This is a genomic window from Colwellia chukchiensis, assembly GCF_002104455.1.
In the GTDB taxonomy this organism is placed as follows: domain Bacteria; phylum Pseudomonadota; class Gammaproteobacteria; order Enterobacterales; family Alteromonadaceae; genus Cognaticolwellia; species Cognaticolwellia chukchiensis.
In genome coordinates this window covers 1-57,671 of sequence record NZ_NBOC01000005.1, presented here as the reverse complement: position 1 = coordinate 57,671, position 57,671 = coordinate 1, and the positions used below count along the sequence as shown (strand labels likewise).

53 protein-coding genes, 1 pseudogene and 1 riboswitch (1 of these 55 running past the window's edge) are annotated in these 57,671 nt (G+C 42.9%); of the genes and pseudogenes, 27 read left to right on the top strand and 27 right to left on the bottom strand.

What is annotated here, in order from left to right; translation table 11 throughout:
- From B6K83_RS07875 to mgtE, 6 genes are all read left to right on the top strand, one after another.
- Positions 1-1,461: the 3' portion of an RNA polymerase factor sigma-54 gene (locus B6K83_RS07875; protein ID WP_085284380.1), read on the top strand. It extends 48 nt beyond the left edge of the window; only the last 1,461 of its 1,509 coding nucleotides appear in the window; its start codon lies beyond the left edge, outside the window; the stop codon is at positions 1,459-1,461.
- Positions 1,462-1,495: 34 nt separating this feature from the next.
- A complete protein-coding gene (gene hpf / locus B6K83_RS07870; protein WP_085284379.1) occupies positions 1,496-1,783 on the top strand; it encodes a ribosome hibernation promoting factor in 288 nt (95 codons plus the stop codon).
- Positions 1,784-1,813: 30 nt separating this feature from the next.
- Positions 1,814-2,266 (top strand): PTS IIA-like nitrogen regulatory protein PtsN, encoded by a 453-nt coding sequence (ptsN, locus tag B6K83_RS07865; protein WP_085284378.1) that lies wholly within the window; start codon positions 1,814-1,816, stop codon positions 2,264-2,266.
- A 3-nt stretch (positions 2,267-2,269) separates the two neighbouring features.
- The gene (gene rapZ, locus B6K83_RS07860) at positions 2,270-3,136 is read left to right on the top strand and encodes an RNase adapter RapZ (protein ID WP_085284377.1); all 867 of its coding nucleotides are present in this window, start codon (positions 2,270-2,272) and stop codon (positions 3,134-3,136) included.
- Positions 3,129-3,407 carry an HPr family phosphocarrier protein gene (locus B6K83_RS07855; protein WP_085284376.1) on the top strand — a complete coding sequence of 93 codons (279 nt, stop codon included), beginning with the start codon at positions 3,129-3,131 and terminating at the stop codon, positions 3,405-3,407. Before rapZ ends, B6K83_RS07855 begins: the two co-directional genes overlap by 8 nt.
- A gap of 146 nt (positions 3,408-3,553) precedes the next feature.
- Positions 3,554-4,915 (top strand): magnesium transporter, encoded by a 1,362-nt coding sequence (mgtE, locus tag B6K83_RS07850; RefSeq protein WP_085284375.1) that lies wholly within the window; start codon positions 3,554-3,556, stop codon positions 4,913-4,915.
- A gap of 99 nt (positions 4,916-5,014) precedes the next feature.
- Here the strand turns inward: mgtE and pmbA are convergent, their stop codons facing one another.
- Entirely contained in the window at positions 5,015-6,370 is a 1,356-nt protein-coding gene (pmbA, locus tag B6K83_RS07845; protein ID WP_175474821.1) for a metalloprotease PmbA, read from the bottom strand.
- Between the two features lie 105 nt (positions 6,371-6,475).
- Between pmbA and yjgA the strand changes: the two genes are divergently transcribed.
- The 4 genes from yjgA (at position 6,476) to B6K83_RS07825 (ending at position 9,160) form a co-directional block, all read left to right on the top strand.
- Entirely contained in the window at positions 6,476-6,994 is a 519-nt protein-coding gene (yjgA, locus tag B6K83_RS07840) for a ribosome biogenesis factor YjgA (RefSeq protein WP_085284524.1), read from the top strand.
- A 562-nt stretch (positions 6,995-7,556) separates the two neighbouring features.
- Positions 7,557-8,138, top strand: coding sequence for a hypothetical protein (locus B6K83_RS07835; protein ID WP_085284374.1), 582 nt, complete (start codon positions 7,557-7,559; stop codon positions 8,136-8,138).
- A 110-nt stretch (positions 8,139-8,248) separates the two neighbouring features.
- Positions 8,249-8,611, top strand: coding sequence for a VOC family protein (locus tag B6K83_RS07830; RefSeq protein ID WP_085284373.1), 363 nt, complete (start codon positions 8,249-8,251; stop codon positions 8,609-8,611).
- A gap of 147 nt (positions 8,612-8,758) precedes the next feature.
- On the top strand, positions 8,759-9,160 hold the full coding sequence (locus B6K83_RS07825; RefSeq protein ID WP_085284372.1) for a GFA family protein: 402 nt from the start codon (positions 8,759-8,761) through the stop codon (positions 9,158-9,160).
- Positions 9,161-9,303: 143 nt separating this feature from the next.
- Here the strand turns inward: B6K83_RS07825 and B6K83_RS07820 are convergent, their stop codons facing one another.
- Genes B6K83_RS07820 through dapA form a run of 4 tightly spaced genes read right to left on the bottom strand, consistent with a single transcriptional unit; the run spans position 9,304 to position 13,472 of the window.
- Positions 9,304-10,464, bottom strand: a complete 1,161-nt coding sequence (locus B6K83_RS07820; RefSeq protein WP_085284371.1) for a succinylglutamate desuccinylase/aspartoacylase family protein — start codon at positions 10,462-10,464, stop codon at positions 9,304-9,306.
- A gap of 8 nt (positions 10,465-10,472) precedes the next feature.
- Positions 10,473-11,708, bottom strand: a complete 1,236-nt coding sequence (locus B6K83_RS07815) for a PLP-dependent decarboxylase (protein ID WP_085284370.1) — start codon at positions 11,706-11,708, stop codon at positions 10,473-10,475.
- Between the two features lie 10 nt (positions 11,709-11,718).
- Positions 11,719-12,468, bottom strand: coding sequence for a 2,3,4,5-tetrahydropyridine-2,6-dicarboxylate N-succinyltransferase (locus B6K83_RS07810; RefSeq protein ID WP_085284369.1), 750 nt, complete (start codon positions 12,466-12,468; stop codon positions 11,719-11,721).
- A complete protein-coding gene (gene dapA, locus B6K83_RS07805; protein WP_085284368.1) occupies positions 12,468-13,472 on the bottom strand; it encodes a 4-hydroxy-tetrahydrodipicolinate synthase in 1,005 nt (334 codons plus the stop codon). Before dapA ends, B6K83_RS07810 begins: the two co-directional genes overlap by 1 nt.
- Before the next feature lie 80 nt (positions 13,473-13,552).
- Positions 13,553-13,780: riboswitch (Lysine riboswitch) on the bottom strand.
- A 317-nt stretch (positions 13,781-14,097) separates the two neighbouring features.
- Here dapA and B6K83_RS07800 point away from each other — a divergent pair.
- The gene (locus tag B6K83_RS07800) at positions 14,098-15,135 is read left to right on the top strand and encodes a methyltransferase (protein ID WP_085284367.1); all 1,038 of its coding nucleotides are present in this window, start codon (positions 14,098-14,100) and stop codon (positions 15,133-15,135) included.
- 132 nt (positions 15,136-15,267) lie between these two features.
- Positions 15,268-16,875, top strand: coding sequence for a sensor histidine kinase (locus tag B6K83_RS07795; protein ID WP_233143852.1), 1,608 nt, complete (start codon positions 15,268-15,270; stop codon positions 16,873-16,875).
- 32 nt (positions 16,876-16,907) lie between these two features.
- Here the strand turns inward: B6K83_RS07795 and B6K83_RS07790 are convergent, their stop codons facing one another.
- Complete coding sequence (locus B6K83_RS07790; protein WP_085284366.1) at positions 16,908-17,924, bottom strand: GlxA family transcriptional regulator; 1,017 nt, start codon at positions 17,922-17,924, stop codon at positions 16,908-16,910.
- Between the two features lie 139 nt (positions 17,925-18,063).
- Between B6K83_RS07790 and B6K83_RS07785 the strand changes: the two genes are divergently transcribed.
- Both B6K83_RS07785 and B6K83_RS07780 read left to right on the top strand, forming a co-directional pair.
- Complete coding sequence (locus B6K83_RS07785) at positions 18,064-19,959, top strand: beta-ketoacyl synthase (RefSeq protein ID WP_085284365.1); 1,896 nt, start codon at positions 18,064-18,066, stop codon at positions 19,957-19,959.
- Between the two features lie 126 nt (positions 19,960-20,085).
- Positions 20,086-22,284, top strand: coding sequence for a sensor domain-containing diguanylate cyclase (locus B6K83_RS07780; protein WP_085284364.1), 2,199 nt, complete (start codon positions 20,086-20,088; stop codon positions 22,282-22,284).
- A gap of 17 nt (positions 22,285-22,301) precedes the next feature.
- On the opposite strand, the gene B6K83_RS07775 is transcribed toward B6K83_RS07780, so the two are convergent.
- From B6K83_RS07775 to folE2, 3 genes are all read right to left on the bottom strand, one after another.
- Complete coding sequence (locus B6K83_RS07775) at positions 22,302-23,750, bottom strand: FAD-dependent oxidoreductase (RefSeq protein WP_085284363.1); 1,449 nt, start codon at positions 23,748-23,750, stop codon at positions 22,302-22,304.
- 27 nt (positions 23,751-23,777) lie between these two features.
- Positions 23,778-28,238 carry a glutamate synthase large subunit gene (gltB, locus tag B6K83_RS07770; RefSeq protein ID WP_085284362.1) on the bottom strand — a complete coding sequence of 1,487 codons (4,461 nt, stop codon included), beginning with the start codon at positions 28,236-28,238 and terminating at the stop codon, positions 23,778-23,780.
- A 516-nt stretch (positions 28,239-28,754) separates the two neighbouring features.
- Positions 28,755-29,684, bottom strand: coding sequence for a GTP cyclohydrolase FolE2 (gene folE2, locus B6K83_RS07765; RefSeq protein WP_085284522.1), 930 nt, complete (start codon positions 29,682-29,684; stop codon positions 28,755-28,757).
- A gap of 357 nt (positions 29,685-30,041) precedes the next feature.
- Here folE2 and B6K83_RS07760 point away from each other — a divergent pair, with 357 nt between their 5' ends.
- Positions 30,042-30,389: an Hpt domain-containing protein gene (locus tag B6K83_RS07760; protein ID WP_085284361.1), complete on the top strand. Its 348-nt coding sequence runs from the start codon at positions 30,042-30,044 to the stop codon at positions 30,387-30,389.
- A 33-nt stretch (positions 30,390-30,422) separates the two neighbouring features.
- On the opposite strand, the gene arcA is transcribed toward B6K83_RS07760, so the two are convergent.
- Together arcA and B6K83_RS07750 are read right to left on the bottom strand one after the other, a co-directional pair.
- Positions 30,423-31,124 (bottom strand): two-component system response regulator ArcA, encoded by a 702-nt coding sequence (gene arcA, locus B6K83_RS07755; RefSeq protein WP_085284360.1) that lies wholly within the window; start codon positions 31,122-31,124, stop codon positions 30,423-30,425.
- Positions 31,125-31,502: 378 nt separating this feature from the next.
- Positions 31,503-31,949 (bottom strand): Lrp/AsnC family transcriptional regulator, encoded by a 447-nt coding sequence (locus B6K83_RS07750; protein WP_085284359.1) that lies wholly within the window; start codon positions 31,947-31,949, stop codon positions 31,503-31,505.
- 164 nt (positions 31,950-32,113) lie between these two features.
- Between B6K83_RS07750 and ctlX the strand changes: the two genes are divergently transcribed.
- Complete coding sequence (gene ctlX / locus B6K83_RS07745) at positions 32,114-33,001, top strand: citrulline utilization hydrolase CtlX (protein WP_085284521.1); 888 nt, start codon at positions 32,114-32,116, stop codon at positions 32,999-33,001.
- Positions 33,002-33,055: 54 nt separating this feature from the next.
- On the opposite strand, the gene B6K83_RS07740 is transcribed toward ctlX, so the two are convergent.
- Positions 33,056-33,382, bottom strand: coding sequence for a DUF2956 family protein (locus B6K83_RS07740; protein WP_085284358.1), 327 nt, complete (start codon positions 33,380-33,382; stop codon positions 33,056-33,058).
- A gap of 150 nt (positions 33,383-33,532) precedes the next feature.
- Here B6K83_RS07740 and B6K83_RS07735 point away from each other — a divergent pair, with 150 nt between their 5' ends.
- The 6 genes from B6K83_RS07735 to B6K83_RS07710 all read left to right on the top strand — a co-directional run bounded on the left by B6K83_RS07735 (position 33,533) and on the right by B6K83_RS07710 (position 37,962).
- Positions 33,533-34,168 (top strand): dUTP diphosphatase, encoded by a 636-nt coding sequence (locus B6K83_RS07735; protein ID WP_085284357.1) that lies wholly within the window; start codon positions 33,533-33,535, stop codon positions 34,166-34,168.
- A 138-nt stretch (positions 34,169-34,306) separates the two neighbouring features.
- Positions 34,307-34,966, top strand: coding sequence for a DUF2726 domain-containing protein (locus B6K83_RS07730; protein WP_085284356.1), 660 nt, complete (start codon positions 34,307-34,309; stop codon positions 34,964-34,966).
- Between the two features lie 177 nt (positions 34,967-35,143).
- Positions 35,144-35,854: a 5'-methylthioadenosine/S-adenosylhomocysteine nucleosidase gene (gene mtnN / locus B6K83_RS07725; RefSeq protein WP_085284355.1), complete on the top strand. Its 711-nt coding sequence runs from the start codon at positions 35,144-35,146 to the stop codon at positions 35,852-35,854.
- Entirely contained in the window at positions 35,854-36,834 is a 981-nt protein-coding gene (locus B6K83_RS07720) for a cobalamin biosynthesis protein CobD/CbiB (protein ID WP_085284354.1), read from the top strand. Before mtnN ends, B6K83_RS07720 begins: the two co-directional genes overlap by 1 nt.
- Positions 36,835-36,918: 84 nt before the next feature.
- Complete coding sequence (locus B6K83_RS07715) at positions 36,919-37,308, top strand: rhodanese-like domain-containing protein (RefSeq protein ID WP_085284353.1); 390 nt, start codon at positions 36,919-36,921, stop codon at positions 37,306-37,308.
- A gap of 12 nt (positions 37,309-37,320) precedes the next feature.
- On the top strand, positions 37,321-37,962 hold the full coding sequence (locus B6K83_RS07710; RefSeq protein ID WP_085284352.1) for a trimeric intracellular cation channel family protein: 642 nt from the start codon (positions 37,321-37,323) through the stop codon (positions 37,960-37,962).
- A 104-nt stretch (positions 37,963-38,066) separates the two neighbouring features.
- On the opposite strand, the gene B6K83_RS07705 is transcribed toward B6K83_RS07710, so the two are convergent.
- From B6K83_RS07705 to tyrS, 10 genes are all read right to left on the bottom strand, one after another.
- Positions 38,067-38,390 carry a ribonuclease E inhibitor RraB gene (locus tag B6K83_RS07705; protein WP_085284351.1) on the bottom strand — a complete coding sequence of 108 codons (324 nt, stop codon included), beginning with the start codon at positions 38,388-38,390 and terminating at the stop codon, positions 38,067-38,069.
- Between the two features lie 128 nt (positions 38,391-38,518).
- Positions 38,519-38,986: a hypothetical protein gene (locus B6K83_RS07700; RefSeq protein WP_085284350.1), complete on the bottom strand. Its 468-nt coding sequence runs from the start codon at positions 38,984-38,986 to the stop codon at positions 38,519-38,521.
- Positions 38,983-39,576 (bottom strand): DUF4136 domain-containing protein, encoded by a 594-nt coding sequence (locus tag B6K83_RS07695; RefSeq protein ID WP_085284349.1) that lies wholly within the window; start codon positions 39,574-39,576, stop codon positions 38,983-38,985. The genes B6K83_RS07700 and B6K83_RS07695 overlap by 4 nt, the downstream gene beginning before the upstream one ends.
- A 103-nt stretch (positions 39,577-39,679) precedes the next feature.
- Positions 39,680-40,180, bottom strand: coding sequence for a nitrous oxide reductase accessory protein NosL (locus B6K83_RS07690; RefSeq protein ID WP_085284348.1), 501 nt, complete (start codon positions 40,178-40,180; stop codon positions 39,680-39,682).
- An 11-nt stretch (positions 40,181-40,191) separates the two neighbouring features.
- Positions 40,192-41,010 carry an ABC transporter permease gene (locus tag B6K83_RS07685; protein ID WP_085284347.1) on the bottom strand — a complete coding sequence of 273 codons (819 nt, stop codon included), beginning with the start codon at positions 41,008-41,010 and terminating at the stop codon, positions 40,192-40,194.
- A complete protein-coding gene (locus tag B6K83_RS07680) occupies positions 41,010-41,933 on the bottom strand; it encodes an ABC transporter ATP-binding protein (RefSeq protein WP_085284346.1) in 924 nt (307 codons plus the stop codon). The genes B6K83_RS07685 and B6K83_RS07680 overlap by 1 nt, the downstream gene beginning before the upstream one ends.
- The gene (locus B6K83_RS07675; RefSeq protein WP_085284345.1) at positions 41,933-43,246 is read right to left on the bottom strand and encodes a nitrous oxide reductase family maturation protein NosD; all 1,314 of its coding nucleotides are present in this window, start codon (positions 43,244-43,246) and stop codon (positions 41,933-41,935) included. The genes B6K83_RS07680 and B6K83_RS07675 overlap by 1 nt, the downstream gene beginning before the upstream one ends.
- Positions 43,247-43,492: 246 nt before the next feature.
- A complete protein-coding gene (gene nosZ / locus B6K83_RS07670) occupies positions 43,493-45,382 on the bottom strand; it encodes a TAT-dependent nitrous-oxide reductase (protein WP_085284344.1) in 1,890 nt (629 codons plus the stop codon).
- Between the two features lie 70 nt (positions 45,383-45,452).
- Positions 45,453-47,543 carry a transcriptional regulator NosR gene (nosR, locus tag B6K83_RS07665; protein WP_233143851.1) on the bottom strand — a complete coding sequence of 697 codons (2,091 nt, stop codon included), beginning with the start codon at positions 47,541-47,543 and terminating at the stop codon, positions 45,453-45,455.
- Positions 47,544-47,848: 305 nt separating this feature from the next.
- Complete coding sequence (gene tyrS / locus B6K83_RS07660) at positions 47,849-49,048, bottom strand: tyrosine--tRNA ligase (protein ID WP_085284342.1); 1,200 nt, start codon at positions 49,046-49,048, stop codon at positions 47,849-47,851.
- A 174-nt stretch (positions 49,049-49,222) separates the two neighbouring features.
- Here tyrS and B6K83_RS07655 point away from each other — a divergent pair, with 174 nt between their 5' ends.
- The 4 genes from B6K83_RS07655 to B6K83_RS07640 all read left to right on the top strand — a co-directional run bounded on the left by B6K83_RS07655 (position 49,223) and on the right by B6K83_RS07640 (position 53,221).
- Entirely contained in the window at positions 49,223-50,641 is a 1,419-nt protein-coding gene (locus B6K83_RS07655) for a peptidoglycan DD-metalloendopeptidase family protein (protein ID WP_085284341.1), read from the top strand.
- Positions 50,634-51,782, top strand: coding sequence for an anhydro-N-acetylmuramic acid kinase (locus B6K83_RS07650; protein WP_085284340.1), 1,149 nt, complete (start codon positions 50,634-50,636; stop codon positions 51,780-51,782). The genes B6K83_RS07655 and B6K83_RS07650 overlap by 8 nt, the downstream gene beginning before the upstream one ends.
- 171 nt (positions 51,783-51,953) lie before the next feature.
- On the top strand, positions 51,954-52,145 hold the full coding sequence (locus tag B6K83_RS07645) for a hypothetical protein (protein ID WP_085284339.1): 192 nt from the start codon (positions 51,954-51,956) through the stop codon (positions 52,143-52,145).
- A 182-nt stretch (positions 52,146-52,327) separates the two neighbouring features.
- Complete coding sequence (locus B6K83_RS07640; RefSeq protein WP_085284338.1) at positions 52,328-53,221, top strand: TIGR01777 family oxidoreductase; 894 nt, start codon at positions 52,328-52,330, stop codon at positions 53,219-53,221.
- 102 nt (positions 53,222-53,323) lie between these two features.
- On the opposite strand, the gene B6K83_RS07635 is transcribed toward B6K83_RS07640, so the two are convergent.
- From B6K83_RS07635 to B6K83_RS18700, 5 genes are all read right to left on the bottom strand, one after another.
- Positions 53,324-53,692, bottom strand: coding sequence for a hypothetical protein (locus tag B6K83_RS07635; RefSeq protein ID WP_198951670.1), 369 nt, complete (start codon positions 53,690-53,692; stop codon positions 53,324-53,326).
- A 66-nt stretch (positions 53,693-53,758) separates the two neighbouring features.
- Positions 53,759-54,016, bottom strand: coding sequence for a cytochrome C oxidase subunit IV family protein (locus B6K83_RS07630; RefSeq protein WP_233143850.1), 258 nt, complete (start codon positions 54,014-54,016; stop codon positions 53,759-53,761).
- 5 nt (positions 54,017-54,021) lie between these two features.
- Positions 54,022-54,639: a cytochrome c oxidase subunit 3 family protein gene (locus B6K83_RS07625; protein ID WP_085284336.1), complete on the bottom strand. Its 618-nt coding sequence runs from the start codon at positions 54,637-54,639 to the stop codon at positions 54,022-54,024.
- 101 nt (positions 54,640-54,740) lie between these two features.
- Entirely contained in the window at positions 54,741-56,912 is a 2,172-nt protein-coding gene (locus B6K83_RS07620; RefSeq protein WP_092251262.1) for a peptidase domain-containing ABC transporter, read from the bottom strand.
- Positions 56,902-57,414, bottom strand: coding sequence for a CPBP family intramembrane glutamic endopeptidase (locus tag B6K83_RS18700; protein WP_085284334.1), 513 nt, complete (start codon positions 57,412-57,414; stop codon positions 56,902-56,904). The genes B6K83_RS07620 and B6K83_RS18700 overlap by 11 nt, the downstream gene beginning before the upstream one ends.
- 68 nt (positions 57,415-57,482) lie before the next feature.
- Here B6K83_RS18700 and B6K83_RS07610 point away from each other — a divergent pair.
- Positions 57,483-57,671 (top strand): annotated as a pseudogene (locus B6K83_RS07610) (IS256 family transposase); the annotation flags it as partial.

Genomic DNA, 57,671 nt, shown 5'->3' with positions numbered 1-57,671 from the left:
CCGCAATTGCAGCAGGCGATAAAACTGTTGCAATTATCTACACTAGACCTACAGCAGGAGATTCAAGAGGCCCTTGAAAGTAACCCCTTGCTAGAAGTCGACGAAAGCCCCGATACTGCGTCAGAAAATACCCCAGATCATTTAGAAGCAGGATTTTCCGCCAGTGTTGGTGAAAACAGTGAAAAAAATAGCGCTGATGGCAGTGAAGACGCCGCACCAACGATCGATGAAATTAGCTCTTCTGAAGGCTTAGCTAAAACCGAACTACCCGAAGAGTTAAACAACGATACCACGTGGGATGACAACTTCAGTGCTGGTGCCAGTAGCGCGGGTATGGGCCCGGCTTCAGAAGATTACACTTACCAAGGTGAAACCAAAGATTCCTTGCAAGATCACCTTATTTGGCAAGTGGAGCTTAGCCCATTTACCGATACCGACAAAGCGATAGCCATCGCTATCATCGAAGCAATCGACGATGCAGGTTACTTAACCGTATCAGCAGAAGATATATTAGAAAGTGTCGGCATAGACGACCTCGAACTTGACGAAGTTGAAGTGGTGCTAAAACGTATCAACGTTTTTGACCCTATCGGGGTAGCCGCCCGCTCAATTTCTGAGTGCCTACTCATTCAACTCAACCAGTTTGCCGACGATACTCCGTGGCTCGCCGAAAGTAAACTTGCAGTTACTGAGCACATAGACTTGCTTGGCAATCGTGATTATCGCCAACTGATGCGTAAACTGCGGTTAAAAGAAGAGCAATTACGAGAAGTAATTCGCTTGATACAAAGCTTAGATCCGCGCCCTGGCGATAGCGTGGTAAAAAGCGAAGAGCAATACGTGATCCCAGACGTATCAGTAGAAAAGAAAAACGGTCGTTGGACCGTAGAATTAAACCCAGATACTGCGCCAAAATTAACGGTTAACCAACAATATGCCGCCATGTCGCGCACCATGAAATCGCCTGCTGACAGTCAATTTATTCGCTCAAATTTACAAGAAGCAAAATGGTTTATTAAAAGTTTAGAAAGCCGTAATGATACCTTGTTAAAAGTTTCCAATTGTATCGTACAACGTCAACAAGGCTTTTTTGAACATGGCCCTGAAGCCATGCGCCCTATGGTGCTTAACGACATTGCCGAAGCCGTCGATATGCACGAGTCGACAATTTCTCGTGTAACCACACAAAAGTACATGCACACGCCGCGTGGTATTTTCGAGCTAAAATATTTCTTTTCTAGCCATGTCAGCACCGAAAATGGTGGCGAATGCTCATCCACTGCGATTCGAGAATTAATCAAAAAATTAGTCTCAGCCGAGTTACCGGCAAAGCCACTTAGTGATAGCAAAATTGCCGATATTTTAGCAGAGCAAGGCATTAAGGTGGCTAGGCGTACGATAGCTAAATATCGAGAATCGCTATCGATTCCGCCATCAAATCAACGTAAAAGCCTATTATAGGCGTTCTTATTCACCAACAAGAGGATTGACGCATATGCAAATTAATCTTACTGGACACCATGTCGAAGTTACTGACTCACTACGTAATTATGTCAATGGCAAGTTTGAAAAGTTAGAGCGCCATTTTGAGCACATTAATAACGTACATGTAGTTTTAACAGTTGAAAAACTTAATCAAATAGCCGAGTCTACCGTGCACTTAAGTGGTACCGAAGTACACGCCAAGGCTCAGCACAACGATATGTATGCCTCGATAGATGCTTTAATTGATAAGCTCGATCGGCAAATTTTGAAATACAAAGGTAAAATCACCAAACATTAGCGCATAGTCGCTTTTAGGTCATATAAATTTATGAAGTTGCAAGACATTTTAACGCCGGACTGCACAATATGTGCAGTACCGGGTGCCAGTAAAAAACGCATCTTAGAGTATTTAAGTAGTTTGGCCGCCAACAAGTTACAAAATCAAGACACGTATTCATTACTCGAAAGCCTAGTTAAACGCGAAAGAATGGGCTCAACCGGCATTGGCAATGGCATCGCCATTCCACATGGCCGTGTCGCCGGAGCCACTAAGCCGGTCGCCGTAGTGATCACCACAGAGCAAGCCATAAATTTTGATGCTATTGATCATCGACATGTAGATATTTTCATCGCTTTATTCGTGCCAGAAGATGAATGTCAAAACCATTTAGTAACTTTACAAAACATTGCGAAAATATTCCGCGACAAGCAGTTTTGTAAACAAGTACGCAAGTGTCAAAGTGATCAAGCATTGTTTCAATTAATCCAACAAGCGAGTTAACAAATGAAGCTCATTATCGTCAGCGGTCGCTCAGGCTCAGGTAAAAGCGTGGCGCTGCGAGTGTTAGAAGATCTCGGTTATTATTGTGTCGATAATATTCCGGTTAATTTATTGCCGGCCTTAACCCATACCGTGATCAACGATTATGAAAATGTTGCCGTCAGTCTTGACGTGCGCAATTTGCCTAAAGATCCTAACGATGTACCAGAAATCATCGATTACTTGCCCAGCGCAGTGGAATTAAACTTAATTTATTTAGACGCTGATGACAGTGACCTAATTAGGCGCTTTAGCGAAACCCGCCGATTGCACCCTTTGATCAAGCAAAATATAGCGCTTGACCAAGCCATTGCCTTAGAGAAAAAACTACTCGAGCCCATCGCTAGCAGAGCCCACTTGTATATCAACACCAGTCAGCTAACACCACACCAACTGGCCGACCTGATCAGAGAACGAATACTGGGTAAAAAGTCGGGCAACATGATGATAGTGTTTGAGTCATTTGGCTTTAAGCATGGTGTTCCCCAAGACGCCGACTATGTATTTGATGCCCGTTTTTTGCCGAATCCTTTCTGGGACAAAGAGCTAAAAGACTATACCGGCCTAGACAAACCAGTACAAGACTTCTTAGCAAGCCAACCTATTGTCACTAAATTTGTTTGGCAAATTAACAGCTTTTTAATGACTTGGTTGCCACATTTAGAGCGTAATAATCGCAGTTATATTACCATTGCCATCGGCTGTACAGGTGGCAAACATCGTTCGGTTTATATTGCGGAATTATTAGCCAATGCCATGCGCAAAGAGCGCAAAGATGTACAATCTCGGCACCGAGATTTGCCAACGAAAGCCCCCAACGAAAATGACTAACAGCGCTAGCCGGCAAGTCAAAATTATCAATAAGCTAGGCTTGCATGCTCGCGCTGCCTGTAAACTTGCCCAGCTTAGTCAAAAATTTTCTGCTCAAGTGATCATTGAGCTAGATAACAACCAAGCTGATGCCAATAGTGTTATGGCGTTGTTACTGCTTGCCGGTGCACAAGGTAAAACTGTCAATGTCCAGGCTACCGGTACCGATGCCGAATTAGCACTGGCTGAAGTGTGCCAACTTTTTAGTGATAGATTCAACGAAGCAGAATAACGCCAAGGCACGCAACGACAGTTCAACCAGTGTTAAGTCAATAAAAAAGCTGCGAAAACTAGCAATTTACGGTAAACTCAACACGAATAATTATACTTCGTCGTTATATTTTCAATTTCCGTTTTAGCGCGGCACAAGGTAGCAATATGCCGGAAGTTTCTGAACAAGAATACAGTCACCAACGCCTGCAACAGGTTAATGATGCCCTCGATAGCGGCATGTTTGTTTACGTCCGTAAATTATTGCAAGACATGCCCGCTTATGATCTGGCGTTACTATTAGAGTCATCCCCCAGTAAAAGCCGTATTGCGCTTTGGCAATTAATTGATGCCGATCATCATGGTGAGGTACTTGAAGAGCTTAACGAAGAAGTACGCAAAGGCATTTTAAAAAATATTCAGCCTGAAAAGCTAGCTGCCGTTGCCGAAGGCATGGATGATGATGACTTAGCTGAAGTATTTCGAACCCTGCCAGACAGTGTTTACCAAGAAGTATTAAATGCCATGGATTGGCAAGATAGAAGTCGTGTTGAAAAAGCACTCTCATACGAAGAGGACACGGCTGGCGGTATCATGAATACCGACACCATTTCCATTCGCCCTGATGTAACCGTTGATGTGGTATTGCGTTATTTACGATTACGGGGCGAATTACCCGAAGCAACTGACTCATTTTATGTGGTTGATCGCGAAGATCACTTTATTGGCGCTGTGTCGCTATCCGCCATTGTCACCGCTAAAGCTGAAACCATTATCTCTCACTTAATCGACCAAGATATTCAAGCTATTGCCGCCGATATGAAAGATAAAGACGTGGCGCAAATATTCGAGCGTTATGATTGGTTTTCTGCGCCGGTGATTGATGACGAAGGCCGCTTACTCGGTCGTATTACCGTTGATGATGTGGTCGATATTATTCGTGAAGAAGCCGAGCATTCCATGATGAGTATGGCCGGTCTTGATGACGAAGCCGACACCTTTGCCCCCGTATTAAAAAGTACCCAACGCCGCTCAATTTGGTTAGGGGTTAACTTAGTTACCGCGCTCATGGCGGTTGCCGTGTCGAGTATGTTCGAAGGCATTTTAAACCAATTAGCAATATTAGCGGTATTGAACTCGCTCGTGCCCAGTATGGGCGGCGTGGCGGGTAATCAAACCCTCACCCTAGTGATCCGCGGTATTGCCTTAGGTCATGTTGGTGACAGTAACGCTCGCATTCTGCTCTATAAAGAGCTCGCCATAGGTTTTGTTAATGGTCTGATTTGGGCAGTGTTGATTGCCACTGTAGTAGCTCTATGGCAGCAAAACTTAATGCTTGGCGGTATTATTGCCTTTGCGATGTTAATGAACATGACCGCAGCAGGCTTAGCTGGGGTCACCATTCCACTGCTGTTAAAAAAGATGAATATCGACCCTGCTTTAGCTGGTAGTGTCATCTTAACCACAGTGACCGATGTGGTAGGCATCTTCGCGTTTTTAGGTACAGCTACCTTGCTGTTAGGGCAATAAATCCGAGCAATAAACATAGCTATAAGCTGTAAGTTTAAAGCTGCCAGTAACAACCAAACGCGCTACTATGCCCTTGTTTTTACTGACAGCTGACAGCTTTTAACTTCCAGCGATTTGCATTTCGTTGACGATAATTGAGCCAGTGCGGATACTGCCGCGCATATCAATATCATGACCAATAGCCACAATACCGGCAAACATATCTTGTAATTTACCAGCAATAGTAATTTCATCAACTGGGTAAGCTATCTCGCCATTTTCTACCCAAAAACCCGCCGCACCGCGTGAATAATCACCGGTAACCACATTGACCCCTTGCCCCATTAATTCGGTAACTAACAAGCCGGTGCCTAAGGTTTTTAACATCTGGTCAAAATCGCCACCTTGACCGCTGTCTTTCATCGCCAACTGCCAATTGTGGATACCACCGGCATGACCTGTAGTTTGTAAGCCTAACTTACGGGCAGAGTAACTGGTTAATAAGTACGTTGCTAAACAACCATCAGTTATGATCTCACGATCTTTAGTGGCAACACCTTCAGCGTCAAAGGCACTACTGGCCAAAGCTTTTAATAAGTGTGGCCGTTCGCTAATAGTTAAAAACTCTGGAAACACTTGCTGACCAATGGCGTCCAGTAAAAACGAAGATTTGCGATACAAGTTACCGCCACTGATGGCCGCAATAAAGTGACCAAACAGGGTGTTAGCTATATCGGCACGAAACATTACCGGCACTTTCGTGGTGGCTAGCTTGCGCGCCCCTAAACGCGACAACGCTTCTTTTGACGCGTGCTGACCTATGCTTTGGGCACTGTCCATGGCAGCAAATTCACGGTTGACGGTATACGCATAATCGCGTTGCATATCTTGCCCTTGCTTGGCAATCATTACACAACTTAAACTATGACGAGTACTAGGGTAAGCCACTAACTGGCCATGGCTATTACCATAAACTTTAAAGCCGGCAAAGCTTGCCAAGGTGGCACCGTCTGAATTGTTAATGCGCTCATCATAGCTAAGCGCTGTGTCTTCACAATGCTTGGCAATATCAATCGCCTCGGCTGTGCTTAGCGCTTTCGGGTGATATAAATCTAAATCTGGTGGTGACATCGCCAGCAAGGCTTTATCCGCCATACCTGCGCAGTCATCAACTGAGGTGTATTTGGCAATGTTAACCGCTGCGGTAATCGCTTGTGTTAACGCCTGCTCTGATAAGTCAGCAGTTGATGCGCTACCTTTACGCCCAGCTTTATAAACCGTGATGCCTAAAGCGCCATCATTGGTAAACTCGACATTTTCAACCTCACCTAAGCGGGTACTGACACTCAGGCCTTGTTGACGAGTCATGGCCACTTCTGCGCCATCAGCGCCTAGTGATTTGGCCAAGGTCATGGCGTCACTCACACGTGCTTTCACCTGTGCTATTTGCATTTCAATACTATCAGAATCGCTCATGGGCTAATTATTTCTCACTTTTTAACGATACCGACAACGGGAATGTTTTGGCCGGTAGCGCTTTGTTGTATACTAGAGGTAACTATCACTTTATTACCTAATATTATGCCCCAGTCTGCCAACGATATCGATGGATTAGAAGAAGAATTACCGAGTAAATCGGAAATAAAACGAGAAATGCATCGACTGCAAGATTTTGCCTTAGTCATAGTCAAGATGTCGAAGCATCAGCGCAGTAAGTTACCACTGAGCGATGAGCTCAAAGAAGCTATGGTATTGGCGGATAAAATCACCAATAAACATGAAGCGTTGCGTCGACATGTTCGCCATATTGCGAAAATTCTTGCCGAAACCGATCTTGAGCCAATTAAGCACGCCATGGACGTCATGGCCAATAAGCATCAGCAAGAGTCAGTGAAGTTTGCCAAGCTTGAGCATTTGCGCGATGAGGTCATTGCGCAAGGAAACGAACGCATAGAAGCCCTACTCGCAGAAGTAGACACTTTAGAAAGACAAAAGCTTCGCCAATTAGTGCGTCATGCTAAAAAAGAGCATAGCGCAGAAAAAGTCGGCAAACATTACCGTGATTTATTTAATTACTTAAAAGAGCACGTTATTTTTTAACAATATTACAGATTTTTACAGCAATGAGCACGGCTACTCATTGCTGTAAAGCCTATGAACAAGGCAGCAAACACTTCCTTATAATTTAGTCACTCAAGTTTCCCTCCCCCAACACAATCTCTTAAATACACGAATATCAACGTTTATATTTAACATTATCAAACCTTACTCCTGCTATTAAACCAGCAAGGCGCAAGTGAGCTAGGTTGATGCGCCGATAGATACGATAGCAAACCATAGCCTTGACGCACCTAGTGACCACTGACCTGATATAGCGGTCAAAATTATTGGCGTCAGGTTAAAATTAAACCTCACCCTTGAATCTATGCGCTATAGTTTGTCTGAGCATTGGATTTAAAGGAGTATCGCAATGGCAAGGTTGCCGCAAGTCGAGAACGCTAGCGTACCCCAACATTTCATGCAGCGCGGATACAACCGCTAGCTTTGTTTTGCCAGTGAGCAATACTTCACCGCTTAATTGAATCGACTAAACAGCAATTGCCAAAGTTTAGTGTCCAAGTGCCTGCTTGGTTATTAACCCTACTAAAGAAGGAATTGAGTTATGAGTGGAGCAGTAGCAACGGCGCCAACGCCAGAGCCTAAGGAGAAAACCGAATTCATTGAAATTGGTGAGTTTAGTTTATTGTATGATATAGACGGAGCTTTTGACTATTCAACAGATAGCTTACGTGAAATTCAGCGGCTTTATATTCAGCCACACTTAGTAAGGGTGGCTGAAGTACTACATCAAGAGTTTGGTGATAGGTTTGAGTTTACTGTAGTCAAAATTGAACAAGGCTCTTTATCAATTAAAGGCGTTTTAAAAGTTGCCGCGAAAATATCAGGCAATGCTTTAGCTACAGGTGCCCTTTTATTATTAATGGGGAATGCAATAGATGGTGAAGACGTTGATGCTAGGTATGAAGAGGCCGTTCAAAAAATAGAGCTGATATTAAAATATGAATCACAAGTTATTGCGCTATGCCCTGAACCTTTGCGCGAAAAAGCTTTTGCTATGTGGGAACCCGAAACGGAACAATACAAAATGAGAGAGTTTCGTTATTGTCCAACTGATCGCAGTAATGTCGTTAAAAAAGTAGAAGAAACAATTAAAAAGTACCACGCGATAATAAAAAAATCGTAAAATATCAAACTAATAAACCAAGACATGCAGCCTTGGCTATTTCCATTGCGCACAATTTAACCAACAATTCTTAACCCATTATTGAGGCCTTAACTGCCAAGGAGAGCATAGTGCAAGTAGACGACATCAGAGTATTTATTCCAAGTAAAGATTACGAAACGAGTAAATCGTTTTACCAAGCGCTTGGATTTAAAATGGACTATGTTTCTGAAGAGCTGACATTATTCGAAAATGGCGATTGCTATTTCTTTTTGCAAAGATTTTATAATCACGACTTAGCCAATAACTTGGTGCTGCAATTGTCAGTGTTAGATATTAATGAAGCGTATCAGCGTATAGCAAGCTTAGAAGGCTTTGCCTTTAAATATAAGCCAATTCAGGAAGAGCGCTGGGGAAAGGTTATTTTGCTATGGGGTCCTTCTGGTGAGCTTTGGCAAATAACCGAGTTTATTGCTAGCGAGCAAATTGCGTAAAAAAAGCGCTAACATTGTTAACATAGCAAGTTGCTAAAACGGATGCCAACCATTTGTTTTGATTAGTGTTTTTCTGATTTTAGCGAACGTTTTTAGACTAAGTAACCTGTTAACTGCTTTTAAGTCGCAGGCAAAGGAGAGAGTACAATGACTGAACATTTGGGGTCTTGCTTGTGTGGTGCAGTGAGTTTTACCATTAAAGGTGAATTTGACAGTTTTTATTTGTGCCACTGTCATTACTGCCAAAAGGATACAGGCTCGGCTTATGCGGCAAACCTATTTTCACAAACCGCCAAATTGAGCTGGCAGTCGGGCGCAGATACAGTAACTTGCTTTACGCTGGCAGGAACTCGTCACAGTAAAAGTTTTTGTAAGCTCTGTGGTTCAGCACTGCCAAATACTCAGTTCGCAGGCTTGCTTGTCGTACCCGCAGGGTGTCTAGACACTGAAGTCACTGTATTGCCAACAGCGCAAATCTTTTCATCCAGTAAGGCCTCTTGGGATTTAGCATTAGCGAGCGTGGCACAATTTGAGGGTTTACCAGAGTGATTTACCCTCAAAACAATCGTGTCTGTTAGCGTACGCAGCTAGGCTCCAATTATTTATGCAAATCAACCGCTGAGTGTGTTTTTACCTCAGCAGTTGTTTTGGCAGCTCAAGCTGTGATTAAAAGCACAAAGCTATAATACCTGTTAGGTTAAAATACTGTACTTGCTAAAGACTTTATAAAGCTCAGTGCCCTGATTCACGCTGGCTGAGGCAAAGTGTAAAATGGGAATGACACTATGATCTAAACTAATGGCATGTAGAGGCTCGCCGTCGCCATAGTTATCCATCCGTAAAATACGCGCCAGCGGTTGCCCAGCCGGCAGCGGCTTACCAAACTCAGCTAAATAATCCACCATACCGCCCATTGGCGAATAAAGTGCTTTATAATCTTTTAACATGCAACTGTAACGACGCATGGTTTTCGGCTGAAATTCATCACTGGCCATTACACCTTGGTATTGCAGGTAACTTAAAATGCCGCGGGCGTCTTCAAGTGCTAGCGCAAGATCTATCTGCTCTTGTGACCCTAACTCTACGGTAAAACTTTCTTTTATGATCAGGTCTTTACCTTGACTAGTATCCGCTCGAGTTATAGGAAAATCGCGACCTAAAGCAGCAAAGGCTAACTGTAATTGCCACCAAGGACAAAACGTGGCCTCGTCTAGCGCACCATCAAAGCCATTAGGAATAAATAGCACATGCTCAATATCAAAATAGTGGGCACTTGCGCGAGCGTATTCCGGACAATATAAGTGTTTACTGGAAATAGGCCCAGTATGGAGATCTAACACGATATCGGCTTGGTGTGCCAAGCGTTGCAATTGATAAGCAATGCGCTGGCCTGTGGTTAAGCCATAAATGTTATGGTTTAACTTTTGCTCAATTTGCCCGATCATTTCGCTTTTAAATGCGCGTTCAATATCCGCCACCGACGCCGTTTGATGTGCTTTGGCAAACGCGGCAATATTGGTGTCGTCATAATGATACATACGATTCCAATTAACGCCGGTAATTGGGTCAAAGCGGCCTAAGGTATATTCACCATTTTTATGGTTACAGCCAACCGGATTGGCATAAGGCACTAAGGTAATATCGCCATTTAAACGAATATGCTTTAGCTGCTCAAGCAACTGAAAAATAACGGCATTACCTTGAACTTCTGCGCCATGCATATTGGCTTGAATATAGACACTCGGTCCATGCCCTTGACCTTGAATGCGATACACAGGCACGGTTAATGCCGCACCACTGGCCATTTCTCCTACGTGCATCACATCTTTTTTAATAACATTTATATCATTCATAATAAGCCTTAACGTAAATAAACATTTGCCGGCACTGCGGGGCGCACTTGTGTCATAGTGCCGCGTTCAATAACATATTCAGCGGCAATCTGATGGCAGAGAAAAAACGGCATACTTTCACTAAACCCATAAGCGCCGGCCAAAGCAAACACTAGCTGGTCGCCAACATCAACATCACCCGCGATGGCAAGCTGACCTAAGTTATCTAAGCTGGTACACAGCGGGCCATGAAGATGAAAAGAGACAAGGTTAGCAAGTGACGGGCGCAGTAAGGTTACCGGAAACGGCTGCCCTGTAATGGCGGGGCGCAACAAATGATTAATACCACCGGCAAGCACCAATTGCTGATGATTGAAATTCTGTTTACGATCAACCACTGTGGTCAGGTAATAGCCCATTTCAGCCACCGCATAGCGACCTAGTTCTAACCAAAGTTCACTAACCCCAGCACGGGCTTTTATGATCGCCAAATCGGCGATCACCCTTGACCAACTTAAGCCCTGCCCGGCTTGTTGGTAATCCACACCTAAGCCACCGCCGAGATCTAGCACCTCAAGTGACATTTGCACTTGTGCTGCTAACTCAAGTAGTGGTGAGATCATGGCTGACCAGAGTGTAAACAAGCGCTCATTACTGAGCATATTACCCCACTGAAAAATATGTAAGCCATTGATATTTAGCGCTGGAAAATCACTGACCTTGATGCTTTGCCATGCCTGACAAGATAAACCAAAGGCGGTGATTTCATTGCCTCCTAGCGGATTCTTTTCTGCTGCTGGCCATTGTAACTGAACGCGTAATAGCACTTGTGGCTGACAACCTAGCTCAGTAGCTGCTTGATTGAGCCAAGTTAATTGGTTGATGCTCTCGATCACAAAAGTGCGCACCCCTTGTTGCAAAAAGGCCTGCAACTGTGCTTTTGACTTGGCGGGACCAGTATTAAGTATCCGACTGGCATCAACACCTTGCGCTAGCACTTGCGCTAACTCTCCTTGACTAGCAACGTCAAAGTTCATGCCTTGCTGTGCTAAGGTTTTTATCACCCGAGATAAAGGATTTGCCTTTACAGCAAACCAAAGCTTAACAACGTCTTGTTGCATTAACGCCTTAATGTGCTGCTCAAGGTGATCTAAGTCATACAGAAATAAGCCCTCTTCATTTTGTGGCGGCTGATGATCACGCAGTACTTGCTGCACATGCGGGCTTAGCCAGTGTGCGGTTGTAGGTAAAGTATTTTGGCTCATGTGTTTTCTCCTAACGCAGCACAGATTCAAGCGCTAATGCGGCATCGCTTTGTTGATCACGGTATTTAACAATTAATGCACAGGCCATGTTTAACCCTTGCTGCTGCCCCCACGCCCCTGCAACAGGGCGGGTACCGGGTACTACAATGGCGTTTTCGGGGATTGCTGCGCCCTTAGGCAATTGTCGCTGCTGTACACAGTCATAAACGGGTACAGATGCTGAAAGCACCACACCTGGCGCCAGTACCGCGCCTTTTTTCACCACAATGCCTTCGACAATAATCACACCCGCGCTTAAAAAGGCATTGTCTTCAATGATCACTGGGCTGGCACCAATAGGCTCTAACACACCACCTATTTGCACTGCCGCAGACACATGAACATTTTTGCCAATTTGCGCGCACGAGCCCACTAAGGCATGACTATCTATCATGGTGCCAGTGTCAACATAGGCGCCAACATTAATATATGCCGGCGGCATAATAATCACCCCAGACGCAACATAGGCACCACGACGCACCGATGAACCTCCCGGCACCATTCTCACTTTATCTGCCACGCTAAAGGCTCGAGCCGGTAAATTATGCTTATCAACAAAGCCATGATAAATACCGTCAAACTCAACATTATTGCCGGCTTTAAATGCCGCCAATATCGCTTGTTTTACCTGACTGTTCACTTGCCAATGTCCTTGTTCGTTTTGTGCTGCCGCGCGAATACTGCCGCGCTCAAGTTCGGTTAATGTTTGTTGCCAGGTCATCAGTTGATTGCTCTTAGATTCGGGGTTATTAAATTAGGATTAACGGCGGTCGCATGCTGGCTAGCCGATCGCGCTGTCGCTAGCGGCGCAGATGGTTGCGCTAACCACCACTGCTGAATGTCTTCGTGTATTGTCATTAAGCCATGGTTTGCTGAAATTTCAGACTGGCATAACGGCAAACGTAAGGTGGCCGAGCTAATGCGCTTGAGTTGTGCCAACAGGACTTTCACCGGTATCGGGCTGGTGACTTGAAACAAGGCCGCAATCGCTGGCGACCATAGCTGGAAAAGTCCATCAGTTTGTTGAGCTAAAGCCAGTTCAACATAACGCTTTGTTGCTTGCGGCCAGACATTCGCCGACACCGACACTAAGCCTTTAACATCAGCGGCAGCTAAAAATGGCATCATGGCATCTTCACCACTGTATAGCTCAATGTCAGGACAGTGTTGGCGATAGGCCAATAACTTATTGAGATCGCCACTGGCTTCTTTTAACGCCCAACAGTTTGGGTGACCTTGCACTTGCGCCAGCGCTGACAACGCAATTTCGCCACCGGTGCGCGACGGCACGTTATACAGCATGCAGGGCAAGTCAGCGGCATCGAGTAATTGATTAAACCACTGCGTTTGTCCGATAGGCCCGGGCTTAGCGTAAATTGGGCTAGTCAGTAGATAGGCATCTATGGCTAAGGTATTGCACTTGGCTATCCAAGCCAGTTGTTGGCTAAGATTATAACCAGCAACCGCCACCATTAGCGGTACTTGCACTGTCATGGCGCAAACATATTCAACTATCGCTAATTGTTCTGAGTAAGTTAAGGCTAACCCTTCGCCAGTACTCCCGAGTAATAAAATGCCATTATTGGCGGCGTTTTGCGCTAATACTAAGTTGCCAAGACTCGGGTAATCTATATCGCCATTATCATCTAAAGGCGTGATCAAAGCCGTCCAGAGTATGGGGGGCTCTGCGGTGTCGGTGTTTTCTAATATTGTATTTTGATTCATTGCTCTCGAACTCATGTCGTTCGGAGAACTTTTAGGCGCTTGTAGCAACCAAGTTTCATGGCTGAAGCTTGGCCGACACAAAGGCCAGAAGCTCTCCACCAAATCGGTGACAGTTGCTAGGATTCAACCTAATACCAATACTGTATTGGTATAAAACTTGATTACCATGTATTGATCATCAAGCTTAAACAACCGGACATTGCATCATCAAAAATACCCTGCCCTCGGCGATAAACCCCCTCATTATTGCTCACTAGAGTTTGATCTCTTCACAATAACTACCTGGTTAACGCACCTCTTCTGACCCTTTCGTGACGTTGATCAATCGATTAGATTAATCTCACTGGAATAAGGGACACAAATATTAAAACATTTTAATCTAAGAGTCGTCAATAGACGTCTAAACGTATATTGAGTTTTTTTGCCATTTACTGCTTTATCAACATCGATGAAAAATAAAACACAAAATCTGCGACAAGCGCACTAATGATGGCGTGATAAATTAATTCGCGTAGAATAGCGGCAACTGCTTGGCTGCAATCAGAACTGTGCTGCTTTTGACAGTTAGAATATAGAGTTAAGCTACTGTAAAACATTAACAATAAGTAAATTTTCGAGTATCACCATGGCCATAAGCAATATCAACCAATTATTAATTCGTAATATTGACGCATTAGCTGCCGCACGTCCGTTGTTGGTGAATATTGCCGATGATGGCTTTATTAACGCGTATTTAACGCAATATCCTCAGGCCTGCATGGATAGTTATCATAGCAATTACGCCGAATATCAAACGGTGCAGCGTTTAGGAAATACGCGCCTAGAAAGTCATTTTTCTGCTGAGTACCACGCGAAAAACCAACATGATATGGTGATTATTCACTTTCCAAAAAGTAAAGCAGAATTGGCTTTTACTTTAGCTATGCTGGCAGGTGCTATGCGCGAAGACGCAGTCATTATTATCGTTGGCGAGAATAAAGCTGGTATCAAGTCGGTACAAAAGCTCAGCGCTGACTACTTAGCCTTTTCTCATAAAGTCGACGCCGCACGCCACTGCCTTATGTATATTGGTAGATTCAAAGCCGAGTTACCCACGTTTAACATTCAAGACTTTTATCAATATTATCCAGTACAAGTAGCAGACAAAACCCTAGAAGTAGTGGCATTGCCTGGGGTATTTAGCCAAAAATCTCTCGATGTTGGCACGCAAGTACTCTTAAAACATTTGCCAAATAACATTGCGGGGCAAGTATTGGACTTTGGCTGTGGCGCCGGTGTCATTGCTGCCTATATCGGTATCTTAGCGCCCGAAGCAAAATTAACCTTAGTGGATGTAAGTGCCTTAGCCTTGCATTCAGCACAAGCTACACTCAAGCGTAATCAATTGCATGGTCAATGTATCGCCTCTAACAGCTTGTCTGATGTAACAGGTAAATATGATTTTGTGTTTTCTAATCCGCCATTTCATCAAGGGGTTAACACTCATTATGCGGCCACAGAAAGCTTTTTATCTAACATTAAACCGCATTTAGCCATAAACGCGTGTATCACCATTGTCGCCAATAGCTTTTTAAAATATCCGCCAATTATGGAGCGAATGATAGGGAAAACCGACACTCTCACCATAGAAAAAGGTTTTGCGGTTTATCAATGCCAAATTTAATATCAGACAAGCTGACAATCAATTGAGTTAATTTATTGATCCGTTTAGCAAAAATAATGATTGTTGAAAACGAAAAGGTTTTCTACAATCAATTTAGCAACTATTATTCCTAGGGTTTATTCTGCCATGCTAATGAGCAAACGTATTTGGTCAATTCGTCGTATTCTCCTAACCGCACTTGTGGTTTCAATGACGCTATTATCCAGCATAAGTGTTGCTATTATTAGTCATCAAGCCATCAATAGTTATCAAACCCTAGCCAGCAGCGAGATCAAGTATTGGGCCAATATTGTCAGTAATGAAAGTCAAGACTACATACAAAATGCAGCACGCCAAGCACTCAAAGACAATTTATCGATTTCAGAGCAAATACCTAACCTCAGTTACTTACACCTATATCGCGTCAACCCAGAAACAGAAGCACTAGAGCTTTTTTACAGTTATAAACGCAACGAGAGACGCTCTGCCATTCCTGAAAAGTCTCAAGAGGTCGACAAACTACTTACACCTAAAATTAACGCCAATGATCTTGAGTACATGCAAGCTATTGAAGTTGACGGCAGTACCATTGGCTATGTTTACATCCAAAGCAATACCGAATACCTAAATGCACTGAGTACACAATTAATAATGATCAGTGTTGTGGTGGTGGTGGTTATGATCATTATTGCCATTTTACTAGCGCTTAGGTTAGAGCGTGTTCTTACTGCGCCTTTCCCTACATTAACAAATATTATGCAAGTCACGGCGAGACAAAAGAATTTTCAAGAGCAATGCCCTGATATGCCGTATTTAGAAGCAGACATGTTAGCACGCAATATTAATATATTATTCTCGCGTGTAGAAAAACATATCAGCCAACTTGATGCCGCCGAACAACAAAGCATTGAACACTCTCAAGAATTAGAAGATAAAATTAACCAACGCACAGTGGCTTTAAAAGAGTCTAATCAAGAGTTACTGTCCACCTTAGAAAAGTTACATCAGTTTCAAGGACAATTGGTGGAAAGTGAAAAAATGGCCTCACTTGGCGATATGGTGGCTGGGGTTGCCCATGAGGTCAATACACCCATTGGCCTAGGTGTCACCGCTTCTACTTTATTAGCGGATCGACTCGCAGAGATTAAGCGCGCTTTTGAAGATAAAACCTTAAAATCAAGCCAGTTAAAAAAGTTTTTACATGACGGCAGTGAAAATATTGCCATCATTTACCGCAATTTGAATCGTGCTGCTGATCTGATATCAAGTTTTAAGCAGGTCGCTGTCGACCAATCTAGCGAAGAAGTGCGCAGCTTTGATGTCAAAGAGTTGTTCAATGAAGTTTTTATTACCTTAGGCCCCAAACTCCATAGCCTGCCTTATGTTATTGATATTGATTGCCCAGACAACTTAACCATTGCCAGTAAGCCAGGGCCGATAAATCAAATTGTTATAAACTTAATCATGAACTCTATCATCCATGGTTTTGATGGACGAGACGAGGGGCGAATTTCAATTTCGGTTATGCAGTTAGGCAATCAACTCAATATGCAGTTTTCTGATGATGGCGTTGGGGTCAATGAGTCGATCAAAAATAAAGTATTTGAACCTTTTACCACCACCAAACGCGGTGAAGGGGGGAGTGGTCTTGGCTTGCATTTAGTATATAACTTAGTCACCCAAGCACTGGGGGGCACGATAACGTTAACCAGTGAAGTGGGTCATGGGGTGAATATTGAAATAAACTTTCCTATTGATTAACAAACATGGCTATCGTCATGACTTAATTGGCATTATTGGTTGCTAAATAACTTTTTTCTGACCATAGCACGATAATCTTTTGGTGTTAAATTCAACATTTGCTTAAATAATCGGGTAAAACTGGCTTGATCTTGAAAACCAACTTGATATGCCACCTCTTGAATAGACAGATTGCTCGCCGCTAATAACTCTTTCGCACTCTCTATTTTTAATTGCTGCCAGTACAAGCGCGCATTAATCCCTGTCGCACGCTTGAATCGACGCGTAAATGAACGTTGACTTATACCAAATTGTTGCGCGATTTCGTTTAAATTCATGGCTGAATTAACATTGGTTTTTAGCCAAAATTGAATTTGGCTAATTAACTCATCAGGATGGCGATCAACCGCACCTTCTAAATAACGTTGCTCCTCATAGGGCTTTCTGATCTCATGAGAAAAATTGCGCTCAACTTGTCGCGCCGCATTTTGCCCATACACCTGAAAAATAATGTGCACCACAATATCGGCCAAGGCATTTAAGCTCGCCGCACAATAGCTGCGCTCTGACTGAGTAATAAAAAAGTCTGGTTTTAAATCCACTTGTGGGTAATCACGTTTAAATTGTTCAACATAATGCCAATGGGTAGTGGCAGAATGATGATCTAAAATACCCGCTTCTGCCATTAAACATACACCTGTACCACCGCCTATGAGAGTGGAGCCGCATTGCCACATTGTACTTAACCATTTTAACATTTGTGGCTGCTTGGCAATGATAGGCCGAGGGTTACGCCATAAACTGGGAATAAATATAAAGTCAGGTCGCTGCGCCTTGGCAATATCAGTGTCCGGCATTAAGCGAATTAAAGCGCGGGTAGAAATAGGTCTAATCGTTTCTGCGACCATCTCAATGGATAAACGTGGCGCATCTCGATTTTCTTGCAGGGCAACCGCTTCGCCAGCACGCAGCATTTCCACAGGTAAACTAACACTGGTTGCCAACATGTGATCATATAACAACAGCGCGATATTCACTGTGTTGGCTTTTTTCGCTTTAAGTTTTGCCATATTGCTACTCTCTGTCTGGCTTATTCATCATTTTGGCTATTTTGACATAATTTTTGGCTATAACTGAATATTATTTCCTTTAACTAGCTCTTAAACTTAACGATATAGATAGTTTGTTTGAATTTAAAAGAGATTTTTCATGACTGCGTTACCGATTATAGTTGGCATGGGCGGCGTTAATGCTGCTGGCAGAACATCATTTCACCAAGGCTTTCGCCGTATTGTTATTGATAAATTAAATGCTGAAGCACGGCAAGAAACTTTTGTTGGTTTAGCCACCTTAATGAACCTATTAACTAGTCAAGACGGTAAGTTAGTTGATAGCGAAGGTCAGGAGGTTGCTCAGTCAGAGGTAGAGCAGCGTTTTGGCGAGATCATACTCGCAGGCACCTTGATACGAAAAATTGAGCATGAGCACTTTGATCCTGATGCCACCCCGTGGCAACAAAAAATGACCATAGCAACCGGTGACCAAGGTATCAGCTTTGAAACTCGTGCTCGTGACTTACCTAACCCTTTACCCCGTACTTGGCAAATAACAGAACTTGCCGATAAACGTGTACGAGTGGATATTGCCGGAGAGTTTGACGTCAAGCATGACTCTACCCGCGATAACCCCATTAAAGCTGCGGGACAATTTCCTACCGGCTTTGAGCCGGCAAAACTGTATAACAGCCGCTATCAACCGCGTGGCTTACAAGCAACTGTATTTGGTGCTGCCGACGCCATTCATTCCACAGGTTTTCGCTGGCAAGAGATTGTCGATCATATCAGCCCAGATGAAATTGGCACTTATTCGGCGTCTGTGTTTGGTCAAACGCAAGCCGAAGGGGTTGGTGGCATGATGCAAAATCGCCTTAAAGGTGATCGCGTATCGACAAAAAACTTGGCCTTAGGCCTAAACACCATGTCAACCGACTTTATTAATGCCTATGTTACTGGCAGTGTCGGTACCACATTTACCTCAACGGGTGCCTGTGCAACCTTTTTATACAACTTAAAAGCCGCAGTACAAGACATGCAGGCTGGTCGAATTCGCCTTGCCATCGTTGGCAGTAATGATTGCGCGATCACGCCAGAGGTTGTGGAAGGTTTTGGCAATATGAGCGCACTAGCCAATGAAGAAGGCTTGAAAAAACTTGACGGTTCAGATGTTGCCGATCATCGTCGCACTAGTCGCCCGTTTGGCGATAACTGCGGTTTTACTATCGGCGAAGCGGCGCAGTTTATAGTTTTAATGGATGACGCACTTGCCCTTGAGCTCGGCGCGAATGTGCTTGGCTCAGTAGCAGACGTTTATACTAATGCTGATGGCATTAAAAAGTCGATTACCGCACCAGGTCCTGGTAATTACATTACCATGGCAAAATCTGTGGCCCTAGCACAAGCCATTATTGGCGCAGAAGCGGTTCAACAGCGCAGCTTTATATTAGCTCATGGCTCTAGCACCCCACAAAATCGCGTGACTGAATCATTAATCTATGACCGTGTTGCCAAAAGTTTTGACATCAACAATTGGCCAGTTGCCGCACCTAAAGCCTATGTTGGTCACACCATTGGGCCTGCCAGTGGCGATCAGGTTGCTATGGCATTAGGGGTATTTGCCCATAATATTATGCCGGGTATAACCACTATTGATAAAGTCGCCGATGATGTGCATAGCGAGCGTTTAAATATTGCCACCGACCATTGGCATTGCCAAGATATGGACGTGGCGTTTATTAACTCTAAGGGTTTTGGTGGTAATAACGCCACCGCAACCCTGTTTTCGCCAGCGGTGACATTAAACATGATGGCAAAACGCCATGGCAATGAGGCGATGAGCGACTATCGCGTCAAAGCCGACTTGGTTGACCAAGCAAGAGCTAGCTACCAACAACAAGCCGATCACGGTGAGTTTCAAATTATTTATCGATTTGGCGATGGTACCTTACTCGACGATGATGTCGACTTAAGTGCTCAATCAATCAGCGTGACAGGTTTTAGCAATAAAATCACCTTGCCAAATCAGAATCCATTTGCCGATATGGTATAAATTGTCACCGCCTGCCAAACAAGCCCTGCAATTTCATTGACAGGGCTTTTATCTTTAATGCACTATGTTTTAGTAACCTTGCTAAACTATTAGCAATTCAATACTCCATTGAGCGGTAAATAATAAATGGCTAGTGTGCCACAAAATAGTGCAAACAATCTGAATACAGATATCAAAGTGATTAGTACTGCGAAAAACCGCGCGCTAGTTTTAGCGTTAATGTTGGGGCTATTTGGCGCAATATTAAATACCTTTCCCATTGAGCTTGCTTATAATATTTCTTTACTGATTGGCAACCTTAGCTTTATTATCGCTGCCGCGTATTTGCGCCCTGCCCTAACCCTACTCTGCGCTTTAATTTGTGTTGCACCATTACTGGTAATTTGGGGGCACCCTTTTGGCTTTTTAACCTTCGGCTTAGAGGCTATATTTGTTTCTTATTTACGCGGTCGTGGCTGGTACCTGCCCACCGCTGACTTTTTATATTGGTTAGTTATTGGTATGCCGATCACTGCCTTGTTAATTTGGCTAAACAACCCTGAAACGCAAGGTATTTTTGTTTTTTCTTTATTAAAACAAGCGATTAACGCGATATTTTATACTAGCCTAGCGGTTATCACTTTATTCTTTATCAGCACCAAATTAAACCTGCGCATAAGATCACAACAACCAAGGTTAGTCAAAAACCTCAAGCAATACTTGCATTATATTCTCTGGATCATGTCAGCATTTTTTGTGGTTACGGTCTTTTTATTTTTGAGCCGAAGCTTAAATCAAGTTCAAGAGCAACAGTTTGCTGATAAGCTCGACATTAGTAGTCAATACCTTGCCAGTATCATCGACAACTATGTGGATGAACATAAAAGTGCCATCGCACAGCTTGCCAATCGGTTATCTTACTTAGATGCTGCGCAATATCATGACGCGCTCAGCCAGGTTCACCAGCTTTATCCTGGCTTTTTAACCATGCTAATCGCGAATAAAGAAGCCAATATCGTTAGCGCATCGCCGCGAAGCTTAATTGATCGCCTGCCTCAATCAGCGTTATCGATTGCCGATCGCCCGTATTTTATTCAAGCGTTTTACCATCAGTCTCTATATACCTCTGGGGTGTTTCTGGGCAGAGGATTTGGTGCTGATCCTATTATTGCCATTAGTGCTCCTATTTATGAGTCAATGAATGACAAACCGATTGGCATTGTCGAAGGCTCATTAAATTTAAACTTATTTGAGCAAGTCAATCGCTATGCCGCGCAAGATAGGCAAATTGACGTCGTACTTACCGACGAGAACGACAATGTTATTTATGGCGAGTCGAGCTTAGCGTTAACACCGTTAGCCCAATTTAATTTTTCTTTAGCTACGGGGCAAGACCAAGACGAATTGATGACTATAGGCACGGATGACAGACAAAAACAACGCTATTTATACCGAAAAGTTGTGCTAAGCAATCAATGGAAGCTGTATGTCCTTATTGAGCACGAACAAGTATTGCAATTAATTGAACAACAATATTTAACCATTTTTATGGCACTAACCATTATTTTTATGTTGGTCATTATTCTGGCCAACCAACTGGCTAATACACTCAATAAGCCATTGGCGTTCGCTTTAAAAGAGCTTGCCAGTGGGCGTGAAAACTCTGGTTACCGCGCCATACCTTATGACGCACCCAGTGAGTTTTTAAGCTTGTATGATGAATTAAAACAATCAAAACGTAAGCTATTAAAACAGCAAGTTATTCTTGAAAAACAAGTTGAAGAACGCACAAAAGCCCTTAATGATGCCAATAAAACACTACAAGAGCTGGCCAGTAAAGATAGTTTAACCGGCCTGTATAATCGCCGCCATATGACAACTAAATTTAGTGAGTTACAAGCTATTCTGGCGCGCAATAATGCCAATATGCTAGTGGCGATGTTAGATCTTGATCACTTTAAACAGTTAAATGATCAGCATGGACATTTAATTGGCGATCAATGCTTGGTCGCAGTGGGCAAAACCATGCAAGCCATGTTTGATCGTCGCAGTGATATTGTCGCACGCTTTGGTGGTGAAGAGTTCATCATAGTGGCGCAAAATGATGGGCAAGGCCAGCTATTAGATAAACTTGAAGCCTTGCGTGAAGCCATAGCATGCCTAACCATTGAAACGGATAGTCCAAAAGAGATTAATCTAAGCATTTCTATCGGCGCTATTATCACTAAAGCTAGTTATTCCAATAACATTGATGATTGGTTAGTGCTTGCTGATCAACAACTCTATCGTGCGAAAGCTAATGGCCGTAATCAACTGGCCAGCCATCAGCTAACGAACGAAAGCTAAGCAGAGCTCAGCGACAATTAGGCCTGTTTTTGCTGTGCTGTCATCACAAAATCTAATATGCCTAGCGCGGCTTTTCGACCCTGATCTATCGCGGTAACCACTAGATCTGAGCCCAGCACCATATCGCCACCAGCAAAGATATTTTCATTACTGGTTTGTAAGGCAAATTGTGCCTGATCACTGGCAACAACTCGGCCTTTACTGTCAAGCGCTACACCGGCATCTTTTAACCATTGCGGCGGGCTTGGCAAAAAGCCAAAGGCTATTACCACTGCATCTGCTGGCATAATAAATTCAGAGCCTACAATGGCTTCTGGGTTGCGTCTACCCTTGGCATCAGGGGCTCCTAAACGGGTTTTAATAAACTTCACGCCACAAGCTTTACCGTCGGCATCGACGGCAATATCCAGTGGTTGTAGGTTAAATTGAAACTCAACGCCTTCTTCTTTGGCGTTTTGCACTTCCCTTGGCGAACCTGGCATATTAGCTTCATCACGACGATAAGCACAGGTTACTGAGCTAGCGCCTTGGCGAATCGAGCTACGCACACAATCCATAGCGGTATCGCCGCCACCGAGCACAATAACGTTTTTGTCAGCAAAATTGACATAAGGTTTAGCGTTAGCATGACCATCCTCTGCTGACAACTGCAGTAACTTTTGGGTATTGGCAATCAAATAATCAAGGGCGTTATACACCCCAGGTGCCGACTCATGCTCAAAGCCACCTGTCATGTCGGTATAAGTTCCTAACGCCAAAAATACCGCGTCAAATTCATCGCTAATATCATTAAAGCTAATATCAACACCAACATGGGTATTTAAACGAAACTCAATCCCCATGCCTTCGAGAATTTCACGACGGGTTTGAATAACGTCTTTTTCTAACTTAAAAGACGGAATACCAAAGGTCAGCAAGCCACCAATTTGCGCGTGTTTGTCAAACACCACGGCCTGAACGCCATTGCGGGTTAACACATCGGCACAGGCTAGCCCTGCAGGCCCCGCACCAATTACAGCCACGCGCTTGCCAGTGGCAACAACTTGCGATAAATCAGGCTTCCAGCCTTGTGCTATGGCGGTATCGGTAATGTACTTTTCGATATTGCCTATGGTAACGGCACCAAATTCGTCATTAAGCGTACAGGCAGACTCACACAACCTGTCTTGTGGGCAAACACGTCCACACATTTCAGGCAAGCTGTTAGTTTCATGGCACAGGTCGGCTGCCTCCATAATTTTACCGTCGGTTACCAGCTCTAACCATTGTGGTATGTAGTTATGTACCGGACATTTCCACTCACAATAGGGATTACCGCAATCTAAACATCGATCGGCCTGACCTGCACTTTGCTCTTGGCTTAAGGGTTGATAAATTTCTACAAAGTTAATTTTTCGATCATCAATTGGCTTCTTCGGTGGTTCAATACGTTTGACGTCGATAAATTGATAAATATTTTTACTCATGAAATTGCTTCTCCACTCGTGCTCTGATTATTGCGCTTGAACACGTAGTTCTGCGGATGAACGGCTGCGATGGCCCAATAAAGTTTTTACATCGACCGCTTTTGGCTTGATCAACTTAAATAGCGGGGCATAGTGGGCAAAATTAGTTAAAATTTCTTCCGCACGTAAGCTACCCGTGACTTCTAAGTGCTGATTGATAATGCCGCGCAAATGCTCTTGATGAATGGTCAGTTCGTCGATTGCTATCATTTCGATAGACTCACCATTTAGGCGAACCGCCAAATCATCGGCTTCATCTAAAACATAGGCAAAGCCGCCTGTCATACCGGCGCCAAAATTCACCCCGACTTGCCCTAAAATAGTGACAATACCACCAGTCATATATTCACAGGCATGATCGCCTGTGCCTTCAATCACCGCATGACAGCCAGAATTTCGCACCGCAAAACGCTCACCAGCGCGGCCACTGCCATACAGCTTGCCACCGGTGGCACCATACAAACAGGTATTACCCATGATCATAGTTTGATGACTTAAATACTCCACCCCTTTTGGCGGTTTAATGGTAATGATGCCGCCAGCCATACCTTTACCCACATAGTCGTTGGCGTCACCTGTTAGTGTCATCTCAAGACCACCAGCGTTCCAAACGCCAAAACTTTGCCCTGCGGTACCGGTAAAAAATACTTTGATCGGGTGAGCTGCCATGCCTTGATCGCCATGCTGACGGGCAATTTCGCCTGACAAGGCGGCGCCAACAGAACGATCGGTGTTTTGAATACTTAAACGGTATTCACCACCAGTGCTATGCGCTATGGCATCGGTTGCCAAATCCAGTAATTTTTGATTAAGTTGCCCTTGATCAAAAGGCTGATTCGCTTCTGTTTGATGCAAGGCGGTATCACTACCCGCCACCACAGGCGCAATAATTGGCCGTAAATCCAGCTTTTGTTGCTTAGCACTAATACCCGCTAACGGCTCAAGTAAATCCGTGCGCCCAATGATCGCGGTAAGACTTACCACCCCTAAGCTAGCAAGTATTTCCCGCACATCTTGGGCAATAAACTTAAAGTAATTCATTACTTGCTCAGGTAGACCATTAAAGAATTGCTCTCGTAGCACTTCATCTTGTGTTGCGACACCGGTAGCACAGTTATTTAAATGACAAATGCGCAAAAACTTACAACCTAAGGTCACCATAGGTGCGGTACCAAAGCCAAAGCTTTCCGCCCCTAAAATTGCAGCTTTAACTATGTCGACACCGGTTTTTAAGCCTCCATCAACCTGCAAGCGCACTTTATGGCGCAAGCCATTGGCCACTAAAGATTGGTGCGCTTCAGCTAAACCTAGCTCCCAAGGACAACCGGCATATTTCACTGAGGTTAACGGGCTAGCGCCGGTGCCACCGTCATAACCAGAAATAGTGATAAAATCAGCATAGGCTTTCGCCACACCTGAGGCTATAGTGCCCACACCCGGACCAGAGACTAATTTGACGGAGATGATCGCTTTTGGGTTAACTTGCTTTAAGTCAAAAATTAGCTGGGCTAAATCTTCAATCGAATAAATATCGTGATGAGGCGGCGGCGAAATTAAGGTCACGCCTGGCACTGAAAAGCGCAATTTCGCAATTAACGGCGTAACTTTATCGCCAGGTAGTTGCCCACCTTCGCCCGGCTTCGCACCTTGCGCGACTTTAATTTGCAAAACATCCGCATTAACTAAATAGTGCGGTGTAACACCAAAGCGCCCCGAGGCAATTTGTTTGATGCGCGAATTTTTCACGGTACCAAAGCGGCGTTCGTCTTCGCCCCCTTCACCCGAGTTTGAATAACCACCAAGGCGATTCATGGCAATGGCTAATGCTTCATGAGCTTCTGGACTTAATGCTCCAATTGACATGGCGGCACTATCGAAACGTTTAAACAATTCAGCTTCGGGTTCAACCTTGGCTATATCTATCGGCGTTTGCTGATCATTTAAGGCCAATAAATCACGCAGCGCTGCCGCAGGGCGATTATTAACATGATCAGCAAAAATACGATAATCGTGATAATTACCACTCCGCACTGCCGTTTGTAAGCTGCTCACTACGTCAGGATTATAAGCGTGATATTCACCACCGTGCACATATTTTAATAGTCCACCATGGGCCATTTTTTGATGCGCCATAAAGGCTTTTCGCGCTAGGTTAATATTGTCTTGTTCGATGTCGCTAAAGTCCGCTCCTTGAATACGACTCGGTAAATCAGGGAAGCACAATTGCATAATGTTGCTATTTAAACCAATGACTTCAAATAAGCCTGCACAGCGGTAACTGGCAATAGTGGAAATACCCATTTTGGATAATATTTTCAGTAACCCTTTATTAATACCTTCTCGGTAGTTAACTACGGCTTGACGTGTGCTTAAGGCAATTTGTTTTTGCTCAACCAATTGCTCAATGGTTTCATAAGCTAAAAACGGATATACGGCAGTTGCACCTAAGCCAAATAAAACCGCAAACTGGTGTGAGTCGCGTACTGAGGCGGTTTCAACAATAATATTAGAGTTACATCTTAGTTGCTGATCAACTAGGCGTTTTTGCACAGCCCCCACTGCCATAGCCGCTGGAATAGGTAACAAGCCCGGATGTATCTGGCGATCAGATAGTACCAAAATAACAGTATTTTTATCTCGCACTAGGCTTTCGGCTTCGTCACACAAGCGTCGAATGGCGGCCTCTAAGCCTTCTTCTTGATCATAGTTTAAGGTTAAGGTGTCTGAGCGATAATGCTCTGGATCTAATTCGCGTAATTGCTTTAAGCCGGTATACATTAGTACGGGTGTAGCAAATAGGATTCGATCGGCATGGCCTGTGGTTTCATTAAAAACATTATGCTCACGGCCAATGCAGGTGCCTAACGACATCACATAGCGTTCGCGCAATGGGTCAATCGGCGGATTCGTTACTTGCGCAAATTGTTGACGAAAGTAATCATACAGCGAACGCGGTTGGCTCGATAACACCGCCATTGGCGTGTCATCACCCATAGAGCCCGTGGCTTCTTGACCATTTTCCGCTAAGGTTTTAACTACTTGATGAATTTCTTCATAGCTATAGTTAAACATTTTATGGTACTGGGCAATTTCTTGATCGTTAAAGACCCGTTGCCCGATCAAGTTTGCATCTAATTGGTCAAACGGGATCAAGCGGCGAATATTGGTGTTCAGCCATTGTCGATATGGATGTCGCACTTTAAGTTCATTGTCGATGGCGTTTGAGTCAAAAATTTTTCCGGTATAGGTATCAATGGCCAGCATTTCACCTGGGCCTACGCGACCTTTTTCCACCACTTCATCTTCGCCGTACTGCCAAATGCCCACCTCGGAAGCTAAGGTGATAAAACCATCGCGGGTGATCACATACCGTGCGGGGCGTAGGCCATTGCGGTCTAAGTTACAGGCAACATGGCGACCATTGGTGACCACTATGCCTGCCGGCCCGTCCCAAGGTTCCATATGCATGGAGTTAAATTCATAAAACGCTTTTAAGTCGTCGTCCATTAACGGGTTACTTTGCCATGCTGGCGGCATTAGTAAGCGCATGCCTCGGTACAGATCCATGCCCCCCGCTAAAAACAGTTCCAACATATTGTCTAACGATGAAGAGTCTGAACCGCTCTCATTAACAAACGGAGCGGCATCTTGCAGGTCGGGTAATAAGGGTGACTTAAAACCCTGAGTACGAGCACGACTCCATTGTCGATTGCCTTTAATGGTATTGATTTCACCGTTATGGGCTAAATAGCGAAATGGCTGCGCTAAGTGCCACTGTGGCGAGGTATTAGTTGAAAAGCGCTGATGAAAAAGGCAAATCGCGGTTTGCATGCGAATATCGGCTAAATCTAAATAAAAATTGGGTAAGTCCACCGGCATCATCAAGCCTTTATAAATAGTGACTAAGCACGACAAACTCGCGACATAGAACCGCTCATCACTAATGCGCTTTTCCGCGCGTCGTCTGGCCATATATAAGCGGCGTTCGAGATCACGGTTACGCCAACCCGATGGCGCATCAACAAAAATTTGCTCTATGCTGGGTAAATTGCTTTTTGCGATCTCACCTAAGGTACTGATATCGGTGGGCACCACGCGCCAACCCACTATAGTCAGGGTTTCACGGGCGAGCTCTTGTTCGAGAATTTTTTTACTGGCATTTGCCTGGATAGGGTCAGGATTAAGGAATACCATGCCAACGGCGTATTTTCGACCCAGTTGCCAGTTGTTTTCTTCGGCAACCGCTCGAAAAAAGCTGTCAGGTTTTTGCATCAACAAACCACAGCCGTCACCAGTTTTGCCGTCAGCGGCAATACCGCCGCGATGCTGCATTCTATCTAATGCATGAATAGCCGTCTTTACGAGCTTATGACTTTTTTCGCCGTATTGATGGGCAATTAAACCAAAGCCACAATTGTCTTTTTGATAAGTATGATCGTAAAGTTGCATTATTTTCCCCTATAAAAGCCCCGGAAATTATTTGTTAGAATGGAGTGGAATAAAAATATGCATAAGCTGCATAAAAATCCGAAATTCGTACCGGCGAACTGCTTACATTAAACACTTAGCGAACACACGTCAATATTAATAGAGTATTTACTCGTACCTTTTTTACATAAAAATCGTGGAGAAACTGTACACTTTGCCGATTTTTGCTGCTTATTCGGGACAAAGTATCGAAAACTCGCGAAGCAAATAACTTGTTCGACTAACTTATGTAATTTTATTACAATTTCTTATTTGCCGATTAGGATTCGGCTGAAGCTAGTGATATTCAAATTTTATTCATATTTAATGATAAAGCTTGCTGTCATGAATAGACAAAAAAAAGTTTATCGGCTGTTTTATGGCGACAAAATAGTGCGGTAGAAAAGGAAGGGAAAAGTGCGTGCTCAGCGCCTAGCATTTACTCCAGAGGCTGAGCATTGTGAGGTTATTTCAAGGCGTAACCTGATCACTATTTTATTAGTTAGCCTGATAGCCGCCAGCGATGCCTTTAGTGGTGATACTAACCGCATCATGGGCGTGTAAAGATTCTAGGTGATTAACGCGTAGCCAGAAGTCATCAAACTGTGTTGCCGCATTCATGGTGTGTTGTAATCGGCGTGCGGCATCTTCACAAAACATTAAGTTTTGGCCGTTTAACAACGCAAACTCTTGCTCATCTTCACGCTTTACTGCTGCTTGTACCGGTGTTTTTAACGAGTTTTCGATCAAGTCAACTAAATCAGTAATGGGAAATTCTGTGGTTGCGTGATTTAGTTTCACTTTGACTTCAGCAACAGAACGCTGGCTATGTGGCGTGGCAACAATCCCTTCGGTTGTCCCTAACCACTCATGCACTGTCTCAAGATCGATACCGTCTTGCGTTGAAAATTTTTCTTTAAACGCTTTTTGAATAAGTTGTCTCGCCAAGGCCGCTGAGCATGGGCAGGTTGAGGAATAACGCACATCAAGGCACAGCTCGATATCTAACTTACCTTTATTTAAACGACCCGTTATAGTCACAGGATAAGCTTTCCAGCCTTGCTTGCCACTAATTAAAGACTTGCGACGTAGCGGATAGTCAAAACTAAATTTTACTTTAGCATTATCACTCAACTCTTGATGACTACTGATAAAACCGTCAAGTAAGGTCACTAGGCTTTGATGATTCAAAACATCAGCGGTTGATAATTCATCAAGCAATAAATACAAGCGTGACATGTGAATGCCCTTAGCTTTTGGCTCTTTTAGGTTAACAAACGCATCAACATGCGCTGAGACCATACGTTCTGATTCACCTTTTGAGGCAACCATGATGGGCATTTCTATATTGCTCATGCCGACCCAATCCAAAGTCCCCTCAGTTTGTGCTGTGGTGTGATTTGCTATATCAGGCATTAATGTTGGCATTTTGACTCCGCTATTCGCTTGTGCACTAGGTAAAGGGCTATCTTTGGTAACTTCAGTCCCTAGTAAAATTTTAGTTGGCATTACTATCTCGAGATCCAAGATGATTTTCACAAATAGGCATAGATGTGAAAGGTAAATGCAGTGACCTTAAAAAGGGCGGCTATTTTGAACGATATAGCCCGTAAAAGCAATGTTTGTAATAGTACTGGTGATAATGTTAGTGCATAAGATAGTTACAATGGTTTGCTATAATAGCTAACGAATAGTCGATGATAATTGTACACAATTTGTTTACCATATTCGAAACGTTACCATGCTGACTAACAGTAATACGATATTGAGCGCCTTGGGGAAACAATGACCACAACACAGCACCTAAATTTAACATTACTTAACAGTTACTTAGAAACACTGGACGTGAGTGTTTTACAACAAATGTTAAGTCTTTACCAACAACAGTCGTCGATTTATTTAGCGGCTATTAGCACGGCGCAGGAGCAATGTCATCAGCCGGCTTGGCAAGAACAATGTCATAAAATGAAAGGCGCTGCTGCAAGTGCGGGTTTGTCGCAAGTACAACAACAGTTAATATCGATGGAACGCTCAAGTGCTGATTGGCCGACTAAGCTGACACAACTACAACAACTGAAGCAGCTTAATTTAGACGCGATCCAAGCATTTAAGCAATGGTTGGTAACAAATTAGTGTTACTTGCTAACAGGTCAATAACACTCGTACTTAATCGAGCTGACCAATAAAGCGATAGCCCTCGCCATGAATAGTGTCGATTAGTTCGGGTGAGTTTTTGCAAGACTCAAAGTGCTTACGAAGCCGTCTAATTGTTACATCAACCGTTCTGTCGTTTTCGCGTAAGTCTCGACCCGTCATTTCTTTGATCAGTTGTTGACGGGTAACTATTTGTCCGGCATTGGCAATAAGCAGCCGTAAAGCCCGATATTCGCCTCGAGGAATGGCAATTTCACGATTATCTGGTGTGGTCATCTTGCGCGAGTTACCATCTAATTGCCAGTGATTAAAACGAATAATGCTATCGCTTTTCTCTGGAGTGTTAGGTGCAATGCGATTTAATATATTGCGTGCGCGAATGGTCAACTCGCGCGGATTAAACGGTTTTGTCAAATAGTCATCTGCGCCAATTTCTAAACCAAGAATTTTATCAATATCGCTATCACGACCCGTAAGAAAAATTAATGCTAGGTCTTTATGCTTAGTTAATTCTCGTGCTAATAATAAGCCATTTTTGCCAGGCAAATTAATGTCCATAATCACGAGGTTGATGGTATTTTGTGCTAATTCGCGTGCCATGCTTTCACCATCAATTGCTTCAGCTACTTGATAGCCCTCGGCTTCAAATAGGTTTCGTAGATTAAAGCGCGTTACATCTTCGTCTTCTACAATTAATATATGGGGTTTTTGCATGCTGATTGTCCAGTTCTATAAGTTGATGGTAATTTTTTATACCAATCCGCGTAATTTAGCCTGCGCTTGCTTTGTGATGAAGAATTGATATAAATCGCTTAACAGGTTAACGCTTTCATCCTGTAATTGTAGACCATGGCCAAGCTTTAAATAGTAGCTAATGGTATATAAGCAGCTATTAAAATACAATAATTTGCGAGAAATTTAGCATATTTTATACCGTCTCAGTCACAGCGGCATAGCGTGTACAGCGAGAGCTGATATTCAGGTGCAGAATTTTATATTATTGTCATTATCATTACCTGATGCTGCTTATTGCGTATGACAAAATAGCGCTCAGTTTTATTAAAAAATCCAGCGAAATTGAGCTGACACGCGTTATGCAGAAGTTAATAAAATACTGGTTTCACTATTAAGCACGCCAGAAATCATGCGAACTTGTGCTAAGACATGATCAAATTCAATTAAGCTACTAACTTGCAATTCTGCGACCAGATCCCATGCGCCATTAGTGGTGTGTAACTTGGTCAATTGTGGTAAACCTTTTAAGGTTTTGATCACTGCTGACGTTGAGCGCCCCACGACTTCAATCATCATAATGGCTTTGATGGCATCGGTTTCTATTGCCGAATGCGCTCGCACTGTAAAGCCAAGAATTGCACCCGAGGAAATTAAGCGATCTAGGCGATTTTGCACTGTACCTCTTGAGACATTTAATTGCCCAGACAGTGTTGAAATCGAGGCGCGAGCATCTGCCCGCAATAAAGCGATTAATTCTTGATCAAGTCGGTCATGTAAATATGGCCGTGTGCTTACTTTTGTCATTTTGACAATCTCACCCTACAAAGTGATAAAAACTTCTATCAATTACCCATATTATTAGCATTTTAACTAACAAAATAAATATTTACACTATCTCCATTGTTTACTTTTATTCTTGGAAGCTTCTTTTGAACATTATTAACCCACAAGCACCGAGTAGTGTGGTGATGATCAGACCACATCACTTTTTGCCCAACCCGCAAACCTTAGCTGACAATGGCTTTCAATCTCAGCAGCTACCAAGCAGTGCCGCGTCAATTGCCAAGGCGGCATATCACGAGGTAAGCCAAGCTTATGAGGTGTTAACCAGCCATGGCATTAAAGTACATTTATTTGAAGATGACAGCAGCACAACCCCTGACTCTGTGTTTCCCAATAACTGGTTTTCTAGTCATCACGGTGGACAATTGGCGATTTACCCTATGTATGCTAAAAACAGACGTTTAGAAAGGCGTGCTGACATTATCGCCATGCTAAAGCAAAACTATTATGTACAGCATATTATCGATTACTCTGGCTTAGAGCAGGACAATATTTATTTGGAAGGCACTGGCGCTATGGTCTTAGATCATATTGAGCGGGTCGCTTATACCGTTAATTCTAAACGTGCTAATCCGCAAGCACTGGCCAGCTTTTGTAGTCATTTTAACTATCAAGCTATGCTGTTTGATGCCAGTGATAACACAGGCAAAGCCATTTATCACAGCAATGTATTAATGGCGATTGCAAGCCAGTTTGTACTGATCGCGCCAGAAATGATAACGCAAGCGAATAAGCGTGATGAAATATTGCAGCGCTTAAAACGCTCAGGGCGCGAGATAATCACGCTAACAGCACAACAAATTACCCAGTTTTGTGGTAATGGTATTGAATTACAAGGTAAACACGGCGCGCTATTTGTTGTTTCAAGTACGGCGTATAACGCCTTGTCGGCACAACAAATTGCCACCATCAATCAAAGTGCGCAACTAGTGCCTATTAATGTCAGCACAATAGAACTCGCGGGCGGCTCTATTCGTTGCATGCTGGCCGGTATACATTTATCGCCTCGCTAACAGCCTAGTAGCATATCAGCGTGTTACTAGCGGTGATTAGCGCTTAATTAACACTTAATTAAGTAATAGGAAATAGCCCCAACTTGCCACTAACAGCGCCCAAGGTAACGCCCATATTATGTTAGATCTAGCGCTTGGGCTCGTGGCATTATCACTCATTGACGCTGAGGTCTGGGGCTTAGTTTGACCGGCTTGATTTTTTTTGCGCAGTTTATCGCGCTCACGAGCCTTAGCTTTTTGTTGTTTTTTATATTCACTGATGCCTTTTTCAATGCCTTGGGCAATCAATTTCTTATGCTCTTTACTCAGTGCCTGCTTTTGTGTGCCTTTAGCAATCCGCTGCGCTTCATTTTGCACAGCACTGGAAACTTTTTTCTTCAAGGTTAAATCCTCTGCTGATATTTTCAATACTGGTATAATGCCATTAAATCTAAAAAACTATAACCAAAATACTTGTTAGTTTTTTGCCGCTACGGCAAACTAACGAGCAACGATTTATAGCCATTTACCACTAAAAAAATAGAGAAAACCATGAGCGATTTAGTTAGCACCGCCGAAAAGCAAATTAGACAAATGTTATCCATGCAAGACGCCATGAACTCGCGTGTCAGTGAAAGTTGGCGAGATAACAATTATGAATGGTATCGCGCCATTTGGGTTGAATGTGCAGAAATGCTCGACCACCACGGTTGGAAGTGGTGGAAACATCAAGCCATTGACGTAGCGCAAGTACAACTAGAGTTAGTAGATATTTTTCATTTTGGTTTAAGCTTACGATTAATGAGCGGCGACGACATTGCCAATATAAGCCAAACCTTAGCCGCCGAATTACAGCGCAGTAGTGGCGAGCAAGATTTCAAAATTGCTTTAGAAAACCTTGCCTCAAAAGCAGTAACAGATAAAGTATTTGACGCCGAAGCACTGGCTGATTGCATGCGCCTTATGGCAATGGATTTAGATGAGCTGTTCCGTCAATATGTCGGTAAAAATACCTTAAACTTTTTCCGCCAAGATCATGGCTATAAAGAGGGTAGCTATATCAAGGTATGGCAGGGCGAAGAAGATAACGAAGTATTAGCTAAGCTAGTCGCAACACTCGATGCTAGTGCTGATGACTTTCAGCAGCAAGTATACGACGGTTTACTGGCAAAATACCCGAAACAATAACGCTATATAATTCAAAAGGTTAGCAACAAAACAACCCTTAAGTATATCTCCTGCAACACCCTTGGCATCTCTGGCGCAAATTTTGCTTAACTAGCAGTCTAGTATAAACGTCAAAAATTTGAACTGCCGGAGATGTCTATGGAACTCATTTTATTTGCCATGATCAGCTTAATTGTTATTGTTGCTATGCTTGCCAGTCGCTTAAACGACAACAGCTTTCCTTTTCCTTTCGATCGTAAAACAACCTTGTTTACTCCCGCAGAAAAGAACTTTCAATTACTTGTGGAGCAAGCGCTAGGCTCACGATATCGCATCATTAATCGGGTAAAACTTGCTGATATTGTCAATATTCGTAACGGCATTTCTAGTCGTGCTGGTCAAACGGCAACCAATAATGCCAACGGAAAATATTTAGATTTCGCCATTTGTGAGCGCGATAGCATGAAACTGCTAGGCGTTATTGACTTAGTTGATACCCAAGGCAAAGGCTATAAAGTAAAAAAAGATTGGTTTGTGAGTGGTGCATTAGAAGCTGCGGCAATACCGCATATTCGCATTAAAGTAAAAGCCAATTACACGCTTGATGAAATTCGCGCCTGCATTAACAGCCGGATACTCGGCAACCAAGCCCCATCACCGCAAATGAAAGGTCGCGTCATCCCAGCACCATTAGTTAAAGCGCGACCGAGAAGCAGTGGCGTTTTATCACCCACCGCCGCACAAGCCATGCTAGCCACTGAGTCAAAAAAACTTGCTGGCAAGCTTCCGTCGGCTCAGACAACCGCACTACCTCATTAGCGCTTTTGCCAGCTAGAGTCTGTTGGCATCATATTAAAAAGCAGAGTTTAACATCTGCTTTTTTTGTACTAGATAAAAGCTTTTAGCTCGCAGTCGAGTCGCGCTATAATCCCTGCAGAATTTACAGACCCATGCGAGCGCAAGCTATTCGCAACAAATTTAATAGGAACATATGTCATGAAAGCAGGTATTATCGGCGCTATGGAGCCAGAAGTGGCTATTTTAAAAGCAAAGTTAGTTAATTGCCAAACTAGCACTCACGCGGGTTTTACCTTTTACCAAGGGCTGCTCAACGACACTGAGGTAGTAATTGTTCAATCAGGCATAGGTAAGGTAGCCGCCGCATTAGCTACCGCCTTGTTAATAGACAAATTTCAGCCTGACTATGTTGTAAATACGGGCTCTGCAGGCGGCTTTGAGCAAACTTTAAAAGTAGGCGATATTGTCATTAGTTCGGAAGTGCGTTATCACGATGTTGACGTCACAGCTTTTGGTTATGAAATTGGCCAGCTGCCTGCCAACCCGCCTGCCTATATACCGCATCCAGAGTTAGTCGCGGCGGCCAAAGTGGGTATCAGCGCATTAGATAATATTCAAACCTTAGTCGGCTTAATCACCACAGGTGATACCTTTATGACCAAAGATGATGATATTACAAAAGCCAGAGCTAACTTTCCTGCCATGGCAGCAGTAGAAATGGAAGGCGCTGCAATTGCACAAACTTGCCACCAGTTTCAAGTGCCTTTTGTAGTGATTCGTTCTATGTCTGACATTGCTGGTAAAGAGTCTCCAACATCATTTGAGGCCTACTTAGAAACTGCATCCGTTAACTCATCGCAATTAGTTGTCAGCATGTTAACGGCGCTAAAAGGAAAAACCTTAAACTAATGAACAGTTTGAGTGACATACTGACCAGTCCACATTTATATTCTGCTGCTGTCACTTTGCTGTTGCTGATAGCATTAAAAGCCGTTTTGGCGCAGTTTGTTACTCAACAACCACTCGCTTATTTTAGCTTTTACTGCCAGCGCTTGGCAGAAAAAGTTAATAAAGCCAGCAATAGCCCACGTCAACAGCATATTTCGGGCTTCATCGCTATCGTTGTCACTTTAATCCCCTTGCTGCTTATTTTAGGCTTGTTTGAAGCCTTTATAGCCATACCTTGGCTTTGGCATTGCGTATTGCTTTATCTTGCGTTGGGCAGTTTTGGTTTAAGTAAAAGCTGCCAAGCTATAGCCCGCGATTTAGTTGCTAACCAAACTTACCTTGCAAAATCAAAGCTCGCCCCTTTAGTATTGCGCGATACCGAGCAACTGTCAGTGCTCGGCATCAGTAAAGCCTGTATCGAAATGCAACTGCTGCGCAGTACACAATTACTGGTTGGCGTTGGTTTTTATTATCTGCTTTTGGGACCATTAGCGGCGCTTGCCTTTCGATTATTAGTCGAAATGCATTACGCTTGGAACATTAAGCTGCCACGCTTTGCCTACTTTGGTGTCTGTGTGAATCAAACCGTTAAGTTATTACAATGGATACCCGCACGTTTATTTGCCTTAGTATTGTGGTTAGGCACAATTAGCCAAAATCCAATCTTGTATTGGCGTTTAGTACGCAGCAAATTTTTTAGTAATAACAACGATCTATTACTACACATATTGGCGTTAGGCTTGTCAATACGCCTCAGTGGCGTTGCCAGTTATCATGGCCAAAAAGTACGCAAACCTAGCTTTAATGATCAAGCTCGTCAACCACAAAGTACCGATATTATTCACGCCAGTAAACGTATTAATTACGCGCTTTACTTATTGCTATTAGGGCTTATGTTACTCGCGATAATCTCTTACAGTATTTCTGGGATCAGCCCCTAATACTGACATGAAAACACTAGGCTAATAGCAAAATTCAAGTACACTAACAGGTATCCCCTTTTTACCCGTATAGGACGCAAAATCATGAAACTGATAAAGTCACACTTAATTATTTTATTGAGCCTATTTTCCTTGCTTGCTTTTGCCGAGCAAACGGCGACCATTTCACAACAACAACTTTTGGCATTAATGGCACAAGCAGAGAATAAAACTCTGGTGCTCGATGTGCGCACGCCAGCCGAATTTGCTGAAGGCCATATTGCCGGCGCCATTAATATCAGCCATGACACCATCAAAGAAAATCTAGCTAAAATTATCCAATTTAAAGATCAAACTGTGGTGGTGCATTGTCGCTCTGGCCGTCGGGCCATTAGCGCCGAAAACGACTTAAGAGCGGCGGGTTTTAGTGATCTGCGCCATCTCGAAGGCGATATGAATGCATGGCAAGCCGCCGACTTGCCTTTAGTGAAGTAACGTCTTTAGCCGATGTCAGAGTTACTATACTGGCTTGATATGTTTGGCATTATTGTCTTTGCCTTATCAGGCGCATTAATGGCAGGTCGCTATCAGCTAGACCCTTTTGGCGTGGTGGTGCTTTCCGCCGTGACAGCTATCGGTGGCGGCACTATGCGTGATGTTATTTTACAAACGCCGGTATTTTGGCTAGCTAACCCGGTTTATCTTTATTTAATTTTAGCCACCGCGGCATTAACCATTATTTTTATTCGCTCTCCTAGGCGTATACCAAAGCGTTTTCTGTTAGTCTCAGACGCTTTCGGTTTAGCATTATTTGCGGTAATCGGCACTGAAAAAGCGCTGAGTTTAGGAGCGGCGGTGCCGGTTGCCGTGGTGATGGGCATGATGACGGGTGTTGCCGGTGGTATGCTGCGCGATGTGCTATGTAATGTTATTCCGATGATATTACGGCAAGAAATTTATGCTACGGCAGCCATTCTAGGTGGCGCTTTATATGCCTTGTTAAACTACCTTGAAGTGCCGCAGCATATTGCCATCATCCTCGCTATACTGAGCGCTTTAGTGTTACGCTTGGCAGCGATTTATTGGCGGGTTAGCTTGCCAGCATTTGCCATCATTGACGTCGAAAGCAAGGAAAAAGATTTAAAATAAACCAGTATATTTAATATGGCTTTTGCTTTGTTCAGCAATTCAACAGACCCTAATTAAGCGCAGCTTTTTCCTTAACTCGACAACAAACTTTAATAGGGGCTAGCTTAAGCCTCAATTCCCCAACCATCGTTATAGCCTTTAAACTTGGCCGCTAGTTGCTCAAACTCTGCTTCTTGGGCCACTATAGCATCATAACTTGGTTGCATAACTAGAGTGCAATTAACATCCCAAACATTGGGTAACTCGTCCGGCACTAATGCAACTTGCATGTTTGGTGCATGCTCAGCTAAATGGTTAACCATAGCTTGTGCTTGGCTTTTCTCTTCAAATAATTGAAAAAAAACTACTGAGTGTGGTTTATCTAAATCAATACCTGCCGCCTGCATTTCTGCTAGTACTTGGCCTGTTTCATCATCGGGGTAGGTCATATCGCTTACAAATTAATAAAAACAATGCCTTATTATATACTCAAACGAAGACAAGATGCTCGTTTCTCAGCTAATTAACGCTGAGCTTACCACGCGTTAAATGCAAAACGTGTGATCAACACCGCTAGCTAGTGGCTATTAGGTACTAACTGACAAAGATTTTGCTGACAAACCAATTGACTGCTGCTTTGCATGGTACAGTTGGCCATCTCTATAGTATCAGTAGCAAGCTTTTTCAGTTTTGCCGCGCCTATGCTATTGCTAGCAAACTGACACGTTGTATTTTTGAATGCTACGCGCAGTAGCTGACATTGCTCGACACTGACACAGGTTAAATTACTGACCAGCGTTTCATTAAAGGTTTGTAATAATGTATCTGTACTTTGCGCTAGTACAACACTTACCTTGCCGTTATCTGTGGTGATTTGCGTTTGCCCCTTGAGCGCTTTGCTTTGCTGAGGTTGCGCTTGCTGCATAAGTTGTTGTTGCAATAAACGGGTCGCTTGCTCATTTTCTTTCAGCAAATACCCTAGGCTTAACAATATGATCATAAAGCCGACTAAAGTCACTACGGTTATCACTAGCCACTTGATCATGACAGAACATCGCTCGCAAAATAACTAACCCTGGCGCTTTTTTTCGAGGCATTTAGCGGAAAATCTTTCAACATAGTATCCACAGCGTGGCGTATTTTGCTTTGTCTTTCGCGACTATTGTCTTTATCACTTGGTTTGAGCGGATAAACACTGCGCCAAATACTGCGCTGACTACGCACGTCAACAATATCGATTAGCAAACTGCCGGCACGTAAGTTTTTCTGCAACTGCGTATAGGCGCTAGTACCAGCATTTAAACAAAAACCGCAGTACTTAACTTGTTGATTATATCTCGCTAATTCACCCGAGTTGGGGTTCAGTATAAGGTAGGCAATGACCACATCGGCCTTGTCTGCGCTTTGATAGGTTAAGCCGATACTGGCAAAGTTCTGCTCGATAGCGAGCTCAATATGGTTACGCGTACTATCTGCGATACTTTGCATTTCACCAAACGCCGAATGGCGACTATAAATGCTATAGCTGTGCAATGCGGTGAAATCATAGCCGCCACGAAACACTGTGTTGGTACTGTTACTAACCGCACACGAAGCGAGTGCGAAAATGCATACAAAACAGCTAAGTAAGCGCATGGTTATTGGCTTGCCATCAAAGAAACTATGCCTTTAGGTTACCTAGCTGAATTTAAATTACAACATTAGTGGCCTAACTTTGCCGTTAGCGCTAAACAAGGCACTATTGTAGCGCCTGATAATCAACACCATCAAAGTCGATAACATGGCCACCAAACTCGCTGGCAAAAGCTTCTGCATCAGCCTTGGTTGAAAAACTGGCTAAGGTTTTGCCCATCGCACCGGTTTTTTCTGAGCCAACCACATACCAGGCTTGACGGGCATCGATAAAGTAGCCGTCGTTAGGCGCATCCCAAGGTGCTTTGCTCATATCATGCACTAATATTGTGCTGACATTGCGTTTATTTTCCGGATCTAAATAAAAGCTGAACATATCGCGTGTCGAGCAGAATTTTTTCACTTGCTCACCGTCAGCTTCAGTGATCCCCCGACGAAATAACTGCCCTTTGGGCCCCGAAAAGTTACTAATCAACATGCCGCATAAATGGCATTCATCGCGGCTTTCAATGGCAACGGCTTGATGCAGCATCTGTTGTTGCTTGCTTTGCTCAATGCAGCCGGCCAACAAAAGAAAGAGTGAAGAAAACAAAAGAGCACGAAACATGGCTATTACCTTTAAAGTTTTTTACGTTTGAAAATGATTGATGCGATCACTAGCGGTGCAAGCACCCAACTGAGCAAAATAGCAATTAATTGTGCTTGTGATAATTTAGCATTAATGGCCACTGCAAGCGCACCATTAACATCTGAGCTATCTAAGCCAGCCAAGTTAACCAAACGAAAAATATCGGCTGGATTTAGCATCATCAGTTGCGTCAATGTATTTTGATTTAAGCTAGACTCTGTTCCTACCAATAGCGCGAGTAAGGCTAAATCAAAAACTAAAGCAAAGAAAAACCAAGTGATTAATGCCGCGCCGGCAGCTTTTGACTTTTCATTGGCGGATAAACTAATAATATAAGCTATGGCGGTAAAGCTAAGCCCAAGCAGGGTAGCGCTCACAATAAAGTAAGCAAAAGTTTGTAATATGCTAATTTGATAATGCTGCACAAATAACAACAAAGCTGAAGCGCCAAAGCCTAAAAAGGTCGCTAAGGCAATAATGCCTCCTTGCCCAAAAAACTTCCCTAGTAAAAGTTGGTTTTTACTTAGCGGGTAAGTTAATAACAACAATAAGGTTCCCCCTTCTTGCTCGCCAACAAAACTATCATAACTTAGCAATAGTGCGATTAACGGGATCAAAAAAACCGCTAAACTCGCTAAGCTTGCAATGGTGGTGGAAAGCGAAGTAATTCCTACTGAGCCTGACGCGGCAGCACCGAAATAGGTCAACCCCACTGACAATACCGCAAATATTAGCGTAATAGAAAGCAACCAACGATTACGCAAACCATCATGAAACTCTTTGTTTGCCACGGTTAAAATTTCCCGCATTATACACCTGCCTTATGATTGTTATCTTGCACCGCGGCTTGGCTCAAGTAATATTGATAAACTTGTTCTAAATTTGCTGATTCTAGATGAATATCACTTAAACTTTGTGCAGCAAGTAAATGGCGTAACACACTAAGCTTTTCTTGGGCTGGTACGTGCAACGCGCCATGCTCATCTAAGTAATTTTTTAGCGCTAGGTCATTAACAACTGCGCCATTTAACCCTTGCGGCCTGATTTTTATCGGCAAATTAGCTTGTGCCCTAAGCTCAGCAATGGTGCCCAAAGCCAAGGTTTTACCACCCGATATGATCATAGCGCGGTCTATGTGTTGCTCAACACCGGGCAAGACATGTGAGCATAACACCACACTTGTACCTTGGGTTTTCAATTGGTCAACCGTTTGATAAAACTCAGCTGTTGCGCTGGGATCAAGCCCAACCGTGGGTTCATCAAGTAGTAAAAGCTTAGGCTGACCAATAAAAGCTTGCGCTAAGCCCAAGCGTTGGCGCATGCCTTTGGAGTAGGTCTTTACAGGCCGCGCCATTGCATGCGCAATACCGACTTGCTCTAATAGTGCTTGTGCATGCTTTTTACTTTGGCCTTTGAGGCGCGCAAAATAAGTCAGCACTTCCAAGCCACTCAGTTGCTCATAAAACATGACGTTTTCTGGCAAGTAGCCCATTTTGGCGCGCATATGCCACGCCGACTTGTCTTTAGGCTTAACCCCCATCACGGTTACATCGCCTACATTGGGGGCAATTACCCCTAAAATAAGCTTCATCATGGTGGTTTTACCGGCACCATTGTGACCAAACAAGCCAAGCACTTCACCTTGCGCTAGTGTTAGATTAATAGCCGATAAGGCATTCAGTTCGTTATAATGCTTACTGACATTTTCAAGGACAACTACAGGTTCATTCATTAGAGTTCATTTGCCTTATTCATGCTCGAGGTTAATTTTTCTGTGGCAAGCTCGATATCGTCATGCATCGCTTGCACAATTGGCCGCATCAGAGGAAAGCTGTCTTTTACACCAGGCGGTTTTAATACTGGAAATTCTTTTTGTATCCAGCGCAAAATTAAAATCACAGGGCTATCCATGATCATTTTCATTTCTGGGTATTGCCAAATCAATTGATCAATACCGTCGTTAGGCTCAAAAATAACGTCGCCAATATCGTCGCCATCCATATCCCAACCTAAATAATTACTCCAGTAATTGCCTTGCCCTTGAAAGCTCCACTCTTGCTTTTTATTCGAGACATATTTCACTTGCACTGGGTTATTAATAAAATTATTGCCGTATACCTTAGTATTTTCTGAGCCTGCGGTTAAGTGAATACCAATTTCCGCAGTGTCTATACGGTTGTTTTTAATAGTGTTATAGGCTGAGTTATAAACGAATAGCCCCTTACCATCACGACCTAACACCTTGTTCTCTACTTTGGTCCACACATCTTTAATGTAATTATTGCTGATGGTTGATGAGGTTATAAAATTCATCAAAAAACCATAATCTTCACTGTCTAGGCTACGGTTTCCGTCGACGATTAAATCACGCGAGCTCATTAAGGCATAACCGGCGCGAGTTTTAAAAGCCGTGTTATTGAGCACTTTATTGCTATGCGAATACATATAGTGCACGCCATAGCGTAAATGATGAACGGTATTATTGGCGATCACATTATGTTGGCTTGAAATAATATAAATGCCATCACGGGTATGAAATACTTCGTTATTTTTAACCACAACATCTTGTACAATCGACAATTGAATGCCATTACCTCGATCGGCAGAGCGCAACGCGGTATTGCCGACAACTTGGTTTCCTAGCACCTTAATATTTTTGCCTTTTTGCAACCAAATACCAAAGCCGTCGCCCTGCAATTTATTATTTTTAATGGTGATATTACTGGCGTTCTCGGTTGCATAAATTCCGGAGTCTTGTGCCGTTAAATCATCACCCCAGTTAACTATTTGTAAATTTTCTAACACAATGTCACTGGCCAGCAACTCTAAGGCATGACCTTGCCCTTGGGCGTCAATAATGGCGAATGAATCTTGGCTTGCACTGGTTAAGGTGACCTTGCGCTTAATAACAAAATTACCTAGGTATCGCCCTGCAGCAAGCACAATAACATCCCCATCAGCACTAAGGTCGAGCTGTTGTTGTAAGTTATCGTTTGGTGTCACGGCAATTGTTGCCGCAAACGCGTTGCTGTTGTGCGTACTCATGCATAACAATACAACCGAAACTATCTGTAAGAAAAAGTATCGCAAAAACTTAACCTTTTAAAATTAAAATGCGGCAATAACTTAAGTCGCTATTGCCGCTATTTATTACCCTTTAGTTTTTAACTAACGGCAACGCTAAATTTCACTTCAATGTTTATGCAACTACATACACTGCAGTTGCCATAATTTAAGTAGAATATGGCGTTAAAATGCCGCCGTCAATGTGCCAGCGGCTGAGCGCATAACCTAAGCTTCTACCAGCATACGACCACGCATTTCCATGTGTAGCGCATGGCAGAACCAGTTACAGTAGTACCACTGCACGCCTGGTTTATCGGCAGTAAAGGTAATTGATGCCGTCGCTTGTGGTGCCACTTCCATTTGTACACCGTGGTTGGTCATACAGAAACCGTGCGTAACATCTTCCACTTGGTCTAAGTTAGTGACAATCACAGTGACTTCATCACCTAATTTAACTTTGAACTCGCTCATGCCAAAGTTAGGGGCGATCGATGTCATGTAAACTCGTACTTTCTTACCATCGCGGATCACTTTGTTGTCCATGTAGACATCAACCCCATCACGTTTTGCCTGTGCTTTGGTTTCAGCAAAGAATGGGTCGTCTCGTGGCCATAATTTTAACGGCTTCACTTTACTGCGGTGCACTATCATACAATCATGCGGTTCAGCAAAGGTTGGGCCATCATGCACAAGCTTCATTTCATCACCCGAAATATCAATCAATTGGTCATTTTCAGGGCGTAATGGACCCACAGGTAAGAAACGGTCTTTTGAAAACTTACATAGCGATATTAACCACTTACCATCGGTGTCACGCGTTTCACCTTGTGATGTATGGTTGTGACCAGGTTGGTAATGCACATCAAGTTTTTGGCGAATATAGTTCACTTTTTTACCATTGTGGGCATCAATGGCATCTTGAATGTTCCACTTAGCAATTTGACTATCTAAGAATAACGTCGTAAAGGCGTTACCGCGATTATCAAAAGCTGTATGTAGAGGCCCTAAGCCTAACTCTGGCTCAGCAACAATAGCTTCACGAGGCTTAATTTTATTGGCAAATAAGGCATCAAGCTTGTCGATAGCAATAACTGATACCGTGGGCGATAGCTTACCGTTAGCAACAAAGTATTTACCATCAGGTGAGGTATTTAAACCATGTGGCGACTTAGGAACAGGAATATAACGCGTTAAGTCAGAGCCTTTGCGACCATCTAAGACTGGCACATTATTGCCGTTGTAGGTTTTAAACTTACCCGCTTTTAATGCAGCTTCACACGCGGCTAAGCTGAAAATAACTACATGGTCACGCTCTGCCGTGATCATTTCACCTAAATTCATACCCATTTCAGAGTTGTAACAAGTTGAGGCAAAATATTTACCGTCGTAGTCAGCATCTGTGTTATCTAAGTTACCATCCACCATAACTTGAAAAGCTACTTCCATGGTTTCGGCATTAATCACGTTGTACAAAGAGCGGTAGCTACTTACATCTTCCATACCGGCTTTACCGTCGTTATTCATCGGTATTTCAAATTCACCATTACACACCACATACTTAGTGTAAGGTACTTTTTGTACGCGTAAACCATGAATAGCTTGCACGTTAGGTACGGTCAACATTTTATCGGTTTTCATGATGTCACAACGAATACGAGCAACGCGTGAGTTAGCTTTATCGTTGATAAAAACATATTTACCGTCATAACGGCCGTCATCCATACTCATGTGTGGATGATGCGAGTCACCTGCTAAAACATGAGCACTTTCGCCTTTTATGCGCTTACTTTCGTTGGTTAAGCCCCAGCCTGTGGCCGAACAAACATTAAATACCGGAATACGCATTAACTCACGCATTGACGGAATACCGAGAATACGCACTTCGCCTGAATGCCCACCACTCCAAAAGCCGTAGTATTCATCTAAGTCACCCGGGTGAATAAAAGGGCTATTCGCCGCTTCTGCTGCATTGGCTTTCGCCATTGATGCAAACATAGCCGCAGACATAGGAGCAGCAACTGCGCCAGCGCCTAATAACGCGGTTTTACCAAAAAACTTACGTCTACCTTCGTTCTCTAACTCTACGTTATTAGAGCTTTTTTCGTCGTTACTCATCACTCTTCTCCATAATGGTTCATTATTTTCATTGTTATCGTTGAGCTTGCGAGCTGCTTGTTAACAGTCGTTAAGCCACATTTACTGCTGCAATTTCGGTTTCTTTATATTTTGCTTTTTTACGCGCTAGTTTTTTTAATGGTGGACATTTTTCTTCATTGAAATATGTCACTTGGCAATCTAAACAATAATGACATTCACGCATGTTGATTTCGCCATCGGGGTTAATCGCTTGAATTTCGCATTCTTTGGCACAGGTTTTACATGGCTGACCACACTCAGGACGACGTCTTAACCAACTGAATAAGCGCACACTATTGCTAGTCGACAAGGCAGCACCTAGTGGACATAAATAGCGACAGAAGAATTTACGATTAAAGATATTAATTGTTAGTAACGCTAAGGCATAAATGATAAATGGCCACTCACGATCAAACTTTAATAAAAACGTAGTTTTAAATGGTTCAACTTCGGCAAACTGCTCTGCCAAGGCTAGCGAGTCCAGCGACAAGGCAAACAGCCCCAATAAAATTAAATATTTAATCGCCCATAAACGCTCATGTACTGCCCAAGGCAATTCAAATTGTGGAATTTTGATGTAGCGCGCAAACACATTGATCAACTCTTGTAAGGCGCCAAACGGGCATAACCAACCGCAATACACGGCGCGACCCCAAAGCAACATAGTGACCGCAGCGGCGCCCCATAACATGAAGATCACAGGGTCAAGTAGGAATAAGTCCCAAGAAAAGTCTGACATAAAGGCCTGTAAGAACGTAAATACGTTAACCACAGACAGTTGTCCGCCCCACATCCAGCCTATAACCACCACAGTGACCACTAAAAAGCCATGGCGAAAGTTGTGCATAAAGGTCGGGTGTCTAACTAAAATATCTTGGAAAAACAAAGTTGCCAGTAACAATGCCATCAATACCGACAACACAATTACTTCAACTTTTTTATCTTGCCATACTTGCTCAGTTAGCGTTAATTCAGGCTCAGGCAACACTATAGGTGGGCGATGCAAGTATTGCTCTAAACCGTGGTAGCTACCTTTAAAACTGGTAAAAACACTATCGACCGCGCCAGTTTGACGACGTACTAACAATTCAAACTGCCAATCAACACCAGGGTTAAATTCATGGTGCTCTCGAATGATAAACAATGACATTTCTTTGAAGCGCGGGGCGCCTTCAATATATAAATCCGTAACTCGGTTATGGTCTAAGTCACGAAAAGCAAATGCACTTTCATTTTGTAATATTTGAATACGGTCAAAAATACCGCCACGCACATAACCAGAGCCTTTAAATGAATAACCATTGCCCAGCACAATAATGGCGTGTTCATTAGGTTTGAGTGTCTTCATTAACCATTGGTACTCACTATCACCCAGTAAGTTTCGACCTATGGTTGGAATATCAACTTGCGCATAATAAATTTCTGCAAACATATCAGACTTTTGCTCTGCTGTTGCTTGCTCTATGGTTTCAGCTTCAGTACCAACAAAGGCGTCGTCTACGGTGCTACGATCTAGGTATAATTTGCGTATGGAGCCATCCCCTAGCAAGGTTTGCCAATCTGATTTTTGATAGACATCTGGCAATACGCTTGCCATCGGCTGCTTTATTTCTTCAGTGGCTTCAATAATGCCTAGCGCGCGTGCCACTTTAGTGGCTGCTTTAGTGATGGCAACATTCATCACCATCACAGTAACGGTTGCCCCAGATAAGCCATCTAAATGAATGACATTACCCTGAGCATTTCCGCCTACTTTTAAGCGGTCGCTAACCTTCAAACCATCATATTGTTCGGTAAAGGTCCAAAGTTTACTTTCCGGAATACCCGCTAAAATGATAGGTTCGTGATGCTCTAAAACCTTAGCGCCCAAATATACCCCTTGTGGGTCTATCGCCACCAACATATTAACGGGCTCGCCTGAGTAGGCGGGAATTTTAGCGATATCATTGGTTTCAAAAGCATAGCCAATCACCTTATCTTGCTGATATATGGTCCATACTAATGGCTCGCCTGCTTTTTCAGATATTTGACTGGCTTGCGGAAAAATTTCTTTGATCAGCGGTAGTGGCGCTCTTGGCTCACTGACGAATAAGGCATGCGCGGAAAACTGTCCCAGCAGAAGTAAGAGAACAAAAAACATCCTGAACTGTTTTTTAAAGTTCGATATAAAAGAAAGCATCGGCCGTTATACCTGCACCTTGTTGATGAGTCACCGGTAAAGGCCATTTACGAACTTTTACGGGGACAACTGCGACAATATGTCGCATATTACGCGCCTTGAAATTAACGGTACTGACATAGATCAATAAAGCGTTTTTCTTCCCTCCTTAAACAGAAAATTTGTGATCTTTATAACAAGCATTAAAAGTGCAATGTTAAAAATTTGCCGCAAAAAAAAGCCAGCATAGCAAGCTGGCTTTTTAAATACCTATATTTAACAGTTAATTAGCTAACATCAACTTTGGCAAACTTACGCTTACCCACTTGATAAATGGCAGACGAGCCGGCTTTTATTACCAACTTATTATCGGTAATTTTTTCGCCATCAATTTTAGCCGCGCCTTGCTTTATCATACGCAAAGCATCCGAAGTACTGGCCACTAAGCCGGCGGATTTTAATAAGTTAGCAATCGCTATTTCACCGTTTTCAGCTACCAAAGTCACTTCTGGTATTTCATCTGGCAATGCGCCTTTTTGAAAGCGATTAATAAATTCTTGATGTGCTGCTTCAGCCGCTGCTTGATCATGAAAACGTGCGATCAGCTCTTTCGCTAACTCAATTTTAATATCGCGTGGGTTTGCCCCTTGCGCAATCTTGTCTTTATAATCGTTAATCACAGCAATTGACTTAAAGCTTAGCAACTCGTAGTAACGCCACATTAGGTCATCAGAAATTGACATAACCTTACCGAACATCTCGTTTGGCGCATCCGTAATGCCAATATAGTTATTCAATGATTTCGACATTTTTTGAACACCATCGAGGCCTTCAAGCAATGGTGTCATGATCACGGTTTGCGGGCGCATGCCTTCTGACTTTTGTAATTCGCGGCCCATCAATAAGTTAAACTTTTGATCTGTGCCGCCTAATTCCACATCAGCCTCTAAGGCAACTGAATCCCAACCTTGCACTAACGGGTACATAAATTCATGAATTGCTATCGCTTGACCGTTCGCATAACGTTTTTTAAAGTCATCACGCTCCATCATGCGTGCCACGGTTTGACGAGACGCTAGCTTTAACATGCCAGCTGCACCTAATTCGTCCATCCAGGTCGAGTTAAACGCGACCCGCGTTTTGTTCGGATCTAATATTTTAAATACTTGCTCTTTATAAGTTTCGGCATTCGCTAACACTTCAGCTTTACTGAGCGGCTTACGCGTGACATTTTTGCCACTGGGATCGCCAATCATGCCAGTAAAATCGCCAATTAGAAAAATAACTTCATGACCTAATTGCTGAAACTGGCGCAGTTTATTGATCAATACCGTATGACCAAAGTGCAAGTCTGGCGCAGTGGGATCAAAACCTGCCTTAATTTTTAGCGTTTTTCCTTGCTTTAATTTCTCTAGCAATTCATCTTCAAGCAGAATTTCTTCTACCCCACGTTTTAACTCTGCAAACGCTTGGTTTACATCTGACATTTACTCGACTCCAATAAAGGTGCATAGCAGGCGAACCTTAGTATTGTGCGCCTGTAAAAGATAACTCATGGACGAATTCTACTGCAATTTTCACTACGGTGAAAACCCTATCATTGTTTAGCAAGAGATTAATTTGCTATAGTAAGCGACAATTGTTGTATTTAATATTCCCTTATGAACACTAGCCTTCTGAAAAACATACAAAATATATATTTTAACTTGCCCAAACAGCACCAAATAATTATCGCATTATGTGCAATAAGTGCGGTGGTTTTACTGTTATTACCGGCATCGCAACCCGACCAAGATGCGTTAGCGACAAACGGTTCACTACAAGTAGGACATAGATATCAAGTTGCCTTACCTGAACAAGCGGATAACACTGCGCAATCAAACCCTATTCAATTGCCAGCGCAAACTGTTGACAATTTGAGACTAAATCAAGAACCCTCAATAACACCAAGCCCAACACAGGAAGATAAAGCCGACAAATTAGCTTGGGTAACAGTGACGGTAAAACGTGGTGACTCACTAGCAAAAATATTTCAACGCCATGGTCTCAACGCCACCACCACCCATAAAGTGATCACAGCACAAGGTGACGACAGCGGCTTACTGAAAAAATTAAACGTTGGCGACATGATGCGCTTAGGTAAAAATGACGCTGGTCAACTGGTGTCACTTGAATACCCACTGTCAAAAAACGAAACTTTATTCGTTAACTTGCAAAAGCAGCAATACATAGCCCACAAAGAAAGTAAAGCTGTTGAGGTGCGTGAAGCCTTCGCCCAAGGAGAAATTCGCTCTAACTTCTGGCAGGCGGCCAGCGCAGCCGGCTTAAATGACGGTCAAATTATTAACCTTGCCAATGTCTTTGGCTGGGATATTGACTTTGCCATGGATATTCGCGCCGGTGACAGTTTTAATGTTATTTACGAAAATCAATATGTCGATGGTGAGTTTATTGGCACAGGCAAAATACTTGCCGCGGAATTTATTAACCAAGGCGAGTCTTTTCAAGCCATTCGCTTTACCGACGGTGAATATTACTCGGCCGATGGTCGAAGTATGCGCAAAGCGTTTTTGCGTGCGCCGGTAAGTTTTCGTTATATCAGCTCCGACTTTAAGCCTAAGCGTTTTCATCCAATTCAAAAGCGTTGGAAAGCACACAATGGCACTGACTATAGCGCCAAAAAAGGCACGCCAGTTGTAGCCGCGGGTAATGGTAGAGTCACCCACTCTACCTATAATAAATACAATGGCAACTATGTTTTTATTCAACATGGCAATGGCATTGTGACTAAGTATCTACATTTTTCTAAACGGGCAGTAAAAAAAGGCCAACGGGTTAAGCAAGGTCAAGTTATTGGTTATGTCGGCTCAACTGGCATGTCACAAGCGCCACACCTGCATTATGAGTTTTTGCTTAATGGTGTACACCGCAACCCAAGAACGGTAAAGCTGCCTGATGCTAAGCCGATCAGCAGCAAGTATCGAGCTGAGTTTGATGCCATCGCCAAGCAACGTCTAGCTGAGCTTTCCGGTTCTCGCCGCGCTATGCTTGCGATGCAAGACACTGAAAAAAATGAATAAGATGGTCGATAAAGTACGCTACATAGGTCTGATGTCAGGCACCAGTGCCGATGGCATAGATCTAGCGTTAGTTGAGTTTGACCCAACTGAGCAACAACACGCCAATGCTGCCAATCTCAAAGCAAGTTACTATCAAGCTTACGACGATGACACACAAGCGCAAATTATGAGCTTATATGATGCTAGTCCGCATGAACTTGACCGCGCCAATAGCCTGCATATTGAATTGGCCGAGCAATTTGCTCAAGCCATTACTGCGTTTTTACAACAAGAAAATTTAACAGCGGCAGACATTACCGCCATTGGTTGTCACGGCCAAACCATCAGACACCGGCCAGCCAGCGGCCAATACAATCGCCGCCCTTTTACCTTACAAATTGGTTGTTTACAAACTTTGGCGCTATTAACGGGTGTGCGTGTTGTCGGCGACTTTAGAGCCAAAGATATCGCCTTGGGTGGCCAAGGTGCTCCCTTAGTACCTGCATTTCACCAAGCCATTTTTGGCTGTGCTGAAAAAGATGTTTTTGTTGTCAATATTGGCGGCATTGCCAATATTAGCTTTTTACCTCACAAAGCAGACGCCAGCACCCTAGGTTTTGATACTGGTCCTGGTAACGCATTGCTGGATTATTGGTACAGCCAACACCAAACTGGCCGCTTTGATCCGCAAGGTCAATGGGCTAGTACCGGCACTGTTTGCCCAGCTTTACTCAAGCAAATGCTCAGCGACGATTACTTTCTACAAGCTGCCCCTAAAAGCACAGGGCGTGAATATTTTAATAGCCAATGGTTAGCCAAATATTGCGCAAACTCGTCACTGCCTGCTGCTGATATTCAAGCAACACTAACCACATTAACAGCCGACACTATAGCACAGGCGATTAAGCAGCTCAGCCGCCAAGCTAAAGTGTATATTTGTGGTGGTGGCATGAACAACAATCACCTAATTTCATTATTAAATCAAAAACTTGAAAACCATCAACTGATAAAAACAGAACAAAAAAACATTAGTAGTGATGCGTTAGAGGCGATGGCATTTGCATGGCTCGCTTTTGCCTTTGATGAAAATATTTTTGGTAACATCCCCGCCGTAACAGGGGCTAGCAGGCCTGCTGTCTTGGGTGTCAGTGTCAATCCTTAAAAAGCACTAGCTTTAAAAACCTTTCCCTATATAATGATCCTTTCCTGTTGAAAAAAAGCACAATGTTTGCAGTATATTTGAACTATTAGCAACCAATAGTTTCTAAGTAAAGAACAGCGTTTGCTTGATCGAATACAGTTTCGATGTTTGACATTAAACGAGGAGGAAACGATGGAATTTAACGACATTCATATTGGTATGAAATGCGGTAGTAAAAAAGGTAGCGGCACAGTGACATGGATCGATGGCTCTACCCGTACAATTTACCTAGCAAATTCAGATAACAACAATAGCTTTGAGGTAAATTTTGAAGACATTATAGAAGACCCTCAAGCGCATAATATAGAAGATACCTACTACTAAGTTGGCACCGTGCCTTAGCTAGTGATAAACAAGCTCCTTCGGGAGCTTTTTTATTGGCTAGCACAATATTGACCTTAAACTCGCAACCTATACTGGCGCTGACTATGATATAACAAAGCGGTAATTAACCTCGCTTGGTTATACGATAAGTTATGCGATTGATACACAGCTAAGGAGTCAAAATGAATATTTTAATCACCGGCGGTAGCGGCTTGCTCGGACAAGCGCTAGTGCAACAACTCAATGTTGATCGCATTATAATATTAACCCGCGACCGTCAAAAAGCAGCTCGTCGTTTACCAAGCCAATGCGAGTTAGTTGACACGCTTGATCACATTGACTTTAACGACATTGATGTGGTGATTAACTTAGCCGGCGAAGCCATTGTTGATAAACGCTGGACCAGCAAACAAAAACAAATTATTTGTCAAAGCCGGTGGCAAATAACTCAAGCGTTAGTTGATAAGATACAAGCAGCCGACACACCACCAAAGTGCTTAATTTCAGGCAGTGCGATTGGTTATTATGGGCGTCAAGATGCGAGCGCAATTGATGAAGAGCATCAAGCTGTTTTTGATGAGTTTTCTCATCAGCTTTGTCAAATTTGGGAGTCAATTGCACTACAAGCCGCATCGCCACGCACCCGTGTTTGCTTATTAAGAACGGGGATTGTTTTAGCTCAACATGGCGGTGCGCTAGCGAAAATGCTACCCGCTTTCAAACTGGGTTTAGGTGGTCCTATAAGCACAGGTGAACAGTTTATGTCGTGGATTCATATTGACGATATGGTGGCGGTTATTTTGGCCGCCATTTATCAAGACTCACTCTCTGGTGCCATTAACGCCACCGCACCTATGCCAGTCACTAACCAAGTGTTTTCTCAAACTTTAAGTCGAGTACTTGCTCGGCCATGTTGGTTTAGAGTGCCTCGCCTAGTATTGCGGCTATTAATGGGCGAATCTGCCGACTTGGTAATTTATGGCCAGCAGGTGATACCAAATAAGTTACTTAACAATGGTTTTACTTTTCAATATCCCGAACTAGAGGGCGCTTTAAAACAATTACTAAGCCAGTAAGTTTGTTACGGCAGCGGCTTTATTACGCAGGCACTTTTATCGCCCTATGCTGAACCATTAGCGCAATAATAAGTGGTAATGATAGGTGTTTATAGCGTTAACTTATTTACTTAAAACCGTGTTACCAGCCCACGCACGGATCAATGCCCACACCGCGATAACAATAAAAACGGTATGCACTAACACGAAGTACGTTATTACAAATACCCAAGTCCAGCCGGAGTTAAAGCCGCCCAGCATTATCATCAAAATACTGACAAAAATTAAGGCCGCCGCCGCTGCCAAATTTAACTTGATAGCAAAACCCAGGTGGCGCGCGGATAAGCTTTCCGGCTGCACTTTACTTCGCTGTAATAGCAACATAATAAAAGACAAGCCAGGTAAAAAGGTTAAATTTAAAATTGACCATAAAGCAATGCCAGAGGCTTTTTTGACCTGCTCCTTACTTTGTATTCTTGCCTGCATATTCATAACTCACTCCTTTTTTACTTACCAACTATTTGTTGAGCGTTTGCTGCACTTGAAGCTGTTCAATATCTAAAAGAAAATTGTCGCAATCACCAAGGATGGAAAAATAATAAAATACCAGCGCATTAACCATCGCAAATGTTTATTGGCATATTTTAATTCCATAAAGTGATCAATTACGATAATACCTTTATACATGACGCTGATAGCCACCAAAACACTGACTAATGCAGTCGATGAGAACTGCTCGCCTAAAAAGGTATTAAATAGAGTAATGGCAATTAATAGTACCCATAACCACTCTAATTGAAATCGTTTTTTCATCATTACCTCTAGCGCAACACATACAGCAATGGAAAAATTAATATCCACATTAAATCTATCATATGCCAATACACGGCCAATGCTTCAAGACCGCTGTGCTCTTGTGCGCTATAACGCCCAGCTCGTAGTCGAAAAATCACCCATAACACCGCACATGACGCCCAACCAACATGCAAAAAATGGTTAAAGGTCATATAGTAATAAACAGTATAAAACTCATTTGTTACCGTGCTTAGCCCTTGTTGGTGATTCCAATAAAACTCCCAGGTTTTAATGGCTAAATAACCAAGCCCACAGCTAAACACTAACCATAAGTAGCCTTGACACCTGCCATAGTTATCTAAACGAATATACATCATCGCTTTGGCCATAAAATAACTGCTGGTCAGTAAAATTATGGTATTGGCCACCCCTAAACTTGTCTTAAGCCCTTGTGGGCCTTGCGCAAAAATTTCTGGGTAATGGTATTTGGCGACAAAGTAGGCAATGAAAAAAAGGCTGAACTCGGTTAACTCAGACAAAATTCCCACCCAAATAGGAATGTGCCCAGGGATCCTACCGGCACGCGCTTCGCTCCACGAAGATGGAAAAATTCCTAAAACTTGGCTTGGTTGCTGCTCACTCATTGCATACTTGCAGTAAATTACAATTGTAGTATTAAGCACAGCATAACGAGTTGAGAAAAAAAATTGCCTGACATGAATCAAGTTAACCGCTGATACCGCAATTAACCGGCGACATCAATACGTTTGTCATTGAGCTTGACGAGTGTGCCATTATTTAATAAATAAACTTGCTCAGCCATGCTAATGGTTTCCTGTCGATGAGCGATCATAATACGCGTCATAGGTAGGTGCTGAATTTGTTCACTAATTTTAGCTTCATTGTCTTTATCTAAATGGCTAGTTGCTTCATCCATAAAGAGCACACAGGGTGATTGGTAAAGCGCACGGGCAAGCAATAATCGCTGCATTTGACCACCAGATAGATTTGACCCCATATCACCCACTAACGAGTTATAGCCCATGATCATGTTGTTAATATCATCATGCATTGCTGCTAGGTGAGCACATTGCTCTACCTTTAAATAATTAGGCTGAGGATCAAAGAAACTAATATTGTCAGCAATAGAGCCTGCAAGTAAGGTATCATCTTGCATGACTGCGGCAATATGTTTGCGATAATTTTTAAGACCTATTTGGGTAATATCCTTACCGTCAAGTAATATTTTCCCTGAGCTGGGCTGTAATAACCCCAACATAATTTTCATTAAAGTGGTTTTACCTGCCCCAGATGGGCCAGTAATCGCAATAGACTCTCCCGCTTCAAGTGTTAAATTAACATTATGTAAAATTGGCGCTTGCTCATCGCTGTAACTAAAGCAGATATTTTCTAGCGTTAATTGACCTTTTGGCTGCTGACCTTCATTATTTGAAAAAGAGGCTTCACCTTCTCTATTCGCCTCTTGCTCAGTTAAAGCAATATCAGCAATACGATCAAGATGTAAACGCATCATTTTAAATTGAATAATTTGCTCGATAAGGTTAGCAAACCTCTCGGTTAATTGCCCTTTATAAGCAATAAATGCTAGTACCATACCTACAGATAAAGTGTTTGCCATTACCATTATCGCAGCAAAATAAATAACCAAGACATTTTCCAAACCAAATAACAGTTTATTAAACGAGTCAAAACTGATATTTAAACGCCCTAAACGGATTTCACTATTAATGACTTCTGCATAACGATTTTGCCAGATGCCTTGACGTTGTGACTCATTACCAAACAGCTTAATGGTTTGCATACCGCGTATATTTTCTAAAAAGTTAGATTGCTCTTTCGCTGAGTTTTGAATCATTTCCTCAGTCGCTTGATGCAATGGTCGATATAACGCTAAACGCACTAGGGTATATAAGGTTATTGCACCAAGTACCACAGCGGTAAGTTTGACAGAATAGATCAACATCATAATGAGCACAGTAATCGCCATCAAACCATCAACCAGGGTTTCAACAAAACCTGTGGTAATACGCTCACGTATTTGGGCTAACGAGCCAAAACGAGACACTATGTCGCCAATATGACGTGACTCAAAGTAGTTCATGGGTAATCGTAGCAAATGTCTGAGAAGATTGACGCCCATTTGCATATTAAGCAGACTAGAAAGCCTTAATATTAACCAACTTCGTACCGCATTAGTCACCACAGAAATTATTGCAATTAAAGCAAAACCAATCGCTAAAACCATGAGTAATGGTTTATCAAAGCTAATTAACACCTCATCAACTACCCACTGCATATAATAAGGAGTCATTAAAGCAAATAGCTGCAAGACAAGAGACAAAGCAATTAATTTGAAAAGCCCTGCTTTTAAACCTGACATTGAACTCCACAATTGGGTGAACTTCATTTGAGCCCTTTCTTCTTTTACTTCGAATTTACTGGTGGGGGTGAGTTCTAAGCAAATACCGGTAAAGTGTTGGCTAAATTCTTCCAGACTTAACGTGCGCTTGCCTATTGCAGGATCGTTTATTGAATACTTCGATGCTTTTCCTTTTCCTGAGACTTTAGTGAGCACGACAAAGTGATTTAAGTCCCAGTGCAAAATACACGGCGTTGCCAGTTTATGTACTTCATCTATCGGGCATTGTAAGGCACGACTAGCCAAGCCTAAGTTATCACCTAACTCGATAAGCTGTTGAAGATTCATGCCCTTTAAGTTAGCAGAAAAACGCTTTCGCATAGCTGGCATATCAAGTTGATGTCCATGAAAACTCGCAACCATAGCCATAGACGCAAGGCCACATTCTGCGATTTCGGACTGTAAAACTAAAGGGATAGATTTAGTAGGTTTGTAACTCAATAGTTTTTGAGATGAAGACTTTGTGTTAGTTTGCACACTTATCCTTACCTTTAAACTTTAATACAAATATGGGCATAAAAATCATAGCTAAAAGGAGTAAAGAAAATTCGATTTTCCACGTATTGAAAATGTGCAATTTAAGCGAATCCTTATTAGCAAAGAAAAGTAATCCGTTATGACCTTCCAATAACCACATTAATAGGTTATATGTTGCATGAACCACATAGGAATAAAAAACCGTCCCTGTTTGCAATACTATCCAACTTAACAAAATGCTCAAAATAAAATTATCTAAATAAAAACGGGTTGAGTGCAATAATGTGAACAATAGTGACGTTAAAAGAATAGCTTTTAAATACCCATATTTATCACTCCATAATTTAAGTAAGACTCCTCTAAACATTAATTCTTCTACAAATGGAGCGATAAACGTATGTACGACAAGGAAAGTAACAAAGGTATAAGCACTTAAACCTAACTTTGAATTACGTGAAAATTCAATTTCCCTCAATTCAAACGTCCATAAGGAATTGGCCATTTCTTCAGAGAAGGTAGTGTTTAGAAATCTGTGTCATTTCAGTATTATTAATAAAATAGGAGTGACACATGACTCAATCTTTCGACTTCAACAAGGCATTAGCTGAACTTCAATCTGGTAAAGGTTTAATAGGTGAAGATGGTGTTTTAACACCGCTTATCAAGCAATTAACCGAAGCCGCTTTAAAAGCGGAGCTAGAACAACACTTAGGAGCAGATCCCGAGCCTAATCGTAAGAACGGTACAAGTAAGAAAACC

Bases quoted from the DNA above. Each gene is read 5' to 3' on its own strand.
- mgtE (WP_085284375.1), top strand. From the start codon at position 3,554: ATGCCGGAAGTTTCTGAACAAGAATACAGTCACCAACGCCTGCAACAG.
- B6K83_RS07815 (WP_085284370.1), bottom strand. From the start codon at position 11,708: ATGAGCCAAAATACTTTACCTACAACCGCACACTGGCTAAGCCCGCAT.
- B6K83_RS07645 (WP_085284339.1), top strand. From the start codon at position 51,954: ATGGAATTTAACGACATTCATATTGGTATGAAATGCGGTAGTAAAAAA.
- B6K83_RS07855 (WP_085284376.1), top strand. From the start codon at position 3,129: ATGACTAACAGCGCTAGCCGGCAAGTCAAAATTATCAATAAGCTAGGC.
- ctlX (WP_085284521.1), top strand. From the start codon at position 32,114: ATGATCAGACCACATCACTTTTTGCCCAACCCGCAAACCTTAGCTGAC.
- B6K83_RS07695 (WP_085284349.1), bottom strand. From the start codon at position 39,576: ATGCGCTTACTTAGCTGTTTTGTATGCATTTTCGCACTCGCTTCGTGT.
- B6K83_RS07790 (WP_085284366.1), bottom strand. From the start codon at position 17,924: ATGGCAAAACTTAAAGCGAAAAAAGCCAACACAGTGAATATCGCGCTG.
- B6K83_RS07760 (WP_085284361.1), top strand. From the start codon at position 30,042: ATGACCACAACACAGCACCTAAATTTAACATTACTTAACAGTTACTTA.
- B6K83_RS07635 (WP_198951670.1), bottom strand. From the start codon at position 53,692: ATGAATATGCAGGCAAGAATACAAAGTAAGGAGCAGGTCAAAAAAGCC.
- B6K83_RS18700 (WP_085284334.1), bottom strand. From the start codon at position 57,414: ATGGCCAATTCCTTATGGACGTTTGAATTGAGGGAAATTGAATTTTCA.
- gltB (WP_085284362.1), bottom strand. From the start codon at position 28,238: ATGCAACTTTACGATCATACTTATCAAAAAGACAATTGTGGCTTTGGT.
- B6K83_RS07780 (WP_085284364.1), top strand. From the start codon at position 20,086: ATGGCTAGTGTGCCACAAAATAGTGCAAACAATCTGAATACAGATATC.
- folE2 (WP_085284522.1), bottom strand. From the start codon at position 29,684: ATGCCAACATTAATGCCTGATATAGCAAATCACACCACAGCACAAACT.
- B6K83_RS07720 (WP_085284354.1), top strand. From the start codon at position 35,854: ATGAACAGTTTGAGTGACATACTGACCAGTCCACATTTATATTCTGCT.
- yjgA (WP_085284524.1), top strand. From the start codon at position 6,476: ATGCCCCAGTCTGCCAACGATATCGATGGATTAGAAGAAGAATTACCG.
- B6K83_RS07750 (WP_085284359.1), bottom strand. From the start codon at position 31,949: ATGACAAAAGTAAGCACACGGCCATATTTACATGACCGACTTGATCAA.
- B6K83_RS07625 (WP_085284336.1), bottom strand. From the start codon at position 54,639: ATGAGTGAGCAGCAACCAAGCCAAGTTTTAGGAATTTTTCCATCTTCG.
- ptsN (WP_085284378.1), top strand. From the start codon at position 1,814: ATGAAGTTGCAAGACATTTTAACGCCGGACTGCACAATATGTGCAGTA.
- pmbA (WP_175474821.1), bottom strand. From the start codon at position 6,370: ATGAGCGATTCTGATAGTATTGAAATGCAAATAGCACAGGTGAAAGCA.
- B6K83_RS07835 (WP_085284374.1), top strand. From the start codon at position 7,557: ATGAGTGGAGCAGTAGCAACGGCGCCAACGCCAGAGCCTAAGGAGAAA.
- B6K83_RS07715 (WP_085284353.1), top strand. From the start codon at position 36,919: ATGAAACTGATAAAGTCACACTTAATTATTTTATTGAGCCTATTTTCC.
- B6K83_RS07820 (WP_085284371.1), bottom strand. From the start codon at position 10,464: ATGAATGATATAAATGTTATTAAAAAAGATGTGATGCACGTAGGAGAA.
- dapA (WP_085284368.1), bottom strand. From the start codon at position 13,472: ATGAATCAAAATACAATATTAGAAAACACCGACACCGCAGAGCCCCCC.
- rapZ (WP_085284377.1), top strand. From the start codon at position 2,270: ATGAAGCTCATTATCGTCAGCGGTCGCTCAGGCTCAGGTAAAAGCGTG.
- B6K83_RS07825 (WP_085284372.1), top strand. From the start codon at position 8,759: ATGACTGAACATTTGGGGTCTTGCTTGTGTGGTGCAGTGAGTTTTACC.
- B6K83_RS07730 (WP_085284356.1), top strand. From the start codon at position 34,307: ATGGAACTCATTTTATTTGCCATGATCAGCTTAATTGTTATTGTTGCT.
- nosR (WP_233143851.1), bottom strand. From the start codon at position 47,543: ATGTTTTTTGTTCTCTTACTTCTGCTGGGACAGTTTTCCGCGCATGCC.
- B6K83_RS07690 (WP_085284348.1), bottom strand. From the start codon at position 40,180: ATGTTTCGTGCTCTTTTGTTTTCTTCACTCTTTCTTTTGTTGGCCGGC.
- B6K83_RS07675 (WP_085284345.1), bottom strand. From the start codon at position 43,246: ATGAGTACGCACAACAGCAACGCGTTTGCGGCAACAATTGCCGTGACA.
- B6K83_RS07655 (WP_085284341.1), top strand. From the start codon at position 49,223: ATGAACACTAGCCTTCTGAAAAACATACAAAATATATATTTTAACTTG.
- B6K83_RS07685 (WP_085284347.1), bottom strand. From the start codon at position 41,010: ATGCGGGAAATTTTAACCGTGGCAAACAAAGAGTTTCATGATGGTTTG.
- mtnN (WP_085284355.1), top strand. From the start codon at position 35,144: ATGAAAGCAGGTATTATCGGCGCTATGGAGCCAGAAGTGGCTATTTTA.
- arcA (WP_085284360.1), bottom strand. From the start codon at position 31,124: ATGCAAAAACCCCATATATTAATTGTAGAAGACGAAGATGTAACGCGC.
- B6K83_RS07630 (WP_233143850.1), bottom strand. From the start codon at position 54,016: ATGATGAAAAAACGATTTCAATTAGAGTGGTTATGGGTACTATTAATT.
- B6K83_RS07800 (WP_085284367.1), top strand. From the start codon at position 14,098: ATGGCCATAAGCAATATCAACCAATTATTAATTCGTAATATTGACGCA.
- B6K83_RS07785 (WP_085284365.1), top strand. From the start codon at position 18,064: ATGACTGCGTTACCGATTATAGTTGGCATGGGCGGCGTTAATGCTGCT.
- nosZ (WP_085284344.1), bottom strand. From the start codon at position 45,382: ATGAGTAACGACGAAAAAAGCTCTAATAACGTAGAGTTAGAGAACGAA.
- B6K83_RS07810 (WP_085284369.1), bottom strand. From the start codon at position 12,468: ATGACCTGGCAACAAACATTAACCGAACTTGAGCGCGGCAGTATTCGC.
- B6K83_RS07735 (WP_085284357.1), top strand. From the start codon at position 33,533: ATGAGCGATTTAGTTAGCACCGCCGAAAAGCAAATTAGACAAATGTTA.
- B6K83_RS07795 (WP_233143852.1), top strand. From the start codon at position 15,268: ATGAGCAAACGTATTTGGTCAATTCGTCGTATTCTCCTAACCGCACTT.
- B6K83_RS07775 (WP_085284363.1), bottom strand. From the start codon at position 23,750: ATGAGTAAAAATATTTATCAATTTATCGACGTCAAACGTATTGAACCA.
- hpf (WP_085284379.1), top strand. From the start codon at position 1,496: ATGCAAATTAATCTTACTGGACACCATGTCGAAGTTACTGACTCACTA.
- B6K83_RS07680 (WP_085284346.1), bottom strand. From the start codon at position 41,933: ATGAATGAACCTGTAGTTGTCCTTGAAAATGTCAGTAAGCATTATAAC.
- B6K83_RS07705 (WP_085284351.1), bottom strand. From the start codon at position 38,390: ATGACCTACCCCGATGATGAAACAGGCCAAGTACTAGCAGAAATGCAG.
- B6K83_RS07700 (WP_085284350.1), bottom strand. From the start codon at position 38,986: ATGATCAAGTGGCTAGTGATAACCGTAGTGACTTTAGTCGGCTTTATG.
- B6K83_RS07650 (WP_085284340.1), top strand. From the start codon at position 50,634: ATGAATAAGATGGTCGATAAAGTACGCTACATAGGTCTGATGTCAGGC.
- B6K83_RS07640 (WP_085284338.1), top strand. From the start codon at position 52,328: ATGAATATTTTAATCACCGGCGGTAGCGGCTTGCTCGGACAAGCGCTA.
- tyrS (WP_085284342.1), bottom strand. From the start codon at position 49,048: ATGTCAGATGTAAACCAAGCGTTTGCAGAGTTAAAACGTGGGGTAGAA.
- B6K83_RS07710 (WP_085284352.1), top strand. From the start codon at position 37,321: ATGTCAGAGTTACTATACTGGCTTGATATGTTTGGCATTATTGTCTTT.